Raw genomic sequence first — 57127 nt, 5'->3', positions numbered from 1 at the left:
GAGTGCCTTCGAACTCCTCGGCCTCGCCCCGCGCGACAAGATCTTCTACCGCGTCGTCGCGCCCGATGGCGCCACGCTGACGGGATATGAGGACTTGGATTTCCCCGCCGATGTGACCAATGCCCGGACACAGGCCCTTTTCGCGACTACGCGCTTTCGCGAGCTGCCCGTGCGCATGGTTGCCGCCAGCCGCGCAATCGCGGATCCTTCAATCGGTGGCTGGGCGAATGTCCTGATTGCCCAAACGACCGAAGCACGGCAGGCGTTGACGACCGAGCTGACCACCCGCGCGTTTCTGCTCGTCGGTGTCATGAGCCTGCTGGCCCTCGGTGGCACCATACTGGCGGTTCGCTACTCGCTTCGCCCGCTGGATGCGCTGGGCGACATGCTGCGCCGCCGCGACAGCCAGGACCTGACGCCCCTCGCCGTCGATGTGCCACGGGAACTCTCTCCCTTCGTCGACTCGATCAATCACTTCATGCGTCGCCTCGACGATCGCCTGCGCCTCCTGCAGCGCTTCATCGCCGACAGTGCCCACCAGATCCGCACACCGCTGACGGCGCTTTCGGCTCAGGTGAGCCTGATCGACGAAGAGGCACTGTCCGAAAGTGATCGGCGCCATCTCGACCGGGTCAAGAACCGCACCTCCGAACTCGCGCGCTTCACCACCCAGCTCCTCAACCATGCCATGGTGATCCACCGTTTCGACTCGGTGCAGCTCTCGCCGGTCGATGTGGTCGATGTGGCCCGCAAGTCCTTCCGCGCAGCCGTGCCCATCACCATCGATCCGGATATCGTCGTCTCCTTTGAAGCCCCGCCGGAAGCGCTGATCGTGCTCGGCGATGGCTTGAGCCTGCGTGAAGCGATCGTCAACGTCATCGACAACTCGCTCCGTCACGGCGTTGTCTCCAGCCTGGCCGTGCGGGTTGCGCGGCGCGGCGACTTCGTACTGGTCGAGGTGGAAGACGATGGTCCGGGCATTCCCGCACAGGACTGGCCGCAAGTCACGCGCCGCTTCGTCTCGTCGAAGACCGGCGAAGGCAGCTCCGGCCTCGGCTTCGCCATCGCTTCGGAAGTGGCCACGACATTGATGGGGGCGCTCGGTTTCCGCGAGCCCACGCCTCAGAGCGGCTTCACCGTCTTTCTCGAACTCCCCCTTTTAAACACGAGGTCCGCCCCATGAGCCCGCGGCAAAGGATGACCTCACTCGTGGCATATCTGTTGGCCACCACCCTCGCCTCCACATCCGTCCAGGCGCTCGAAGGTGATCGATCGATGTTTCTTGCACCGGCTGAGGAGCGCGTCCGATTGGTGATCAACGGGGTCACAGACGCTGAGGTGATCGCGCCCCTGATCCGCGATTTTCAGCAGACGGCACCTGACGTGACCGTCGAGTTCAACGACTATGTCAGCAATGACCTGTTTCGGGAGGCGGAATTGGCCTGCCGCGAGAAGCGCAGCCATGGCGACCTCTGGATCTCCTCCTCGGTCGACCATCTGGTAAAGCTTGCCAACGACGGTTGCGCCAGGTCCCATCAGTCGACGGAGACCGAACGGGTATCCGCCTGGGCCAACTGGCGCGACGAAATCTTCGGCTTCGCCTTCGAACCAGCCGTCATCGTCTACAACGCCTCCCAGGTGCCGCCGGAAGACGTGCCGCGCTCGCATGTGGAAATCGCCGAACTCCTGCGCCGCAAGCCGGACGAATACTGGACACGGATCGGAACCTACAACGTACAACTCTCCGGCGTCGGTTATCTCCTTGCCTTCCACGACGCGCAACAAGCTCCGACGAGCTATGGCCGCCTGCTGGAGAGTTTCAGCCGCGCGCAGGTGGTAACCAGTTGCTGCAACAAGGAAGTGCTCGACCTGATCGAGACCGGCCGGCTGAAGATCGCCTACAACATCCTCGGTTCCTATGCCTATGCGCGCTATCTTCGCAACAACGACATGCGCGTCGTCGTACCCCGCGACTATACGCTGATCCTGACCCGCGGCGCGATGATCCCGACCTATTCGCCCAACTCCGAGCTCGCCGCCCGCTTCGTCGACTATCTCGTGTCGGAACGCGGACAGAAAGTCGCGCGGGAAAAGGCGTTCTATTTTGCCGAGAACGCACCGCTGCCGCCCGGCGTCGATGGCCCGGCCTCTCTGATCGAGTCCGGCATCGGCCGTCCCATCAGGGTCGGGCCTGCGCTCCTCGCTGCCCAGGACCGGGCCACCCGGGAAGAATTCATCCGCAACTGGACATCGCTGTTGGCACCCGGCATCCCTTGACCACCGCGCGTCGGCTCATGCCCTTGTTGGCCAACAGATCTCGACACTTTGTCATCCCACGAAAAAGAGGCGGCGCCGTCGGATGAAGGCGCCGCCTCTTTGTTGTTTGTCGATGCGTGACGGTGTCAGGCTCAGTCCGCACCCCGAGCGAGCACGACCGGGGTGACGTATCGTCTCTGATAGGCAAAGAGCGAACCGCCGACCGCCAAACCGATCAGATCCGAAATCAGACCGCCGCTGATCATGCTCAGGGCCGCGACCAGCAACACCAGGCGAAGCGGTGTCCCCAGCCGACCGAAGAACCAGCCCTGGACAGCTGCGGCAAGCATGTAGATCCCGAGGCTTGCCGAAATGAAGACATGCAGGATCTCCAGCCACGTTCCCTGCATCAGCATGGCCTGTGAGTAGAAGAACATGAACGGCACCACGAAGGCGGCAAGACCGATCTTGAAGCTTTCGACCGACGTCTTCATCGGATCGGAGCCCGCCAGCGCCGCCCCGGCATAGGCTGCGAGCGCCACCGGCGGCGTGATCGCCGACATCACGGCAAAGTAAAACACGAAGAAGTGCGCGGTCAGAACCGGAATGCCGAGATTGACCAGACCGGGAGCAACCACGGCTGCGGCAACCGCATAAGCGGCGGTCGTAGGCATGCCCATGCCGAGTACGATGGAGATGCACATCGCGAAGAACAGAGCGAGCAGCTGGTTCTGTTCCGCAATACCCAGCAGAAGGCTGGAGAAGCGAGCTCCGACACCGGTCAGCGCAATGACGCCGACGATGATCCCTGCGCAGGCGCACACCGCCACCAACTGAACCGACATGCGTGCGGCGATATCGAACGCCTTCGCCAGCAGTCTTGGACCCATGCGATGCGGCGTGAGCCAGCTGACCGCAGCAGCAGCCATCATCGACACCGTGCCGGCACGGATGACCGAGTAACCCGCAAACAGGGTATAGATCAGCATGATAATCGGAATGAACAGGTAAACCTGCTTCAGCAGTTCCTTGAAGACCGGCAACTCTTCCTTCGGCAGGCCCTTCATGCCCATCTTCGTCGCCTGAAGATCGACCATGAAATAGACGGAAGCGAAATAGAGTACCGACGGAATGATCGCGGCAATGACGATGTCCGTGTAGGGAATGCCCGTCACTTCCGCCATGATGAAGGCACCCGCCCCCATGATCGGCGGCATGATCTGGCCGCCCGATGAGGCGGCAGCTTCGATGGCTGCCGAAGTCTTTGCCGGATAGCCGACCTTCTTCATCAACGGGATCGTCAGCGAGCCGGTCGACACCACATTGCCGGCCGACGTGCCGTTAATCATGCCCATCAAACCGGAAGCGAGAACCGCAACCTTGGCCGGGCCACCACGCGCACGCCCAGCGGCAGCAAAGGCGAAGTTCACGAAATAGTCGCCGACTTTTGACGCCTGCAGGAAGGCCGCGAAGGTGATGAAGAGAATGATGTAGGTGGAAGACACCGCCACCGGGTCGCTGAGGATGCCCTGATCGGTGAATATATAGGTGAAGAAGCGCCGTGCCTCATAGCCGCGGTGACCGAGGAAGCCGGGCAGATAGGGGCCAGCGAAGGAGTAGAGGATGAAGATCGAGGCGATCACCACCAGGGCAAGACCTGCGACGCGACGCGTTACTTCGAGGATGAGGATGACGCCGACCAAGGCGGCGTAGAAATCCGCCGGCTGCGCCATGGCCGTTCCAGCCCGCAGACGAAGTGGCCCCACGTTGAAGAGGATGTAACCCAGGACGGCGATCGAGGCGAGACCGAGCGCATAGTCCGCCCAGTCGACACGCGTGCGGTCACGGCTGGGGAAGAACCAGACGGCTGCGAGCGCGGCCGCGGTACCAGCCAGAAGCGGCACACCGAAGCTAGTGAAGACGAAGAGGGGCGGTCGCGCATTTCCGGCGATCCAGTATGCACCCCAGGCATAGGCAACCATGGCGAAACCATAGCCGATGCCCCCAACGGCAACCAGCAACAGCAGCCATTCGATCGGATTGCGCCGTGCTTGAGCCGGTGCTGTGGCCGGCAGTTGCACCGCCGAATAGATCAGAAAACCGAGCAGAAGTCCACCGCAGACATGGATGAGGCGATAGGTCCAGGTTTCGAGCGGATAGAGGTTCATCACCCCGATATGGAAGGCTGTATAGGCAATGCAGAGAACGATGATCGCCTTGTTGGTCCAGTCTGCATGGAGCCTCTGGTTGCTCGCAACCGGCTCCTCGTCGACATTGTTGGCCAGGATGGGCCCAGCGGCTTGCTGCGCTGAGATGTTGTCAGCTTGTGTCATGGTTTTGTGTCCCGATAAGGAAGCCGGATCTTGCACGAAGGATGGCGGCAGCCAGAGCTGCCGCCAATTGCCTGCACAGCGAGGCGCAGGTTTCGGGCGTTACTGGCCCTTCAGAGCATCGGGAATGGTGATGCCTTTTTCTTCGAAATAGCGCACCGAGCCCGGGTGGAACGGCAAGAAGGTGTTCTTCTCGATGTTCGCGGAAATGGTCTCGGAGGCCGTGGCATGGATCTGGACCATGCGATCGTTGTTTTCCAACACCATTTTGGTGATCTCGTAAGCGAGCGTCTCAGGCATTTCGGTATTGGCGACCGCGAAGTTCCAAAGGCTGACGGTGCTCTGCGGATCGGGGAAGCCTTGGTAGAGACCGCCGGGCACCTCGAAGGCTGCCAGTTCCGGCATGGCGTCGAGGATCTTCTTCTGCTCGTCCGCATTGAAGCCGAAGATGTTGACATCGTTTTCGGCAGCGATCTGCGCGAAGGCCGAAATCGGAACGCCGGCTGCAAAGGCGAAGGCATCGATCAGGCCATCCTTGACCTGGCTCGTGGCATCATTCGCGCCGGAGAACGAAATCACAGGGCTCACGCCAACGCTCTCGAAGTAACGCGGCCAGTAGGTCGCGGCCGTACCGCCGGCCGGGCCAACGGACACGCGCTTGCCGTCGAGATCAGCAACAGAGGTGATGCCCGACGACTTCAGCGCAACCACTTGGAAAGGGGTCTGGTACATCGGGAAAAGAGCCCGCAGGTTCTTGTGCTCGACACCCGGCGCAAGTTCGCTGTTGCCGGTCCAGGCCTCGTAGGCCGGGCCCATGGTCACGAGGCCCATGAGATGGTCACCGGTTTCGATCAGCGTCGCGTTCTGCACCGGACCGCCAGTCACTTCGGCAGATGCGTTTACGCCGAGCTTTTCCGTGATCAGGCCGGCAAGACCCGTCCCATAGATGAAGTATGTACCGCCCTGGCTGGCGGTGCCGATGGTCAGGCTGCCGGGCCAGTCGGCCTTGTCCTGCGCGGAAATGGGTGCGGCAAACGTCAGAGCCATGGCACCAGCCATGGCGATCATGAACTTTTTCATGAAGTCCTCCCTGCATTTTTAAAGTGACAGAATCCGGCGCCTCCTCTGGGCCGAACCTAGTGCGAGCTAAGCCTCGGCTGGGGCTCGACGCAACGCGGCGACTGCGCGTGTCACCTGCCTGGCTCGATTTTCACGCATGCCATGGGGGGAAACCGTAACATTCTCGGGACTTCATGGGTGGAAAACCACCCATTCAGCTGCCGGAAGAGAGCCCATGCGTCGGCCCCTAGTCGCGCCCATCGATGGCCAGGCTCTTGTCGAGCCCATGCTTCTGCATCTTCTCATAGAGCGTCTTACGCGAAATTCCGAGTTGTTCGTAGACAGGCTTGAGCGCGCCGCCATGGGCTGCGATGGCGCCGGCGATCAACTGCTTCTCATATGCCGCCACCTTTTCAGCGAGACGCGTCGCGACCATTTCCTGATCTGAGGCACCATCGAGCCCGGTCTCCAGGCCGAGCACCAGGCGATCTGCGGCATTGCGCAATTCGCGGACATTTCCGGGCCACTCCCGCTCCGCGATCTCCGCGAGGATCTCCGGCTCGACTTCCATATCGTCGCGGCCATAACGCGCCGAAGCCTCGCGCACCAGATGCAGGAAGAGCAGCGGAATGTCGGCCCGGCGCTGCGCAAGCGACGGAACATGGATCGTCACCACATTCAGCCGATAGAATAGATCCGCCCGGAAGCGACCGGCCGCAACCTCGCTTTCGAGATCGACCTTGCTCGTCGCGAGGAAGCGCACGTCGAGCGGCACCGTCTCGTTCGAGCCGAGCCGGGTGATCGTCCGCTCCTGCAGGACACGCAGGAACTTGGCCTGCAGGTCGAAGGGCATAGAGCCGATTTCGTCGAGCAGGATCGTGCCGCCACGCCCATGCTCGAACTTGCCGTAGCGCGCCCGAAGCGCACCCGGAAAGGCGCCGGCCTCGTGACCGAAGAGTTCACTCTCGATCAAGGTTTCCGGGAGCGAGGCACAATTGATCGCGAGAAAAGGCGCTTTCGAGCGGGCACTGACATCATGCAGGCTGCGCGCGACGACCTCCTTGCCGGCACCTGTCTCGCCGATGATCAAGGCATCGGCCTCTGTCGCGCCGATCGCCCTAACGCGGTAGCGCAGATCGACCATGACAGGCGTACGCCCCGGAAGCCGCGTTTCGATATCGTCGCGCTTGCCGGCTACGGCCCGGAGGCGTCGGTTTTCCAGGACGAGCGAGCGCCGGTCGAGCGCATGGCGGACGACCCCGGCAAGCGAATGGCTGGCGAACGGCTTCTCGATAAAATCATAGGCGCCTTCACGCATCGCCTTGACCGCAAGCTGCACCTCGCCATGCCCGGTCACGAGAATGACCGGGATCTCGTGGTCGAGTTCGCGGATGCGCTGCATCAGCGTCATTCCGTCCATGCCCGGCATCCGGATGTCGCTGACGACCACACCGTCGAAGCCGAAGCCGACACGTGAGAGGATTTCATCTGCCGAAGCAAAGGCCTTGACCTGCAGGCCATGCAATTCCAGCGCCTGACTGGTGGAGAAGCGCAGTTCCTCCTCGTCGTCGACCAGCAAGACCAAACCCGAATTCATTCCGCCGCCTCGTGCAGTGCTTGCGCTTCCAGGAGAACGATGCGGAAGAGCGCACCACCCCCGTCGCGCTCACGAACCGTCAGGCTCCCACCGAAATCCTTGATGATATTGTAGGAAATCGACAGTCCGAGCCCCAGCCCCTTGCCGACGCCTTTGGTGGTGAAGAAGGGGTCGAAGATGCGTTCCATGATGGCAGGCGGGACACCCGGACCACGATCGACGATTTCGATCACGACACGGCCATCCTCCCGGCGAGCAGAAAGCTCGATGCGACGATCTGCGAGCCCCTCGACCGCGTCGCAGGCATTGGTGAGGATATTGACCAGCACCTGCTGCAAGCGCACGGAACCGCCCCTGACGGGCGGGAGTCCCGGCTCGAAGTTGACCGAAAGCGTCGCATCCGCCGTGCCAAGACGTGCCGAGACGATCTCAAGTGTTTCCTGCACGACGTCCTCGATGGAAATCGGGCCGAGTTTCTCGTTCGGCTTACGGGCGAAATTGCGCAGATGCCGCGAGATCGAGGCCATCCGGTCGATCAGGTTAGAGATGCGTCCCAGATTGTCCCGCGCTTCGGAAATCCGGTCCCGATCGATCAGCATGCTAGCACTGTCGGCATAGGTCTTGGCGGCGGCGAGCGGCTGGTTGAACTCGTGTGACAAAGCGGCCGACATCTGGCCGAGCCCGGCGAGCTTGCCCGCCTGGATGAGGTCGGCTTGAGTCTGGCGGAGCTGCAGGTTGACCCTTGCGAGATCGGCCGTGCGCTCCTCGACCCGCCGCTCGAGCTCGGCCTGGGCCTCGATCTGCATATGCATCCGCTCCTGTAGCCGGGCGCGGCGCTGGATGACGACCGCAAGCCCCAGCACGAACAGGCAGAGGAAAAGCAGGATCGCGACCAGCATGGTGCGCGCCTGGGCATGGATCGTGCCCGTGTCGAACAGAACTTTGACGGTCCAGTCCGCATCCGGCATGTAGTGTTGCAGCACCAGATATTCGCGATTTCCGTCGTTCTGGCTGACCGTCATCAACCTGTGACCGTCGAATTCGTTGATGCGGATCGGCAAGTCGCGAAGAACGGCATCGGAGTAGCGGCGGGACGCGGTGGTCCGTTCGAGCCGTTCGGGTGTCAGGGGGAGTACCGAGGCATAAAGCCATTCCGGATTCCCGGTCATGAAGATAATGCCTTCGGGATCATGCACGAGGATCTTGTATTCGCCCCCCTGCCAGGATGTCTCGATACCCTCGATATCGACCTTGAAGGCGATCACACCGCGCACCACGCCATCCACCCGGATCGGCGACGAGAAATAATATCCGCGTTTGGCCGACGTGGTTCCGAGCGCATAGAAGCGTGACCGCTTGCCGGCTGCCGCTTCATGGAAATAGGGCCGGTAGCTGAAATTCTCGCCGACGAAACTCGCAGGACCGTCGAAATTGCTGGCCGCGATGGTGTTGCCATCCATGGTCATCACATAGATGTCGGAGGATTCCAGCAGCCTATTGATGTCCTTGAGGTACAGGTTGGCAGCCTGCAGTAGGGCAGGATCATCAGGATTGAGGACCAGTTCCTTCATGTCGTCATGATCGGCGATCAGGGCCGGAAGCGTTTCGTAGCGGCTGAGATGACCGGTGAGCGCCGCCGTGGCGAGCCGCAATGCGCTGTTCGCCTGCAGCGAAGCTTCGGCCATCACGTTGCGGGTGAGGAAGCGATTGCCGATGGTCACCATCGCAATGCTTGCCGCAATGAGGATGAGCACGAGTGCGATGATCAAGCGTCGGGCTGCGGAAAGTCGCCGCGCGGGTTGTAGCGTTTCTGTCGTCACCGTCGTCCTCCTTCCAGGCGAAGGATAGCCATGTGCTGGCCGCTTTCCAAGCTGGCTTGCGAATGCAGACCTCCGGCCGCGAAAAAGCCGCCGGCCCTCGCGGTCCGGCGGCTGGAGTATCTGTGGTGTTCGCCGATCAAGCCGCGCGGCTGTGGGAGTGCGACGCCGGGCGACGGGTTTCCGGAGCGAGCTTGAACTGATTGATGAGCTTCATGAGCGCATCTGCCTCGTCCGCCAACTGCCGGGTCGCGGCATTGGTTTCTTCGACCATAGCCGCATTGCGCTGCGTCATCTGATCCATCTCGTTGACGGAGGAGTTGACCTCAGCCAGCGCATTCGACTGGTCACGGCTGGCCATGGCGATGACCGAGACCCGGTCGGCGACGGTGATGATGTTGGCCGAGATTTCGGCGAGCACGGAACCCGTCTGCTGCACCAGCTTGGCGCCGGAAGAGACTTCCGTGCTCGACTTGTGAATGAGATCCTTGATCTGTTGGGCAGCACCGGCGGAGCGCTGGGCGAGTTCGCGCACTTCCTGGGCGACGACGGCAAAGCCCTTGCCAGCCTCGCCTGCACGCGCCGCCTCGATGCCGGCATTGAGTGCCAGAAGGTTCGTCTGGAAGGCGATCTCGTCGATCACGTCGATGATCTGGACGATCTGGCCTGAGGCATCCTCGATCCGGCCCATGGCGTCGATGGCATTTCCGACAACCGTCGAGGAGGTGTCGGCCCGGCCCTTGGTGTCGGCGACGATGCTGTTCACTTCTTCGGCCCGCTCGGCGGACGACTTCACGGTGACGGTGATCTCGTCGACGGCGGCCGCCGTTTGCTCGAGCGAGGCCGCCTGCTGTTCGGTGCGCTTGGCGAGCTGGTCGGCAGCACTGCTCATCTCGGCAGCGTTGCGCTGGATCATGTAAGTGTTCGAACGGATCTGCGTCATCGTATCCTGCAGATGCTCGAGCGACTGGTTGAAGTCGTTGCGCAACTGCTCGAGACGACCGTGGAACGGCGTGTCGATGGTCGCGGAAATGTCACCCATGGCCAGACGACCGAGGCCCGAGGCCAGCGCCGTGACGGCGAAGTCGATCTGGCGGTCGATCTCCTGCTTTTCGATGTCGTTGCGGCGGCGCTCTTCTTCCGCCTCAGCGCGTTCCGCTTCGCTGCGGCTTTCGATTTCGATCTTCGACAGCGCATTCTGCTTGAAGACGCCGAGCGCACGGGCCATCTCGCCGATTTCATCGACGCGAGCCTCGCCATTGATCTTGGTGTCGAGCCCGCCTTCGGCGAGACGACGCATGGCGCCGGTGATTTGGCCGATCGGCCCCTTGAAGGTCAGCACCAGGCCGATACCGGCGAAGATCGAGATCAGGATGCCGAGGCCGGTTGCGCCGATGGAGATGGAATTCGCCTCCTGGCGCTCCTGGCCGGCCGAGACTTTCTGCATTTCGGCAAAGGTGGTGAGTTGCTTCCAGATGATGTTCAGTTCGGCACCGGCCTGATCGAAGCTCGACTTGCGCTCCTGGCTGACCTTCACCAGCTCTGCGCTCGCGCCGAGCATCGTGTCGACAGCCGGGCCGAGATCCTTCTTCACCTGCATCAGGATAGGCTGGTCGGCGGCCGTCTGGTCGAGTGCTGCGAGAAACTTCTTCACGGCGTTGAACTGCTGCTCGAGCAGCATGCGATTCTGTTCGGTCGGCTCCAGCAGGAAGCGCGCCATCATGATCTGAAGCGCATAACCGGCCGCCATGACCTGGCGACCGTCTTCGATCACAGCCTGGGCCTTGGCGAGCGGCGCGTCGAGTTCACCGAACTTGATCGTCGCTTCCTTCATCTTCTGCTGTGCGGCAAGGCCGAGATAAGCATTCAACTGGGTGAAGTTGCGCAGCTTGCCGGCGAGATCGGTGATGACTTCATCGGACTTGTCATTGGCGGCAACGGCAGCCTTCAGTTCGCCACCGATCTTTTCCAGCGTCTTGGCGGCCGACTGATTCGCCTTCGGCAACACGGCAGCCAGCACCTGCTGACGGGCGATCACTTCATCCACGCGGCCGGCAATGACGGCGAACTTTTCATCCGGCGTCTTCGCCTTGGTGAAGGCGGAATTGGTTTCGGTCAGGAAGGTACCGGTGCTGCGGATGCTTTCTGCGTCACGCAGCATGGTCTTGGCCGCGGCATCATCCGCCTGCACGGCGCGCTCCATGGTCGCCATCGCAGCATTGACGCGACCCTGGGCAACTACGACCTGCTTGCCACCCTGCTGCAGGGTTTCGACGAGCGCGGTTTCGGAGGCGTGCAGCGTCCAGAGATCATCGATATGCGTGAAGACCTTGTCGATGAGCTTGCCGGCCTCTTCCAGCTCGGCTCGGCCATCGGCATCAGGAGCCAGCTGGGCAAGGGTCGCGTCGAGGTCCCGTCGCTGCTGTTCCAGGCGACCGGTCAGGTCTGCCTTCGCCTCCTCGTTGGTATTGGCGAGGAAGGATGTCATCGAAGCCGAGACGTCGCGGAAGCCGCTCAGGGATTGAAGCACGCTGTTGGAAATCTCAATCCGCCCCTGCAACAGGCCCGACGCGTAGAGGCCGGTAAAGCCGACGGCGGAAATGCTGATGACGAAAGGCAGGATGAAAATCAGCACCTTCGTCTGGATGTTAAAGCGCGACAATATACGATCGATGAACACGGAATGCCTCCTCCAACGCCAACGGCCCGCGAAATGCGGGGGCCGCAACGCCCACGTCTGAACCCCGCGGATCATGGGGAAGGAAGACTAATATGGGCTTAATGGAGGGGCGCATCATCGACCCATATCCGGGCATCGGCGTGATGAAACCAAGCCAAGAATTACATCAAGAATGGATCTGAATTTCAGCCCCATTTCCCAGGGCAAGAAAGCGTGGGCCGTGCCGGCGCCGGACCCGCTCGACCACCATTGCGACTGTCGAACTTCCGCAGGCGCTGAGAGGATCAACGATTTCCTAGGACCTCTCGTCCACATTGTCTCGGCCCGGACGGCTTTCCTCATCGTCGGAACTCTCCGTCGGGGCATCAGTGATGAAGCGCTGCACAGGCGAGCCGTCATCGTGCCAATGCGGGGGGAGCCAGAATGAGAACCTTGATCATGTCCGTCGCATTTTTCGCGGCAACCGGCCAAGTTGCGGTCTCGGCCGCAGATCTGCGCATGTCCTGGTGGGGCAGCGAGGACCGCCATATCGCCACGCAGGAAGCGCTTGAGCACTGCGGTGACAAGTTCGGCCACACCATCTCTCCGGAGTTCACCGGCTGGACCGGCCACCAGGAGAAAATCGCCACCCAGCTCGCCGGCCGAACCGAGGCCGACATCATGCAGATCAACTGGCCCTGGCTCCCTCTCTTCTCGAAGAGCGGCGACGGCTTTGCCGATCTCAACCAGTTCAGGGATGTCATCGATCTCGGCCAGTGGTCGGATGCCTATCTGAGAAACGGCAGTGTCGACGGCAAGCTGAACGGGCTGCCGGTCTCCACCACCGGCCGCGTCTTCATGTTCAACAACACCACCTATGACAAGGCGGGCCTCGCCATCCCGGCCACCTGGGACGACTTGTTCGCCGCAGCCCCGGTCATGAAGGAAAAGCTCGGCCAGGATTATTACCCATTCGAAGGCACCGGCCTCGACGCCCGTCTCGTCGTCATCCTGCGCACCACGCAGAAGACCGGCAAGGACCTGATCGACCCCGCCACACAGCAGGTCGCCTGGACCATGCAAGAACTGGCGGAAGGCCTCGATTTTTACCAGACCATGGTCGACCGGGGCGTCGTCAAGTCCTGGAAGGACGTGGCCGCCGGGGGCAATGCGCCGCTGCACGAAGACCCTGAATGGGCCAGTGGCAAGATTGCCGGCACCTATCAGTGGAGCAGCATATACGGCAAGATCGCGGGCCCGATGGAAGAAGGCCAGCAGCTCGTGCCGGTCAAGCTGCTGCAGGTCGACAGTGCAACCACCCAAGGCGTCTACCGCAAGCCCTCGATGCTGTTTGCCATTTCCAAAAACAGCAAGGAGCCGAAGGCCGCTGCCGAAATACTCAACTGCCTGCTGAATGATCCGGAAGCCGTTGCGATCCTCGGCGCGACCAGAGGCGTGCCATCCAGCAAGGTCGCACTTGAAGAGCTGACCAAGGCGGGCTCCATCGACCCTGTTCAAATCGAGGCAAACAGGATCGTCTTGGAGAGCACCGGGGTCGGCGTATCACCGCTCAACGAGCATCCCCGCGTCGCTGACGTCTTCGACACCACCTTCGAAGCCTTCGCTTATGGCCAGATGTCGGCAGAGAGCGCGGCTGCGGAAATCATCAATGGCATCAACGGCATCCTAACCGGCATCTGAAGCAAGGCACCAAACGGTCCGCGCCGCAAGCCAGCCGGAGGCAATCCATGCGTGGCGTCAACTCGCAGCCTTCTGCTCGAAACCCGATGCCGCACCCTGGCGAACATCTGTCCAGGCGAAATTTCCGGCATAGCGCCAGGCCATCTGGCCGTGCTCGTCGAGTGCAAAGAGGCTGAGCCAGCCATTGTCGAACAGCGCCCGCACCTGTGCATGCCGTTTCAGGATGTCGGCGATGGCCTCCTTCGGCGCCTCGACGGCGACGGTCAGTCGAAGCGGTTCGTGGACGAAATTCTCACCGTCATGCACCGACTGCCAGGGAAGCCCGGCGCGCAGGTTGCCGCCATTGCCCTCGACGACCCCGATGCCGCCGACGACATTGTGCAACAGCTTGTTGCCGGCACCGAACAGCGACTGCGCAACCGACGAGCCGAAATACTGCAGGCTGATCCAGCTCGCGACGACCACGGGAGCCGTCAGGATGAGTTCGAGGATCTTGAAACCCTCATCCTTCTTCCAGACATAGTCGTGCAGGAAGGCTTGCCCCTCCAGCGAGCGGCCTGCGGTCCGCGTGCGCGGCGCGGCGATAAAGGCACGGCATCCGGCAAGCCCGAGCTCGGGCCGGACTTCAGACCAATCCCGACTACGCTCGATGACGCTATCCGCTGAAGCCCGAGGCAGACGCCGCGCCCGCTCGGCGCGCGTCAGGCGGCCGGCCTGGGCAAGCCATTGCCGGATACGGACGATATCCTCCGCTGCGAGGTCGCTTTCCAGGTCGTCTTCGAACAGCGTCACGCTATCCGTCGTCGTATCATGCAGGCCACCGAGGAAAACAGTATCGGCCGGGATGGTGATCCCATTGGCGGTAAGCTTCTCCCGCACGGCCAGGTCGTTCAGCAGATCGGCCAGCAGACGCACGTTGACGTCGCCCGCATACCCGCCGCAGGCGCCGCAGTGAAGGGCGCTGGCATAGGGGTTGTTGACCACATTCGCCCCATGACCGGAGATCAGCACGAAGCGGCCAAAGCCTTCCGTCAGCGACATGGCCTTGAGCACGGTTTCGGCGATCACCGCCCGCGTGTCGAGATCGAGGCTCGGGGCAAAGCGCGGCTTGGCTGCATCCGGCCCCTTGCCCTTGCCGAAGCCCAGACCGTCGCACATCAGCTTGCCGGCATAGACGGGGCCCATGGCCTCGACGAAGGCGAAGGAAGAGACGGCGGCCAGCTTGAAGCGACCCCAGGCACGGGTGGCACGGGCACTGAACCGCGCCTGCTGATCGGCATCCTCATCGTGATCGACGACGCTGCAGCTGAAGACGGAAGGCTTCAGGAGAACCGGCAAGCGATGCTCTGATACGTCGGAGGCAAAGCCCTTGTGGCTTGCACCCAGACCAAAGAAGCCGGCAAAGCCGAGTGTGCGAACAGCAGGATCAACGCTTTCGAGCGAGCGGCGGAAGACTTCCGAGCGCACGTCGATGCAGAAGGCCGCCTGCAGTACCGGCCGCAACTCGGCAACCTTGACCGGCGAGGGTGCAGCAAGCGTGGCCGCAAGCTTCCGCTGCGCCGCGCGCTCGGCAGCGACCTGCAGCAAGCCGTCGATGACGGTATCGAAATCCGGGCTGACCGGCTCGACGTGGCTTCGTCGCACCTGCTGCCACTCACCCTCAATGGCGGCCTTGTGACGCGCATAAAGCGCCTCTTCGAAGACGAGCCTGATGGCGAGCAGCTCAAGCGCCGTAGTGTCCGTGCGTCCCTCGACCTCGGCCTTGAACTGGATGTGGCGCGCATACTGCGCCCAGCCGCCGACAGTCAGCAGAAGCTGATGGAAATAGGTGCCGGGTTCGGCGCCGAGGCCGAGTGACACGGCCGCCCGCTCGATCGCCGCATGCGGCGTCTCCGGCGTTTCGTCGACATGAATGCTGAAGCCCTTGAACCCCAGGATCTCAGGAGTCAGATCGTGGGTCGCAAAGGCGCGCCAGGCTGCGTAGAGCCCGTTGCGCCGGGAAGCGGCCCAGAGGGCCTGCCCCTGATCGAAGAAGCCGGCCGCAAAGCTGCCGATCCGCTCGGAGACCAGCCCCGGCCAGTCCTTGCCCGTGGCCCGCGCGGCAAGCTCCGCGATCGTCGGGAGTGGGGCAATCTTCTGCGGCTCCTCGGCAACGGCAGCCTTCAGCGCCGGCAGATCGATCCGGTTGAACAGCGTGCTCGCCTGAAGTGCCGCGACCAGATCTTCATCGATGATCTCGCCCTTGGCGATCAGGTCCGCATAGTGCTTGCGCGGCAGAGCCAGCCGGACGCCACCGATCCGGGCCAGCCGGGCTGCGGTGTTGTCCAGTGTTTCGCTGATCTGGCCGAGGAATGGGTTGACGGCGACGGTCGCCGTCAGCGGCCAGGCCGGCGGGATCGCCCGCACGGCCTGATCCGCCGCCCGGGCAAGCGCTTCACCATGCAGGGTGTCCACTGTGGTCGTCTCGGTCATCGGTTCACTCCTTCACGGAAGCAGGCGTTGCGGAGGTGTTGCGCGGAAGCGTCCAGCCACCGAGCAGGCGATCAAAGAGGGCATTGACGTAGAGACCGTTTGCGAGATGGACGCGCAGGCCCGCCGCCGCCGGATGATAGGCCCAGAGCGGGAAGAGCGACTGGGCAACCGCGACCACTCCGAAGGTGACGACGGCGAGCAGCATCAGCGTCCATTCAAGCGGCCCGGGCTGCGGGGTCGCCGGCAGCGTGCCAAGCATCAGCTTGTCGGAGACGCGCTGCAGCGCGAAGTAGGCCGTGGCCGCCGAGATCGCGTAGAGCGAGGTCCGCCAGGTGAGCGCCCGGGGAGCCGCATCCGCCAAGCCTTGCGCAATGAGATAGGCAACGCCGAAGATCAGGATCGCACCGAGTGCCAGCGCCTGCGGCGGCTTGTCGGCAAAGCCGAAGAGCACACCGATGACGGCATAGATGGTCAGCGCCAGCAGGAAGGCGCGCCCGACCGCCTTGGCATTCGGGATCGCGACCGGACCGGGACGCTTGATCGAGGCGACCGTTTCGATGGCCGAGCCGGAGGCGAGGAATGCATGCGCCTTGTAAAGCGAGTGGGCGACGATGTGTAAAAGCGCGATCGGGAAGAGCGCCAGACCGCATTGCAGGATCATGAAGCCCATCTGCGCGACCGTGGACCAGGCGAGCGAGGTCTTCACCGCAGACTGTGTAAGCATCACGAGACTGCCGAACAACGCCGTGAAGCCGCCGACCATGACCAGCACCGCAAGCACCACCGGCGCCTGCAGCATGACATCGGCAAAGCGGATCAGCAGGAAGCCGCCGGCATTGACGACACCGGCATGCAGCAAAGCCGAAACCGGGGTCGGCGTTTCCATCACCTCCGTCAGCCAGCCATGGGTCGGGAACTGGGCGGACTTCAGAAGTGCGGCGACGGCAAGGAGCGCTGCGGCAGCGATCGTCAGCGGCAGCCCCTCGCCCTCGCGCGCGGCGGCAAGAATGGTCGCAATGTCGCCGGTGCCGAAGGAGATGGCAAGCAGGACAACCGCGCCGATCAGGGCGGCATCACCGGTGCGCGAGACGATGAACTTCTTGCGCGCGGCGCGCTGGGCAGCGATCCTGTCAGGATAAAAGAGCAGGAGTTGATGCAGGAGCATGCTGGTCGCAACCCAGCCGACGACGAGCTGCAGCAGCGTGCCAGACTGGACGAGCAGGAGCACGGCCGCAAGGGTCGCCGTCATCCAGCCCGTGAACGGCCCCTGCCGCTCTTCGCCGTCAAGGAAGGTGCCGGCATAACGCAGCACTACCCAGCCGATGAAGGACACGAGCAGCAGCAGCACCAGGCTGACAAGATCAAGCCGCGAGGCGAGCGCGAAGTAGCCATAGCCGATGACAGGGCTGGTTCCCGGCCCCTGGACCACCAGGACGACAGCGGAAAGGATTGCGACGAGTATCGAACCGAGGGCAGCGAATTCGGCAATGCGTATCGCCTGACGCGGGCGAAGGCCGGGCGCCTGGAAGGCACAGAGCGAGGCACCGGCAAGCAGCAGCGGTGCGAGGAGCGGCAACATATGGATCACTAGATGTCTCCGGTCTGGGCCGCTGCTTGGGAGGAGGCAGCGGCGATCTCGAGGGACCTGTTATCAGCGGCGTCATCGCAAGAAAAATTCATTGTTTCTCTAAAATCGTTCTATAAAACAGAACCATGTCTGAGCTGAACTATCATCACCTCCGCTATTTTCGCGCCGTCGCCCATGACGGCAACCTGACCCGCACGGCCGAGCGGCTGAACCTGTCGCAATCGGCGCTCTCGATCCAGATCAAGCAGCTGGAAGAGCGGTTGGGCCATTCTCTCTTCGAGCGTCGGGGTCGACAGCTTTATCTGACCGAAGCGGGCCGCATCGCGCTTGACCATGCTGACACGATCTTTTCGGCCGGCGAGGAGCTGGTCGAGACGCTGAAGGAAACCGGGAGGACACGCCGCGCCATCCGCATTGGCGCGCTCGCCACGCTGTCACGCAACTTCCAAATGGAGTTCCTGCGTCCGATCCTCGGGCGCTCCGACGTCGACATGATCCTGCGCTCGGGCAGCACCAGCGAGTTGCTGGGCGCGCTGGAAGCGCTGAACCTCGACATCGTCCTGCTCAACCAGGCGCCGATGGCCGATTCAGTCACGCCCTTCATCGCCCAGCATGTCTACCAACAGCGGGTCAGCCTCATCGGCAGGCCATCCTACGGTAAACCAGGCGCGACGCTCGCTGACCTTCTCGGTGAGCACCCCGTCATCCTCCCGACGCTCGAAAGCGGCGTGCGCTCGCAGTTCGAAGCCCTCGTCGCACGCCTTGGCATCACCCCGCAGATCGCCGCCGAAGTCGACGACATGGCGATGATGCGTCTTCTGGCCCGCGAAGGTGCGGGCCTTGCCGTTCTCCCGCCGATCGTCGTCAAGGGCGAACTCGAGGCCGGCACGCTGGTCGAGTTCGACGCCCTGCCCGGCATGATAGAATCCTTCTATGCCGTGACCGTGAAGCGGCGCTTTCCGAACCCGCTCATCCGGCCACTGCTGGAAGCGAGCGAAGACGGCAAATCCACCACCGACTGATCCGCGTAAAGCATAAGCGCGCCAAGCGCTTGAGAGAGGGATTGCGTGAAGACGTCCATTGCCATCATCGGAGCCGGGATTGCCGGTATCACGCTTGCGCGGGCGCTTGCCCCGTCAGCCGACGTCACCATTTTCGAGAAGAGCCGAGGCCTCGGCGGCCGCATGGCAAACCGCCGCCGCGAAGGTTTTACCTTCGACCACGGCGCCCAGTATTTCACCGCCCGCTCGCCGGCATTCCGGTCGGTTGCGGAAGATGCCATCAAGGCGGGTCATGCCGGCATCTGGCCGAAGGCGGTGCACACGCTCAGGGCCGACGGATTAGTGGTCGACAGCCGCCCACCGGAGCCGCGCTATATCGGGCTGCCCGGCATGAGCGGGTTTGCGAACGGATTGGCCGAGGGCCTTCAGATCCGCAAGGAAGCGACGGTTGCCGCCCTGAAGCGTACCGAACATGGCTGGGCACTGACCGATAGCGAAGGCCAGGATTTCGGCCGTTTCGATCTTGTACTTTCCACCGCCCCGGCACCGCAGACCATCCGGCTGATGCCCGAGGCATTCTCCGGTCGAGAAGCTTTGGCCAGTGTCCGCATGAGCGGCTGCTTCACCCTGATGATCGGCCTCGATGAGCCCCTGGATCTCAGCTTCCAAGCCGCCCGCATCGAGGATGACGTCTTGAGCTGGATTGCCGTCGAGGGCAGCAAGCCCGGCCGCGGAGAGAAAGAGGCGCTCACCATCCACAGCCGCAACGATTGGGCCGAGGCAAACCTGGAACGCGACCGTGACGAGGTGAAATCGGAAATGCTCGCGTCGCTAACGCGCCTGCTTGGACTGGACTTCTCGAATGCCGCCTGGCTGGATCTGCACCGCTGGCGCTATGCGAGTGTCGAAAAGCCGGCTGGGCAAGCCTTCCTCTTCGATGAAGCCCTCGGCCTTGGGGCCTGCGGCGACTGGTGCCTCGGCAACCGCGTCGAGGCCGCTGTCGAAAGTGCAACGGCCCTGTCGGAACTGCTGACCACACGCCTGCAAGGAGCCTGACCGATGTATCGCGATCCCGCGCTCACCAAACTGCTGACCTATGCCGGCGCTCTGCCCTTCTGGGCGCTGGCGGTGGCCCAGGCGCTCGGCTACCAGCCCACACTCGCCGCGCAAGCCATCATTGCATACGGAACCGGCATCTCCTGCTTCATGGCCGGCACGCTCTGGAGCCAGGCTCAGATCCGCGCTCAGGATCCGAGGCTCATGCTGATCGTGAGCAATGTCGCGGCACTCGCGGCCATCGGCGGGCTGCTGGCCTACCCTTACATACCGACTTTAACGATGGCGCTGCATGTGGGGGTATTTCTGGTCCTGCTTGCCGCCGATCTCGGCATACACCGGAAAGGTGACCAACCCGCCTGGTATCTGGCGCTCCGGCGCAACGTCACGCTTCTGGTGATCGCCGCATACATGGTGGTGATGATACTGACATGAGATTTTTTGTGAGCGCCCTGTAAGATGGCGCTGAAAGCCGCGACTAAGCGAAGGCGTGCTGTGCGGCGCGCCGGGTCTTGGCAGGCGCGGGCAATGTCCGGGGGATCACGATGGCGAATGCGGGCGAGCAGGAATTGAACGGCGGAAACGGCGCGGCGGCACCGTTCCTGGCCGATGCGATATATATGGCGGAGCTGCGTCAACGCATGTTGAGTTTCGCAAGCCTCCAGCTTGCCGATCCGGGCCTTGCCGAAGATGCCGTCCAGGAAGCGCTCGCCGGCGCGCTTCGCAATGCCAAGGCCTTCGCCGGGCGGTCCGCTTTCCGCACCTGGGTCTTCGCCATCCTGCGCAACAAGATCGCCGACCAGATCCGCTTCAAGCGCAAGCAATCGCAGATGATCGCGATGCCGCTCGTTCATTTCCCGGATGAGGACGAGCCACGCTACTTTGACGCCAAGGGGTCTTGGGCCCCGGAAAACCGTCCAAGCGACTGGGGCAATCCGGAAGTCGAGCTGCTCGGCAAGGATTTCTGGCGGGTCTTCGAGGCCTGCCTCGACCATCTGCCGCCCGACCAGGGCCGCGTCTTCATGATGCGCGAATTCGTCGAGATGGAAACCGAGGAAATCTGCGCCGAGATCGGCATCACCACCACCAACATGCATGTCCTGATGCACCGCGCGCGGCTACGGCTGCGCAATTGCCTGCAAGGACACTGGTTCGCGCCGGAGGAGACATTGTCATGATGTGCGAAAACGCAACGAAGCTCGCTTCGGACGAACTCGACCGACGCCTCTCGCTCGGCGAAACCGTCGGCCTGCGCCTGCATCTCTTCAAATGCGGCGCCTGCTCGGGCTTCGTCCGGCAAATCCAGATGATGCGCAAGGTCACCCGCCGCTACGTCGCGACCGACGCATCCGATCCGGGTGAGAGGTAGTCAGCGGTCGCCGAGTTCCTCGATCGACTGCAGGACTTCGGTGCCAAGCCGTGTGGCCGCCCCCGTGGCAATTGCCATCTGCGGCAGGATCATCCATTCGAGCGTCCAGGCAGCGCCCGACCGCTCCTGCTCATGCACCAGGGACTGATGCAGGCCAGAAATTTGCACGGCATTGAACCGGGCGAGCGTAACCAGAACTTCGGCCTTCACCGGGTTTCTCTTGTGCGGCATGGCCGAAGAAGCTCCGCCGCCGCCAATCACCGCCGTGCCCTTGTCCGCCATCAGCGCCAGATCCTGGCCGATCTTGCCGAGGCTGCCGCTGATGTGGGAGAACAGTCCGCCGATCTCGGCAATGATCGCCCGCTGGCTGTGCCATTGCGGCCGGTCGGAAAGCTGAAGCAGCGCGGCGAGCCTTGTACGAACGAACGACGCCTTGTCTCCAAGCTTTTCGAGCGTGCCGGCAGCGCCACCGAACTGCAGCGGCAGACCGGCTTTCAGCATGTGCTGAACAGCAGCCCGATGCGCGACGACTGGCCCCTTCCACGTGGCAAGTCGATCGGCAACCGTGATCGGGATCGCCGCCTGCATGCGCGTGCGCCCCATCAGGGGCTGGGTGCCGAAGCGCGTCTCCAGACCGTCAAGAGAGGAGATGATAGCCGCCAGACGCTGATCGAGGAATGAAAGCACAGCACCCAGCCGCAGCATCAGGCCGGTATCGATGGCATCCTGGCTGGTTGCGCCGAAATGCAGATGTTCGCCGGCGTCGCCGAGCCCCGCCCGCCACTGCCGCACGAGATCGGGGATGACAACACCGTCACGCCCGATCGCCTGCTTAAGGGCGTCGAGATCGGCAACGAATGCTTCCGGCAGCGCCGCAATCTCTTCAGCGGATGCGTCCGGGATAAGCCCTTCGGCAGCCTCCGCCTCGGCAAGCGCCACCTCGAAACGCAGCATGGCCGACAGCTCGGCTGCGGCCGAGAACTGCGCTCCGATCTCGTCATCGCCCAGAAGGCCTGATAAAATCGGATGGTCGAAGACGGATGCGGTCATGCTGATCTCAAGGCCCTTCTCAGATGTCGAAGAAGACCGTCTCCTTCTCACCCTGCAGGTGGATGTCGAAGTGATAGGTCGAACCGTCACGCTGCGCAATCAGCGTCGGCACGCGCACACGGTGCTCGATGCGCGCGAGGATCGGATCCTCGGCATTGGCCGCCTCTTCATCGCCGAAATAAAGGCGCGTGTTGAGGCCGAGATTGATGCCGCGCGCGACGATCCAGAACGAGATATGCGGCGCCATAAGGCGTCCATCCCGGAAGGGCACCCGGCCCGGCTTGATCGTCTCGAACCGGTATTCGCCTGACGTGAGATCGCAAGGGCAACGCCCCCAACCTGTGAAGTTCGGATCGGCACTGCCGCGCGTCTCGGACGGGCTGTTGTAAATCCCGTCAGCATCCGCCTGCCAGATTTCGATCAGCGCATCCTTGAGCGGCGTGCCGGAGCCATCGATGACACGACCCGTGATCGTGATACGCTCGCCGCGCGTCTTGTCATTGACCATCACAGTGCCGAGATCGACCGGATAGATACCCTTGATGTCGGCGAAGTTCGGCGTGAGTCCGATATGCACGTAAGGGCCCGCCGTCTGCGAGGCGCTTTCCTTGAGGTAACCGAGATCCTGGACCATCAATTTCCCTCCATCCGGTTCTCGAACAAGGTCGAACGCCGACCGCGCAACACCATGTCGAACTTGTAGGCCCGCGCATCCATCGGGATGGTTGCCGACCAGTCGAGGGCTGCCACAAGCTGCTCGATCGCAGCGCGATCCGGGATCGTCAGCACGATCGGACATTTCCAGATCATCGGATCGCCCTCGAAATACATCTGGGTGATAAGGCGCTGCGAGAAGCCATGGCCGAAGATGGAGAAATGGATATGCGCCGGCCGCCAGTCGTTGACGCCATTCGGCCAGGGATAGGGGCCGGGCTTGATCGTACGGAAGGCATAATAGCCGTTCTCGTCGGTGATCGTGCGCCCGCAGCCGCCGAAATTCGGATCGAGCGGTGCGAGATAGCTTTCCTTCTTGTGGCGATAGCGTCCACCGGCATTGGCCTGCCAGAACTCGATGAGCGCACCAGGAACAGGCCGTCCGCGCTCGTCGAGCACGCGGCCATGCACGATGATGCGCTCTCCGATCGCGCTCTCGCCTGATTTGGCGAAGTTGTGGATCAGGTCGTTGTCGAGCTCGCCGAGCATGGAGTGGCCGAAAACGGGGCCCGTTATCTCGGACTTGGTACCATCGAGCGACAGCAGCGCCTTCTGCGGCGAGCGCAGGACGGAGGTCTTGTAGGTCGGGGTATAGGCCGGCGGATGCCAGTTGCGGTCGCGCGGGAAGAAGGCGCCTCCCTCCGGGTTCTTGTTGGAAAGATCAGTCATGGCTTCCTCCCGCGGTCTCGCCGGCATCCATCCGTTCAAACACGTGCTTGGCGATCTTGAAAGCCCTGTTTGCCGCGGGAACGCCGGCATAGACAGCCACATGCATCAGCGCTTCCGTAATATCCTCCCGGCTAGCGCCTGTATTGGCCGTTGCCCGGATATGCATCGCAACCTCCTCGTCGTGACCGAGAGCCGCAAGCAATGCGATCGTGATCATCGAGCGTTCGCGTGGGCTGATGCCGGAACGCGACCAGACCGTGCCCCAGGCGCCCTCGGTGATCATCTCCTGGAAGGGTTGATCGAGAGGCGTCGCAGACGCCGAGGCGCGATCGACATGAGTATCGCCCAGCACCCGGCGCCGGGTCGCCATCCCCTGTCGATAGCGGTCTGAAGGACTGCGGACATCAGCCATGGGCTGCCTCTCCTGAAATGACGGGCGCGAGAAAGGCCTCGATGATGGTGGTGAGCATTTCCGGCTGTTCGACGCAGGGAATGTGTCCAGCGTCCTTGATGACTTCGTAGCGCGCGCCGGGCACGAGCTTGGCAAGCGACAACACGAGATCGGGGGGCGTTGCTCCATCCTGATCGCCGACGACACAGAGCGTGGGAACGGCGACCTGACCTGCAGCAGCCGTGTAATCGGCATCGAGGATCGCCCCGCAGGTGCCGATATACCCTTCCACAGGCTGGCGGAGCATCATGTTGCGATATCCCGGGAAAGCCGGATCGCTGTTGCGGAAGGCGGGCGTGAACCAGCGCTCCATGACGCCGTCGACGATTGCAGAAAGCCCGCCTTCTTCGATTGCTGTGATGCGGGCTGCCCACATCTCTGCGGTTCCGATCTTATGCGCGGTATCGCAAAGGATCAGCGCCTTCACCAGATCCGGGCGGCGTGCATAGAGCCCTTGGGCGATGAGCCCGCCGACTGACAGGCCGCAGATGACGGCATTGCTGACCTTCAGATGCTCCAGCAAACCGATCAGGTCATCGACATGGTCTTCGATCGAGTACGGGGCCTGCCCGACATCCGAAAGCCCATGCCCGCGCTTGTCATAGGTCAGCAGCGGATAGCTGCCCGCGAGACGCACGATCACGTCGCGCCAGATGCGGAAATCCGTGCCGAGTGAATTGATGAAGACGATGACCGGCTTGTTGCCCGGCCCACCAATGATCTGGTGATGCAGGCTGACGCCGTTGACCTGAACGAACTGCACGGGATCCTCCTCCGTTGACACCATATTGCTCACGCGATTTGGTTAGGTAAAATGATGTTTTCCATCTTATTCCTAACCGTAGGGTTATGTTTCCCCATGATCGACAACAGAGTGAAGTTTCGCCACCTGCAAACATTCGTTGAGGTTGCGCGCCAGAAGAGCGTGATGAAAGCGGCGGAACTCCTGCATGTCAGCCAGCCAGCAGTGACCAAGACCATCCGCGAACTCGAGGAGGTGCTGGGCGTCGCGGTATTCGAGAAGGATGGTCGCGGCATCAGGATCACCCGCTACGGCGAAGCCTTTTTGAAACATGCAGGCGCGGCCCTGACCGCGCTGCGCCAAGGCTTCGATTCCGTCTCGCATGCGCTGCATGCCGATGCGCCGCCGATCCGCGTCGGGGCACTGCCGACTGTCTCGACCCGCATCATGCCACAGGCAATGACGCTTTTCCTGAAGGAGGGCGTGCCGGCCCGTATCAAGATCGTCACCGGAGAAAATGCCGTCCTGCTCGAACAGTTACGGGTCGGCGACCTCGATCTCGTTGTCGGACGCCTCGCGGCCCCCGAACAGATGGCCGGCTTCTCCTTCGAACACCTCTATTCCGAACAGGTGATCTTCTGCGTCCGCGCCGGACACCCGCTCCTGTCGGCCGGCTCAGACCTGTTCGGCGAACTGGAGCGATATGCGGTTCTGATGCCAACGCGGGCGTCGATCATCCGCCCCTTCGTCGAGCGTTTCCTGATCGCCAACGGCATTTCCGGACTGCCGACCCAGATCGAGACCGTCTCCGACAGCTTCGGTCGTGCCTATGTTCGGCAGACCGATGCGATCTGGATTATATCGGCCGGCGTCGTGGCTACCGACCTTGCAGACGGCACGCTTGCGGCCCTGCCGATTGATACGAGCGAGACCAAGGGACCGGTCGGCCTCACCGTTCGGGCAGATGCCGTCCCCTCCATGCCGCTGGCGCTTCTGATGCGGACGATCCGCGAGGCCGCAGTTGAAGTGGCGAAAACCTGAGGCTCAGGGCAGCAGTGGTTTGAGCCTTGCCTGCAGGTCCAGCATGGCCGGGAGACAATGTGCCGCCAATTCCGCAGCCGGCAGCACGGCCGCCGGTGCACCGACATTGACAGCCGCCAACACGCGTCCGCGATCGTTGCGGATCGGGACGGCGATCGAGCAGAGGCCAATCTCGAGTTCCTGGTCGATGACGGCATAGCCTTGCTCCCGAACCCGGGAAATCTCTGCCTTCAGCAACCCGGGATCCGTCAGCGTGCGGGGCGTATGAGCCTTCAAAGTGGACGCGGACAGGATCAGTTCGACCTCTGCATCAGTGAGCGCGGCGAGCAGCACGCGCCCCATCGAAGCGCTATAGGCCGGCAGGCGCGAGCCGGGCATCAGGTTGATAGACATCACGCGCTTCTGTGATGCACGGGCGACATACACGATCTCGCTATTGTCGAGGATCGAGGCCGAGGCGCTGTGCCCGACGCGCTCCGACAACTGATCGAGATGTGGCTGAAGCAACACCGGCAGCGGCGTCGCTGAAAGCCATGCATGGCCGATCCGGAGAATCTTCGGCGTCAGTGAGAAGAACTTGCCGTCATAGTCCGCATAGCCGAGTTCGGCGAGCGTCAACAGACAACGCCGCGCGGTCGCCCTGTCGAGGCCGCTTGTTTCGGCTGCCTCGGTGATGCTGAGCCGCTGGCGCTCCGGTCCGAAAGCCTCCAGCACCTTCAAGCCCTTGGCGAAACCACCCATCAGATCGCGCTCACCGATCGCCATAGCCCACCACCAAGATTCGTGCGATTATCGAACAAATATCAAATATCGCACAAACTGCTTGCTGTCGATGTCTTCACGGTCATATTTGGCGACAGGAGAAAGCGGCCAGACCGCACTCGAGGAAACGGGAGTTCCCATGGACAAGAGAATTGCAAGCCTGGCGGATGCCGTGGCCGGGATCGGCGATGGCGCAACCGTCATGATCGGAGGCTTCGGCGGCTCCGGCGCGCCGATCGAGCTCATTCATGCGCTGATCGACAAGGGCCCGAAGAACCTGACGGTCATCAACAACAATGCCGGCAACGGGCGCATCGGCATCGCCGCGATGATCGATGCCGGTCTCGTCAAGAAGATGATCTGCTCCTTCCCGCGGTCCTCCGACCCGCGCGCCTTTACCGACCGTTACCTCGCCGGTGAGATCGAGCTGGAACTCGTGCCACAGGGCACACTCGCCGAGCGCATCCGCGCCGGCGGTGCCGGCATCCCGGCCTTCTATACGCCGACAAGCTTCGGCACCGAGCTGGCCAATGGCAAGGTGATCGCCGAGTTCGACGGCCGCAAATACGTCCAGGAACGCTGGCTCAAGGCCGACTTCGCCATCGTCAAGGCGCATCTCGGCGACACCATGGGCAACCTGACCTACCGAATGGCCGGCCGTAACTTCAATCCGCTGATGTGCATGGCCGCGGCCAAGACGATCGCCCAGGTCTCTAGGATCGTGAAGCCCGGCGAGATCGATCCCGAGCAGGTGATCACCCCCGGCATCTTCGTCGATGGCGTCGTTGAAGTCGCCAACCCGCAACAGGAAGAAGAGCTCATCCGAGCCGGAGTGGCCTACGCATGACCGACGCACCTGCAATCGACACCCGCGAAGACATCAAGCTCTCGAACGCCCAGATCGCCTGGCGCGCTGCCCAGGATATCGAGGACGGCGCCTATGTAAACCTCGGCATCGGCTTCCCGGAAATGGTGGCCAAATTCCAGCCTGAGGGACGCGAAGCGATCTTCCACACGGAAAACGGTGTGCTGAACTTCGGCGAAGCGCCGGCTGCCGGCGAAGAAGACTGGGACCTGATCAATGCCGGCAAAAAGGCCGTGACGCTGAAGCCGGGTGCAGCCTTCTTCCATCACGCCGACAGCTTTGCCATGGTCCGTGGCGGCCATCTCGACGTCGCAATCCTCGGCGCCTATCAGGTGGCCGAAAATGGCGACCTCGCCAACTGGCGCGTAGGCTCCAAGGGTGTTCCCGCCGTCGGCGGCGCCATGGATCTCGTGCATGGCGCAAAGCAGGTCGTCGTCATCACCGAACACGTCACCAAAGACGGCAAGCCGAAGCTCGTCGAGCGCTGCACCTTCCCGCTGACCGGCGTCGGCTGCATCACCCGCGTCTATACGAGCCATGCCGTGATCGACATCGTCGACGCCAAATTCGTCGTGCGCGAAAAGCTCGCCGCCATGACCATGGATGAGCTGCAGGCCATGACCGGCGCCAAGCTCCACACGGACGGCCAGATCGCCGATCTCGTCGTGCCCGCGCTGTAAGGAATACAAGCCATGACCGAAGCCTTTATCTGCGATTACATTCGCACACCCATCGGCCGTTTCGGCGGTTCGCTCTCCTCCGTCCGCGCCGATGATCTCGGCGCCGTGCCGCTGAAGGCCCTGATGGAGCGCCATGCCGGCATTGACTGGGAAGCCGTCGAGGACGTGATCTACGGCTGCGCCAACCAGGCGGGCGAAGACAACCGTAATGTCGCGCGCATGTCGGCCCTGCTGGCTGGCCTGCCGGTCTCCGTCACCGGCAGCACGATCAACCGCCTCTGCGGCTCCGGCATGGATGCGGTCATTACTGCCGCACGCGCCATCAAGGCTGGGGAAGCCGAGTTGATGATCGCCGGGGGCGTCGAAAGCATGAGCCGCGCGCCCTTTGTCATGCCCAAGGCGGAAACCGCCTTCTCGCGCAATGCCGAGATCTACGACACCACCATCGGCTGGCGCTTCGTCAATCCACTGATGAAGAAGCAGTACGGCGTTGATTCCATGCCGGAGACCGGCGACAACGTGGCAATCGATTTCAAGGTCTCGCGTGAAGACCAGGATGCCTTTGCCGTTCGCAGCCAGGCCAAGGCGGCGGAAGCGCAAGCCAATGGCCGACTGGCGAAGGAAATCACAGCCGTCAGCGTGCCGCAGCGCAAGGGCGATCCTGTGATCGTCGACCGCGACGAGCATCCGCGCGCGACATCGGTCGAGGCGCTGGCCAAGCTGAAGCCGATCAACAGGATGGATGGTGCAACTGTCACCGCCGGCAATGCGTCGGGCGTCAATGACGGTGCAGCAGCCCTGATCATCGCCTCGGAAGCAGCCGTGAAGAAATATGGGCTCAACCCAATCGCCCGAATTCTGGGTGGCGCAACGGCGGGCGTCCCGCCGCGCATCATGGGCTTCGGCCCAGCACCAGCCTCGAAGAAGCTGCTCGCCCGTCTCGGCCTGGCGCAACAGCAGATCGACGTCATCGAACTGAACGAAGCTTTCGCCAGCCAGGGCATCGCGACGCTGCGCGACCTCGGCATCTCCGACGACGATCCGCGCGTGAACCGCAACGGCGGGGCCATCGCGCTCGGCCACCCGCTCGGCATGTCGGGCGCCCGCATTGCCGGCACGGCAGCACTTGAACTGAAGGTATCAGGCGGGCGCTATGCGCTTTCGACCATGTGCATCGGCGTCGGACAGGGTATCGCGATCGCCCTGGAGCGCGTCTGACATTCCATCAAAGGCGCCCTGCGACCCGGGCGCCTTTTTCGCTTCAAGGATTGAGGAAGCTCAGGATCAGCTGGTGCACGGCACCGCCAGGTGACATTTCCACCCGGTCATACTCGCTGTGGCGCGCCACATGCGCGTCCGAGATCGGCTTCAACTGGGCCTGCAGCGCAGCCCGCACCTTCTTGCAACCTGGATCATTCTCGTCGCGCAGACCAATCGACACATCCTGAATCTGCTGTGTGAGGTCCCTCATGAACTCACCGTGCAGCTTCTCGTGCTCGACGATGCCGTCGTAGAAAGCCTTCCACTTCGCTGCGACGTCAGGAGCGAGCTTCTGCGCAGGCTTCGGCAGGGTATAGGTGATGATCAGCCTGGGCTTGGCGGTAGCCAGAACGCAAGCCGCTCCCTGCTGCTGGTAATCACGCTGCCAGGTCAGCTTGAACGTCGTATGCGCGATCACCCGCCCGAGACTGAGCTTCGGCCCCCGCTCGCCGATGGACTGGTAGAGTGCCATCGGCGTCGTGCCATTCACATTGTAGTGGTCGATCTTCTCCGTAGGCTGCCAATCCTGGGCCGCCGCAGGCAAAGCAGAAATCGCGACGAGAAGCACAGCGAGCAGGCGATAGGTGGGTTTCACAGGCAGAATGGCTCCTTGGATCAGGCATCCTGATACCGTCGCAACTGCACTACCGCAATGACCATCTGATGGCGGCAAACCTGCAGACTGCAATTTGATGAGCTGCGATTTCCGCAAATTTAACGGAGTCTCATATACTAAAGCTGCTCGGGAGTGACGAGGAGAACAGACAGGCGTGGATAAAAAAGGGAAATTGGGTGAATTCTGGAGCGCCGCGGCGGGGTGGACGGACCTGCTGAAGGTTCCGAACGACAACCCTGCACTGACGGCTGCCCAGTTCGAGGCGTTCTCCAAGCAGGTCCCGCTTCTCTATTTCATCCTCGCGACCAATATGATCTCGCTTTCCTGGACCCACCATGGTTCGGCGCCGGATTATCTCGTCGTCTATCTGCCGGCGGTCCTCACGACACTCTTTACCCTCAGATCCCTGATCTGGCTGCGCGGACGCAACCTGCAGCGCACGCCGCAACAGGCCTATCGACAGCTACGCGCCACCAACATCCTGTCCTTCCCGATCGCCGTCTTCTGCACCGGCTGGTCGATTTCGCTTCTGCCCTATGGCGATGCCTATCAACAGGCCCATGTCGCATTCTTCATGGCGATCACGGTCATCGGCTGCATCTTCTGCCTCATGCATCTGCGCTCGGCCGCATTGATCGTGACCGTCACGGTCAACTTACCCTTCTTCGTCGTCATGTGCCTGAGCGGAGAGCCGACCTTTATCGCGACAGGCGTCAACGTCATCCTCGTGACGATGGCGATGATCATGATCCTCGTCTCGCACTACCGCGATTTCCGCCAGTTGCACGAATCCCGCAACGTACTGATGCTTCAGCAGCAAGCGCTGCAGGAGCAGAACAAGGCCATGCAGGCGCTTTCGGACGAAAACCTGCGCCTCGCCAACCTCGACAGCCTGACGCTTCTCGCCAACCGCCGCAGCTTCTTCCAGATGCTCGACACCGCCTTCGGCCGCGCGAGCGCGGCCGGCGACAAGCTGGCTGTCGGCGTCATCGACCTCGACGGCTTCAAACCGGTCAACGATCTCTATGGGCATTCTGCGGGTGACAAGGTCCTGGTCGAAATCGGCAACCGCCTTTCGACGATCGAAGATCAGCGTCTTTCCGTGTATCGCCTCGGTGGCGACGAATTCGGCCTTCTGCTTCAGGGCGAGGTGAGCGAAGCAGACGCGACAGCGCTTGGCGAAAAGGTCTGCGAACTGATCGCCGAACGCATCAATATCGGCAGTGGCATGGTGCAGGTCACCGGTTCCGTCGGTTTCGCGCTGTATCCGGATGTCGGCGAAACCGGCCAGGAGATCTATGAGCTCGCCGACTATGCTCTCTACACCGCCAAGCGCCACCACCGCGCCGGCACGGTCATTTTCAACGCCGTCCAGGCGAACGAACTGAACCGTCAGAAGGTCGTCGAGGAAGCGCTTGTTGCTGCCGATCTGGAAAAGGAACTCTCGCTCGTTTTCCAGCCGATCACCTGCGTCAACCGTCGCATCTGCATCGGTTTGGAGGCCCTTGCCCGCTGGCAAAGCCCGCGCATCGGTCAGGTCTCTCCGGCCGAATTCATTCCCGTCGCCGAACACAACGGCCGCATCACGCTGATCACGCGCCTTCTGCTTGAACGCGCGCTCGATGTGGCACGCCTGTGGCCGGACGAAGTCTATCTCTCCTTCAACCTGTCACCGCACGACCTGAGTTCGCCGGAGAACACGCTGAAGATCGTCTCGATCGTCCTGAAGAGCGGTTTTGACCCGCGCCGCATCAACTTCGAGATCACCGAAACCGCCGTCATGCACGACTTCGAGCAGGCAAGCGCTTCGATCCAGATGCTGCGTGAACTGGGCGCCGGCATTTCGCTCGACGATTTCGGCACCGGCTATTCCAGCTTGAACCACGTACACAAACTGCCGCTCACCAAGATCAAGATCGACGGCAGCTTCGTGCGCAACATCCACACCCGCCGCACCAGCTTCAACATCGTCAAATCGGTGCTGGCGCTCTGTGCCGAGATGGAGCTGGAAGCGATCGTCGAGGGTGTCGAGACGGAAGAGGAACTGCGCATCCTCGAAAATCTCGGGGTTCGGGCGGTCCAGGGCTATTACTTCGGCAAACCCATGGTCGCTGCTGAGACCGTGAAACTGCTTGCGGCCCAAAGCGCCCAGGCGCTGGCCTCCTGAGTTTCAGCCTACCCTTGCACTGATCTCAGCCTTGAGCTGGCGCACGATCTCCGCATCCGTCCGCCGCGGCATTTCGGCCGAGAAACCGAGCTCGACGAGCCGTTCTGCGCCGACATCCGCCCGGCTGCAGGAAGCATGCAGCTCGGTTACGCCGGGGATCGCCAGAAAGCGCCCTGCGTTTTCTGGGCGCACTCCACCGCCGGGCATGATCGAAATGCTGCCGGAACCCCGTTTCGCCAGTCGGGCAATCACATCGATACCCTCTTCGGCATGCCGCGCACCGCCCGATGTCAGCACACGCGAGAAACCGAGTTCGACCGCAAGATCAAGCGCTGCATCCATGTCTTCAACGACATCGATCGCCCGATGCAAAGTGAGGTCCAGCCCCTGTGCCGCGTCGATGAGCCGACGAATGACGTCTTTATCCAGCGCACCGACCGGCGTAGTCGCGCCGATCACGACGCCGGCCAGACCGGCTTCGCGCGCAGCAAGAATGTCGGTCTCCATCAGCGCGACTTCGGCCTCGCTATAGGCAAAGCCACCGTCGCGTGGACGGATCAGCGCATGGACGGGGATCGGCGCATTGGCAGCGATGGCCATGAAGCCACGAGAGGGCGTGAGCCCGCCGGAACCGAGTGCCGAGCAGAGCTCGATCCGGTCAGCACCCCCGGCGACCGCCGCTTCCAGCCCGGCAACATCGTCGACGCAGATCTCAAGGAGAGGTGTTGGAGTATTTTTTCGAGACATCACGACCCTCCTGCCCTCAACTTTCTGCCTTCAGCTGCGGCGTCCGATCGAGCAGCCAGAGGAGGCCGACACCGATGGCGCCCGCAATCGAGGCGATGATCGCCGTGCCTGCATAGTCGCTGATGCTGGTACCGAGCGCAAACATCAGCGAGGCCATGCCACCGCTCAGGAAGATGTTGACCGCGATCAGCGAGCTGCCGAGGCCTGCCCTGTCCGCGATCAGGTTCTGAAGATAGGTGATCGGGATGGCGATAATGCCTGCCGCTCCGAGGCCTGCAACGATCGTGAGAAGATAGACGTCCATCGGCCGGTCGGCGAGGCCGAGGAAGACGAGATAGCTGCAATAGATCAGCGCTGCCGTGACCATGGCGAAGAGGATGGAGGTTCTGGCTTCGACCCATCCCCAGAAGAGGATGAAGATGATTTCGAGAAAGGCGACGATACCGACGATCACGCCGACATCCGCCGGCGTTCCGCCAGCCTTGCCGGTGACGATCAGGGGCAGAACGGTGCCGTTGGCGTGCAACATGGCCGAGATCAGCGAAATCGCCAGAAGCCTTGGCAGGACGCTTGCCGAGCCGATCTGCCGGATGGAACGGAAGAAGGAATAGTGCTGCCGCTCCCCCTCCTGCACCGGCGGCAGGCGATCCAGACCGAAGACGAAGAGCAGGAGGCAGACGACACAGGCGAGGCTCGCCAGAAGGAAGGCCGGCAACATGCTCGGCTGACCGATCAGAAGGGCACCGACGATCCCGGGAACCAGCACCCAGGAGGCAGAGAGGATGGCCCGCACGGCCGAATTCACCGCCATCAGCTCGCGCACTGCCATACCGGAGGAAACCGCGCGGATATTGGCGAAGATCAGCGAATTGATCGTGCCGAACACCGGGATCAACACCAGTGTCGCAATCGCAAACATCACTGGCGTTGGCACGACGTAGACCAGCCCGAAGCCGACGATGCCGAAGATGGCGGCCAGGATCATCGGCGAGCGGAAATGGCCTAGCCTGTCCGCCACGATGCCGGCAGTCACGCTGGCGCTGACATTCACCACAGCAGCCAGGAAGATCAGCACCGAATAGACGGCGTCCGACAATCCGAGCTCACGGATGCCGATCAGCGACATGTAGGGGGACGTCGCAGCGCCGGAGAAGCCGAAGAAGAAGATCGCGGCCGCACTGACCCGGATCGGCTTGTGGCGATAGACCACCGAAAAGGAGGACAACATCAAGGGTACAATCGGGTTGGGGATCGTGCCGCCGGAAGGGAGGCACCGACATCAATGTCTCAAGGGAATCGCGTCGAGAAGAACACCTTTGCCGTATAGCTGAAATCCTTGACGAAGGGATAGCTGGGCTGGTGGCGGCGATGGCTCGGCAGGTTCTCGATGTCCTGGTTGATCACACCATCCGTCAGCGCCATCAGGTTCGGATTGGCGATCGGCGCAAGCTCCGGCGAGAGATAGCCAGACTTGACGACGAGCAGCCGTACCTTGGTCGGATCGAGACCGAGCCGGGTGAAATCCGCGATGTTGTGATAGGGCCGACGCCGCGCCGCGAGCACCAGAATGATGCCGCAGATCTTGACGACAGCCTGTTGTTCGGCAGCCGAGCCGGGATCATCGAGAAAGACGACATCCGCCCCCACCTCGACGGAAGGGCTTGCCGGATCAAGCGAACCGCCGACCTTCAGCGAAACCCGCGCGCCAGCTCCCGCCGCAAAGCAGCGTTCAACGGCCGGGCGGTCGGTAATGCCGGCAATCAGGACATCATCGATCGACCGCGCCAGAAGCGCCTTGAGCACATCCGCCCGATCGCCCACGCCGCCGCCGGTCGGGTTGTCGCCAGAGTCAGCGAGAATGATCGGCCGTGTCTCGGTGCGTTCAGCAATATCCAGCATATCCGCAAGCGGACCCGTGACCGGGCCGAAGCGGAAGTCTTCGCGCGCATCCCAGTAGGACTGCGCAATGGCAGCCGCGACCTTTTCCGCTGCCCCCTTGTCGACTGCCGTGACGACGGCACATGCCGTGCCTCTCGGCTCGTCGGCCCAGACATAGCCCACCATCAGGTTGGCGTCCCAGATGCCGGGCACGGCATCATGCTCCGGCAGCTTCAGATAGAGGCTCTTTGCCGGTTCGTCCTCTGTCGAGGTCCGCTCTCCGGGCAGGAGGACCGGCACCGGCGCCCAGGCGACACCGGGCTTCTCGCCGGTTCTGAGCGCCCGGACCAGCATCGACCAGGCCCGGACCATGGTCTCGCGCACATCGATATGCGGCGCCGTGCGATAACCGGCGAAGATATCAAGCTGGTCGATAATCTTCTGCGTGACATTGCCATGCAGGTCGTAGCTTGCCGCAACCGGCACGTCCGGACCGACAACAGCCCGTGCCGCAGAAATCCAATCGCCCTCGGCATCGTCCATGCCCTCGACATTCATCGCGCCATGCATGGCGAGATAAAGCCCGTCGATCGGCAGTGTGGCCTTGAGCCGCTCGAGGAACTCCGCCTTGAACCCTTCATAGGTGGCGCGTGCCAGCGGACCGCCCGGAACCGCGCGGGCATGCAGCTGCGGGAGGTGCTCAACGCCTTCCGCTTCGAGGAAATCGAAATACTCATGCGCCAGCAGATCCGGCCCGCGCAGCACGCGAAAATCCTCGGGCTGCATCAAGACGGGAGACGAGGTCGAGCACTCGGTATGGATACCGCCAACGGCGATGCGGAAGGTCATAGGCCTCAAATCCTCAGTAGCGGGGGCTCAAGCGGACGATGGCGGCAAAGCGCAGCCAGTCCTTGTTGTCCTTCGGCGTCCAGGCGGCCTCCGCAATGGCCGGAAGACGCGGGAAGACGAGGTGGTTGAAGTAGTCGCGGGTCAGGAAATGTTCGCACCAGATGCAGGCCTGAACACCCCGCATGCGGGCAGCAAGCTCGGCTGGAAACTCGGCGACTGCCTCATAGGTATAGGTGTGGTGCGGTGGCACGGTGCCCGCCCAGCTCGCACCCGGCTCCTGGAAGGCTTCGTCCTGCACCATGTCGAGATAATAGGCCTGGCCCGGGGTCATCACGACGTCGTAGCCCTGTTTGGCGAGCTCCAGCCCGACCTCCGGCTTCTGCCAGGCCATCAGCAACGTGCCCTCGGGATCGACGCCGCCGCCATGGCTGACCTCGTCCCAGCCAGCGAGCTTGCGGCCCCGCTCGGCCAGCATCTTCTGGATGCGTTTCATGAAATAGCTCTGCAGCCCGAAGGTGCCTTCGATGCCTTCCTGCTCCATCAGCTTCCGAGCCAGCGGCGATGCCATCCAGGTATTGGCCGCCACTTCATCGCCGCCAATATGGATAAGCGTCGACGGGAAGAGCTCGACCATTTCGTCGAACACCTTGCCCAGCACCTCGTAGGTGTATTCGATCGCCGGGTTGAGCGCATTGTTCGGATAGCCCTGGACCGAGCGATAACTATCGGGCGCCTCCTGGCCATCGACCAGTTCCGGCAGTGCTACCAGCATCGCGGTGCTATGGCCGGGCACATCGATCTCCGGCACCACCTCGACCTGAAGGGCGGCGGCATGGGCGACGATGTCGCGGACCTCGTCCTGCGCATAGAAACCACCGACAGGCTCGGCCCCATTACCAAGCTGCGGCAGGAGCGGTTCGTCCGGCCCGCGCAACACGCCAAGGGTCGTCAACTGCGGGAAGGCCTTGATTTCGAGACGCCAGGCTTCGTCGTCGGACAGATGCCAGTGGAAGGTGTTCATCCGGAACCAGGCGAGGATGTCGATCAGGCGTTTGACGTCTGCAACGGGGAAGAACTGGCGGGAAACATCGAGATGGCAACCGCGCCAGTCGTAGCGTGGCTTGTCGGCGATCGTGCCTGATGCGGGGAAGCGGAACGTCTCCGGCTGGATGCGCGCACCATGCAGCATCTGGGCAAGCAGGGTCAGCGCATACTGCAGGCCGGCGACATCGCCATAGGTGAGCGTGATGCCGTCAGCGGCAAAGTTCAGCCGATAGGCAGAGGCACCAAGCGCTTCGTCGGACTTGAGGGCGATCGCCCGCCCCTGATGCACCGGTGCCAGCGACAACGGCGCATGGCCGACCGCGAAGAGGCGGCAGAAGAGACGCAGCACGTTTTCGACGGCGCGTAGTTCAACCAGCGAGGCGCCTTCAGCCGGATAAAGCGCGACGGGGAACCCTTCACCCGCCACCAGCTCAGCCGAGGCTGGCCAGGGCAGAATGGCAAAGGGCTGGGAAACCTTGCCCTCAGGCAGCAAGGCCGGCGGCGGTGCGCTGTTGCCGCCGCCAAGCATCAGATCCGCAACCGCAACGGCCGCATGCTGGCCGGTGGAAAGCGTGAGATAGGCGGACTTCGCCCCATCCGTCCGGTGCTTGGCCGGCCGCCACAAGCCACCGACCCGGAATGTCCAGGAAGCACCGGGCTGCAGCACAAAGCCGGCCGGAGGCGCGAACTGGTGAAAATTGGCGTTGCGCTTCAGGAAGACCGCGTTTTCGAGGATCGGTTCTTCGGTGTCCTTGACGCGGGTCAGCGACGTATAGGCGAGCTTGAAATCGGCAAGCGCCACATCCGAGAGATTGACCAGCGTGAAGACGAAGGCCCCGCAGTCGTCGCCCTCCACCGGATGCCACGCGTTTTCGAGGCGGAACTGAACTTCTGTTGCCATGGGGAAATACTCCGGGCTTTGCGGTATCAATAATGGTCGGATTGAGAGAAGGTTCGCGCGAGCTCGGCCTGACCGGCCGTTAGCCCGCAATCGACGGGCAGGCAGACGCCGGTAATGGCAGCCGCCTGATCGCTCGACAGGAAAAACACGGCATTGGCGATATCCTCGGCCGTGGCGATCCGGCGCAGCGCATACCAGCGCTTGGCCTCTTCAAAGACTTGTGGATTAGCCGCAGCGCGCGCCTCCCAAGCCTGGGTGCGGACGGTGCCGGGGGCGACAGCATTTGCGCGGACACCGTATTTGCCGTATTCGACGGCAATCAGTTTGGTGAGGTGGATGAGCCCGGCCTTGGCCGCGCTGTAGGCGGGATGCCCAAAGACAGCCATGCCATTGACTGAGGAAATGTTGACGAGCGCGCCCTTGGACGCCTTAAGTGCCTCCTCAAACGCGCGGAAGCAGAGGAAGGGCGCTTCGAGATTGAGCGCATTGTCCTTGCGCCAGATCTCGCCATCGGTATCGCCGAGGCTGACTGCCCGCGCCGAACCGGCATTGTTGACCACCGTATGAACCAGGCCAAGGGTTGCGATGCGTGCAGCGGTCTCGGCGAGATCCTTCTCGTCCGTCACGTCACAGACCAGCGAGGCGAAGCGAACATCGTCATTAAGCTCGACCATCGCCTGGCCAAGCGCCTGACAATCCAGATCCAGCAGCACGACAAGGTCATGGCTGTCGGCGAGCCGCTTTGCGATCGCCCGGCCTATATCACCAGCAGCACCCGTTACGACGGCAACCTTATGCGTCACGGCGGGCCTCCGACATCGATGCGGGCATGGCTCAGTCTCCGAGAAGTTGCCGGTCATCGCCGCCATCGCGGTGTTCGACCAGTTGTTGCTTGATATGGCGCAGCGTCACCTGCGACTGCTTGCGATTGCGATAGGCAACGAGGCTCGCGATCACGTCCACGACGGCGAGATAGGCAAAACGCGTCGAGGTCGGGCGGAAGATGTTCTCGCCCTCCGGCAGGTCGATGCCGATGACGAGTTCGGAGGCCTCGGCCACCAGGCTGTTGCTTTGGGTGAGCGCGATCGTGGTGATGCCGTTCTCGCGGGCGAGCTTGAAGCATTTCACCAGCTCAGCATTTCTCCCTGAAAACGAGGAACCGATCAGCACGTCATTGGAACGTGCAGCGGCTGTCAGCATCAGCTGCATGTTGTGGTCGGCAGAGGCTGTCACGCGAGACCCCAAGCGAAACAGGCGGTTCTGGATCTCGCCCGAGATCATCGAGGAATTGCCACCCGAGCCGAAGGCATAGACCATCTCTGCCCGCGCCAGCCGGTCTGCGACCTTATCGAGCATGGCGGGATCGAGCGCCCGATGCACCATGAACATCGCGTTCTGCGCCTTGGTGATGACATCACTCGCAACGTCGGCAGGCTCGGTGCTTTGCGCTTCCGGATTGAGATAGCGCACCCCGACATAAGCCGTACGCGCAAGGCTCACCTTGAAATCGGCAAAGTTCTGGCAGCCGAGCCGACGGCAGAAGCGCGTCACCGTCGGCGGCGAGACCTCTGCCTTCTCGGCGAGTTCGATGATCGAGGCATTGACCGCGAAGTCGAAGGAATTGAGCAGAATATCCGCGATGCGTTGCTCGGAGGCCGAAAACTGCCCTGCCTCTTCCTGAATGCGCGCGAAGATATCCAATGCCCTGCCCTCTCTCTTATTTCGAAGGCTTAAAGGCTACGCAGTCGATCTCGACCTTGCAATCGACCATCATCGAGGCCTGAACGCAGGCCCGCGCCGGCGGGTGCTCGCCGAAATACTGCTGGTAGATCTTGTTGAAACTCCAGAAATCGCGGGGGTCATCGAGCCACACACCGCAGCGCACTACATGCTCCAGCCCGTAGCCGGCCTCGTCCAGAATGGCGATGACATTGGCGATCGTCTTGTGGGTCTGCTCGATGATGCCGCCCGGGATGATCTCGCCATCTTCCATGGCCACCTGGCCAGAAACATAGAGCCAACCATCGGCCTCGACAGCCCGGGCAAACGGCAAACGCTGACCACCCGCACCCGCCTTCTCGGCCCCGTAACGCTTGATCGTCATCGACACCTCTCATGCAAATTATTTTCTTCAATCGTTGACAAGCGACCACAAAAAACGGATTTTGACCAGACAAAATCGACAATCATGAAAAGAATTTAAAGGCGGGGAAGAAATGCGCGACCCATTCCACAATCCGTTTCCGGCAACGGACGAAGCCCGCCATGCCATCTGGGAGATGCTCGTCCCCCGCGATATCGACGCTTTTCTGGCCGCCGACTGGAGCATGGTCGCCCATGACTTTGTCGAGGACGGCTTCATCGGCATCAGCGGCAATCGCGAGGACGATCCGGACAAGTGGACGCTCGCCTTCCCCAATCTGCACGCCTATCGCGACGAATGGCTGAAGCAGGCCAAGGACTTCGCGGCCCAAACTTATGGCGAGGACCCGCGCACCGCGATCTTCACCACGACAACGCTGGAAGAGATCGAGATCTCAGGCGAGACGGCGCTCGTTCGCAAGAAGTTCGACGGCGGCATCAAGAAGGCGGATGGCAGCCTCGACGTCATGCGCTGGCAGACGCTCTATTATTGCCGCCTGCATGAAGGCCGCTGGAAAATCTCCGGCTTCACCGGTTATCTGCCCAATCCGATGGGCCATCGCTGAACCGCCCTCAAACCCTCAAGACCCCGGAGGTCAGCCTTTGCGCATCTTCACCGCCGCGCTTGCAACGGAAACGAACACCTTCTCCCCGATCTGCATCGACCGGCGCGCCTTCGAGGATTCGCTCTATGCGCCTCCGGGACAACACCCCGCGACACCCACGCTCTGCACCGCGCCGATCACGGTGGGCCGCAAGGTTTGCTTCGAGAAGGGCTGGACGCTGATCGAGGGCACAGCGACCTGGGCCGACCCGGCAGGTCTCGTCAACAGGCAGACATTCGAAAGCCTGCGCGACGAGATCCTGGATCAGCTGCGCGCCGCACTGCCCGTCGATGCCGTCGTGCTCGGTCTGCATGGCGCGATGGTGGCCGACGGTTATCTCGACCCGGAAGGCGACCTGCTCACCCGAATCCGCGAGTTCATAGGCCCAGACATTCTTCTCTGCGCCGAACTCGACCCGCACAGCCACCTGACGGCAAAGCGCGTCGCAGCCGCCGACTTCTTCGTCGTCTTCAAGGAATTCCCGCACACCGATTTCGTCGATCGGGCCGAAGATCTCTGGCGCATTGCGGTCGACACGCTGGAAGGCCGCATCAAGCCGGTCATGTCGGTCTTCGACTGCCGCATGATCGATATTTTCCCGACCTCGCGCGAGCCGATGCGCAGCTTTGTTGACAGGCTTATGGCCATCGAAAAAGTGGATGCAGACGTTTTGTCGCTCTCTGTCATTCATGGCTTCATGGCAGGCGACGTGCCGGAGATGGGCACCAAAACAATCGTCATTACCAATGGCCATCCGGAAAAAGGCGCGATGCTCGCCCGCGATCTCGGCCTTGAGCTGTTTGCCAAGCGCGGCACATTCATGATGCCGCAAATCGACGAGAAGACCGCCCTAGACAAGGCGCTCGCCTACCCGGAGGGTCCGGTCGTCATCGCCGACATGTGGGACAATCCAGGTGGCGGTACGGCGGGCGACGCGACCGTGATCCTTGAGGAAATGCTGGCACGTGGCGTGACCAACGCCGCTATCGGTATGATCTGGGACCCGATTGCCGTGCAGATCTGCATGGCTGCCGGCGGAGGTGCTGAAATCCCGCTGCGCTTCGGCGCCAAGTCCGCTCCTGGCACCGGTCATCCGGTCGATGGACTGGTCAAGGTGGTCAAGGTCGTGCCCAATGCCGAGATGCGCTTCGGCGACAGCATCGCCCCCTTCGGCGACGCCGCCCATATCCGGCTTGAGGGCATCGACATCATCCTGAGCTCGGTCCGCGTCCAGAGCTACGATCCGTCGCTTTTTACCGCGCTCGGCATCGACCCGACGAGCAAGCACCTGCTGGTCATCAAGTCCACCAACCACTTCTATGCCGCCTTTTCGCAGATCGCCTCGGATATTCTCTACTGCGCCGCCGGCACGCCCTATCCGAACGACCCGGCCAAGACCGCCTATCGGCATGTGCGCCGCGATATCTGGCCGATCATGGCCAATCCGCACGAGACGCCCGAAGGCAGCGAGGCCGCATGATGGGACTGCCCCGCCCCAAACCTGGCCAGCCGATATCAGAACTCTCCACGCCGCTTCCGATGATCGACGAGCGGAAGCTTGTCACCAATATCGAGCGTGTGCAGGCCTATATGGACAGCCACGGCCTCGCCTTCCGTCCGCACATCAAGACCCACAAGATCCCGGCGATCGCCAGCCAGCAGGCGAAGGCCGGCGCGAAGGGCATCAACTGCCAGAAGATTACCGAAGCCGAGATCTTCGCCGATGCCGGCTTCGAGGACCTGCTGATCACCTTCAACATTCTGGGCTCGGAGAAGCTTGAACGGCTCGCGGCGCTAAACGCCCGCATTTCCGGCCTGAAGGTCGTTGCCGACAGCGAAATGACGGTGCGCGGCCTCTCGTCGGCTTTCTCTGAGATCCGACCGCTCAGCGTTCTCGTCGAGTGTGACACGGGCGGCGGACGCTGCGGCGTTCAGAGCCCGGAGTCGGCGGTGGCACTTGCCGAGGCGATTGTTGCAGTCCCCGGCCTCATCTTCGCCGGCATCCTCACTTACCCCAAGGCCGATACCGAAGAGGCAGTGGAAGCTTTCTTCGCCGCGACACTCGCCGGCCTCGCTGCCCGAGGCATCCCCTGCCCCATCGTCTCCAATGGCGGCACGCCCAGCCTCTTCTCTGCACACAAGGTGACCTCAGCGACCGAGCATCGGGCCGGCACCTATGTCTACAACGACCGCGCCATGGCGAGGTCAGGCCATTGCAGCCTCGACGACTGCGCCATGCACATCCTCGCCACCGTCGTCTCCCGCCCGACCGAGGATCGCGCTATCCTCGACGCCGGCTCCAAGGCCCTGACCTCGGACCTCCTGGGCTTTTCGGACTATGGCCTGATCTTTGAGTACCCGGACGCGGTCATCACCGGTCTTTCCGAGGAGCATGGCACGGTCGATCTGTCGAAAGTCACCGGCCGGCGCCCTGAGATCGGCGAGAAGGTGCGGATAATCCCGAACCACACCTGTGTCGTCTCCAACCTCTTCGATGTCATGACCTTCCACCGCGACGGCATCGTCACCCGGGTGGAAGACATCGCGGCACGCGGCCTCGTCTGGTAGGGTCTTGCAAGGCCTTGCCTCACGCGCCTAGTTTGCTGGAGGGAGGGCAACCATGGACGACAAGAGCGAGAACTCCGCCACACGCAGGCTGCGCGGCGGCTGCATGTGCGGTGCCGTGACCTATGAGGTCGCCGATCGTTTTCTCTATGCGATCAACTGCCATTGTTCGAAATGCCGTCGCACGACAGGCTCGGCTTTCAAGCCGATCGCGGGTGTTGCGCCTGAGGATTTCTCCGTTACGACGGGCAAGGACAGACTCTTTCGCCACGGCGATCCCGACCGCATTCACGACCTGCATTGCCAGACTTGCGGCTCTCTCGTCTATTCCTGGATTGCCGAAAACGGCACCGTGAAGGTTCATGTGCCTATGGGCACCCTGATCGACCCGCCATCGACCAAGCCATCCCTGCACATCTTCGTGGCTTCCAAGGCGCCGTGGTACGAGATCCTCGACGACCTGCCGCAATTCGACGGGTTCCCGACTTGAACCGCATCCCGAACTGACATCCGCGCATAAAAAAGGTCCGCCCGAAGGCGGACCAGGGGATTGGCCTTGGCATGGCCGGGAGGAGCTTTATTCGGCAGCCGTGACAGATGCCGGAAGGTCGAGAGTCCGCCAGTCGATGCGCCGTTCCAGCGCCTGCCCGTTGGCATCGAAGAGATGGCAGTCGGCAGCCATGATGCCTGTCGTCATCGGCTGTTCGGCACGCACCGGCGCGGAGCCTGGGAGCAGCGCGCAGTAAGGTTCGCCATTCGGCAAGGCCGCATAGGCGATGGTGTTGATCCCGAGGCGCTCAATGACGGCGGGCGTCACCATGATGTTGATATCGCCATCGCTGAGCCGCGTATGTTCGGGGCGAATCCCGAGCGTCAGCGTCTGGCCGACGAGATCAGGCCGCGCATCGACGGGGATCAGAGCTGTCTGGCCTTCGTAGGAAATCGTGACCCCGATCGCATCGACACCGACACAGGTGACCGGCACGAAATTCATCTTCGGATTACCGATAAAGCCGGCGACAAAAGTATTCTGCGGCTTGTGATAAAGCTCGAGCGGCGCACCCACCTGGGCGATGGTGCCGGCATTCAGCACCACGATCCGGTCGGCCATGGTCATGGCCTCGATCTGGTCGTGGGTGACGTAGATCATCGTCGCTTCAAGATCGCGATGCAGCTTTGTGAGCTCGATGCGCATGTCGGCACGAAGGGCTGCATCGAGGTTGGACAGTGGTTCGTCGAAGAGGAAGATCTTCGGTTCGCGCACGATGGCACGGCCGATCGCGACGCGCTGGCGCTGGCCACCCGATAGCTGGCCGGGACGCTGCTGCAGGCGCTGGTCGAGCTGCAGGATCTTGGCGACAGCGCCGACCTTCTCGCGGATCGTCTCCTCGGGGAGCTTCTCGACACGCAGTGGAAAGGCGATGTTCTCGAAGACAGACATATGCGGATAGAGCGCATAGGACTGGAAGACCATGGCGATGCCACGCTCGACCGGCGGGCGGTCGTTGACCCGCTCGCCATCGATCACGATGTCCCCATCGGTCGTGTCATCAAGGCCCGCGATCATGCGAAGCAGCGTGGACTTGCCGCAGCCCGACGGCCCGACGAAAACGACGAACTCGCCGTCCTTCACCTCGAGATCGACACCCTTGATGACCTCGAAATGCCCGTACGACTTGCGCACCTTTTTCAGAAATAGCTGACCCACGACCCTCAGTCTCCATTGCCGACCTTGAAGGCCAGCCAAAACCCGCTTGATGATATCCGCGGGCCGAAAACCGGCCCGCGGAGCCTCGGTTGCCCGAGATTATTTGTACTGCTCGAGCTCGCCGGCTGCCTTCTTCAGCGCATCGGCAGGTTCTGCCTTGCCGGTGACAACCGACTGAACCAGCTCGATCATGACGTTCTGGAAGCCCTTGTAGTCGGTGAAGAGGGGCTCGGGACCACCATAGGCGATGCCGTCGATGAACGGCTTCCAGAAGGGCTCGTTGGCGACGAACTGGTCGACCACGGCGCCTGGACGAAGCGGGGTGAGGCCAGCGCCGCCCTGCAGTTCGTATTCATGCTGGATGTCGGTCGAGGTGATGTACTTGGCGAATTCGATCGCCTTTTCCTCGACGCCCGAGCCGCTGAAGATCGCGAGGCTGTCGGTGATCAGCAGCGTGCCTTCACCCTTGGCCGACGGGCCTTGCGGCAGCGGCGCGACACCCCAGTTGATCTTGGTGTCCTTCAGACGGTAAGCGGCGCCCGAGCCGGCTTGGATCATGCCGACCTTGCCATCGAGGAAGATGGCGCGGATTTCGTTCTGCTCGTAGGCGGTTGCACCTTCGACGGAGTAAGGCGTGATGTCCTTGTAAGCCTGGAGGGCTGCCAGAACTTCCGGGCTGTCGATGACGATGGTGTCGCCGTCGATGACCTTGCCGTTGTTGGTGTAAACCCAGTGCATGAACTGGTGCATGGTGTTGTCGAAGGTCTTGGCCGGCAGGCCATAACCGGCAGTGCCCGTCTTTTCCTTGATCTGCTTGGAGAATTCGATCTCTTCAGCCCAGGTCTTCGGCGGGGTTTCCGGGTCGAGGCCGGCGGCCTTGAACAGGTCCTTGTTCCAGTAGAGTGCCTTGGTCGAGAAGGCGACCGGAACGCCCCACTGCGTGTCTTCAAAGGTCACGGTGTCGACGATGTTCGGATAGTAGGAGGCCTTCTCCTCGTCCGTCATCGGAACCGGAACGATCAATTCGTTCTGCGCGAATTCCTTCAGCGTGCGCGAGCCGACATAGGCCATGGCAACCGGTGTGCCGGCAACGGCGAGCGTGGTGGCCTTGTCCTGGCACTGTTCCCAGCCGACGACTTCAGGCGTGACCTTCCAGCCCTCGTTCTTGCCTTCCCATTCGGCGATGTACTTCTCGTGGATCGGGTCGATCTTGTCTCCGCAATAAATCCAGCTGATCTCCTGGTCGGCCGCCAGCGTGGTGAGCGCCGAGCTGGCGAGCAGGGCGAACGAGCCTGCGAGCATGGTCAGTTTTCTTGTCATCGATAGTTCCCCTTTGTTGACAGGTTGAAAGCGTCCGGTTGGCCCGAATTTTGATTGGCAGCCTTTATTTCACAGCACCAGCGGTCAGTCCGCTGACGAGGTAGCGCTGCAGGAAGAAGATCACGATCATGGCGGGTGCAATCCCGACGAAGCTCGCCGCCATCAGCTCGTTCCAGATGACCTCCTGGCGACCGAAATAGGCGAAGAGGCCGATCGGCAGCGGCATGTACTCCGTCTTGGAGTTGAAGGTCAGCGCGAAGATGAACTGCTGGGCATAGGCGCCAATGAAGGTCGTGATAGCAACGACGGCAATACCCGGCATGGCGAGCGGCAGGACTACCCGGCGGAAGGTGTAGAAATAGCTGGCCCCATCGACATAGGCCGCTTCTTCCAGTTCGCGCGGGATGCGCATCATATAGGTGCGCAAGAGCCAGATGGCCGTCGGGATGAGAAAGGCGACACCCGGCACGATCATGGCAAAGTAAGTGTTGAGCACGCCCATGGACCGCATCAGCCGGAAAAGCGGGATGAGCAGCACGGCACCGGAGAACATGTTGACCGCGAGAAAGGCGCCGAGCAATTGGCCACGGCCTTTGAACTCAAAGCGAGCGAAGGCGTAGGAAGCAGGCACCACCAGGACTAGAACGACGAGGGTCGCGATCGTCGAGATGAAGAAGGAGTTGAAGATGTAGCGTGCAAAGCCCGGCACGCTGTCCCACATGGTGATGTAGGCGTCGAAGGAGCCGTTCTCCGGGAAAAAGCGATAAGGCGAGGAGAAGAGCTGGCTGAGCGGCTTCAGCGACACCAGAAAACCTTCGACAAAGGGTGCGAGCACGAAGGTGAGGAAGAGCGCGATGCCCGCATAGATGCCGACCAGTTCGTACCAGCGATAGCGGTTGATCAGGGCTGTCTTGTCGTAGCTCATCGGGCATGCTCCTGCGAAAGACGGCTGGTCACGCGGAAATAGGCGACGCAGAAGATCGACAGGAAGATGCAGATCAGGACTGCGCGGGCCGCCCCTTCGCCGTATTTCTTCGAGCCGATCGCGGTGTGATAGGTGTCGATGATCATTGTGGTGGTTTCGCCGCTCGGGCCGCCGCGCGTCAGGATCCAGATGATATCGAAGGAGTTGAAGGTGGAGATCAGCGAGATCATCGACATGGTGATCATCGCGGGCAGGATCAGCGGCAGGGTGATGCGACGGAAGCGGTAGAAACGCCCCGCACCATCGGTCCAGGCGGCTTCGTAGAGATCCTGCGGGATCGCCTGCATGGCAGCGAGCATGTAGAGCGTCACCATCGGCACGCCGATCCACACATCGGTGAAGATCGTTGCCCAGAAGGCGGTGGAACCATAGGCGAGGAAGGCCACAGGACCATCGACCACGCCCGTGCGCTGGAGCACGCCGGAGATCATGCCGAACTGACCGTTATACATCCAGCCCCACATGAAGATGCCGATTGCCATGGGCACGATCCAGGGCGGCATGGTGAGCACGCGGAAGAGTGTGCGGCCGGGCACGGCCGTGTTCAGCATGGCTGCACCAAAGGTGCCGATGATCATCTTGATCGACACGGAGAAGAAGGTCCAGATGAAGGTCCGGACGATCACAGTCGCGAAGGTGTCGTTGAAGATCTTCTCGTAATTGACCCAGCCAACCCAGTTCGTCGTCTTCCGGAGCGAGGCATCCGTGAAGGAGAGAATGAAGGTATCCACGAGCGGATAGGCGACGATGGCCGTGATATAGAGAAGGGCCGGCGCGATCAGCAGCCAGGCGAAGAGGACGGCGCTTTGGCGAGCTTGCATCCGACCGCTCCCTTAAGCCGACCGCGCGCGGGCAGAAGCGCCAGCGGGTCCATGAAGGCATGCATCGAACTTTTCCCAGACCGGCTTCAGATCGACGACCTTGCGGGCAAGCCGCGCCTCATCCATGGCAAGTGCCAAAATGCCGGCTTCGAGCGCATCGATGGCGGAAACCGGTTGCTTGGCACCCGTCTGCACAAAGGCGATCACGTCTTCAGCCATTTGCTCGTCGGCACCATAATGTTGCGACAGCGAGGACGGGGCCTTGTAGGTATTTGCGATCACCTTCTCATTGGTGCGCGCGTCATGCACGTCCATGAAACCGCGCACGAAGTCGCCTTCCGCCATGCCCTTGGAGCCGATCACGCAGAAGCGGCGGAACTCGTCCGGGACATTGAGATTGGTATGGAAGGTCATCGACACGCCGTTTTCGTATTCGACGATCGCGGTCTGGAAATCGATGATGTCGCCGTCGCTGTCGAACACCTTGTCGGAGCCCTGCCAGCCGCTCGGCTTGCGGTGATAGACGTTGAGATCGTTGAAGCCTTCTGCCTCGGGCGCATTCTCCGGCACGAAGCTCTTGCGGCCGCCGAAGCTCGCGACGAAGCGCGGACGAGCACCGACAACGCCATTGTAAAGGTCGAGGTCGTGGCAGCACTTTTCCAGCATGAAGCCACCAGCGTAACGCCCGTAACGGCGCCAGTCGCGCATGAAAAAGGCGCCGTGATAGGGCTTGATATGCTCGGACGCCTCGATCGAGACGACATTGCCGAGCCGCCCCTCTTCCTGCGCCTTGCGCAGATCGCGATAGAGCGGCGAATAGCGCAGAACCAGACCGACCAGCAGGCGGTCGTGGCCATAGGTATTCAGCAGCGAGGCGAGCGCGTAGCTTTCCTCGATGCTGGTGACGATCGGCTTTTCGGTGAAGACGGTAAGGCCAGCTTCGAGGCCGATGCGGATATGGTCGAGATGCAGGTGGTTCGGCGACCCGATCATCAAGAGGTCGAAGCTTTCGCCTGCGATCAGCGCTTCCGGGGTGTCATAGACCTTGCCGGCAGAGATGCCAAACTCATCAAGCGTTGCCATGCCGGCAGGCGCCGGATCGACGTAGCCGACGATCTCGAAGCTCGGATCAATCTCCTTGAACACCCGACCCAGATATCCAAGACGGAATCCGAGTCCGATAATCGCGACCTTCATGATGCATTCCCCTGCTTTCGTAATTATTTTTCGCAGACTGCGTCAATTTTCCAAGATCGTCAACACGGGAAGCAAAAATCACACCGTTGATGAAAATAGTTTTCATGATTGCCTGCGATATTGGATGAAGAGCCGAAATGCCGGGGCCTGCAGTCGCAACTCATCCCATTACGGAAGAAGGCGCAGAGGCTTTGGATTGGGCTCCTCTCCAATCGTTAATTTAAGATACCAAAACTAGTCCAATCGTAAAGCTAGATCTGTCAAAATTAGGGGATAAATGGCCAAATTCCTGTTTTTACGACGATATTTCTGCGTTCCGACATGAATACATGCATCAACTTCAAAACCATTTGCGAAATAGGTTTCTGGTTGGTATTGTTTTGACAAAGACCACCGAGGGGACGGAAACATGCAGATACCGATGACGGAATGCGCAATTGCCGTCCGCTTGTGGCCTGTCCGCCATTGGGGCAGTGAAGCCGCATGACTACAGCCCTCCCCCTTGAACAACTTCAGTCCGTCCGCGGCGGACCGCTTTACGTCAAGCTGCGAAAGATGATCGAGGACGCGGTCGCCTCGGGTCGCCTGAAGCACGGCGATGCCTTGCCGGCCGAGCGCGATATTGCCGAAGCAGCAGACATCAGCCGTGTGACGGTGCGCAAGGCGATCGATGAACTGGTGGAAGAAGGCCTGCTCGTCCGTCGACGTGGGTCCGGCACCTTTGTCGTAAAACCCGTCCCCCGCATGCAGCAGCCGCTGAGCCAGCTAACCTCCTTCACCGAGGACATGCGTCGGCGCGGCATGGTCGCAGGCTCCCGCTGGCTGGGTCGCGGCCTGTTTTATCCGACCGCGGAAGAAACCATGATGCTGGGTCTCGTCGGCGGCGCGCGCGTTGCCCGCATCGACCGCTTGAGAACGGCAAACGACATGCCGATTGCGCTCGAACGCACCAGCCTTCCAGACGACCTTCTGCCGGACCCGGACAGAATTGAGGACTCTCTCTACCTCTGCCTGCTGGACGCCGGCATCCGTCCTGTGAGGGCCAACCAGCGCATCTCGGCCGTTCTGCTGACGGACGAGGAAACCAAGCTGCTCGGCGTGCCACCCGGATCGGCCGCATTATCGGTGCAGCGCATCGCCTATCTCGAAACCGGCCGCGTGATGGAAATGTCGCGCGCGCTTTATCGCAGCGACGCCTATGACCTGGTTGCCGAACTCGGCATTGGCTCGCCCATGAAGCCTCAAGACTGAAAGCGCGTGACATGACCACCAAGATGCGTGAGGAGATCGACGAGATCCCCGCAGCCGTAGCCCGATTGCTGGACAGCTCCAGGACTGTTATATCAGATGCGGCGACCGCGCTGCGCGACAAGGACCCCGGCGTCGTCGTCACGATCGCCCGCGGCTCGTCCGATCACGCGGCTCACTTCCTGAAATATGCTATCGAGCTGCAGATGGGCCTGCCGGTCGCCTCGCTCGGCCCCTCGCTTGCCTCGATCTACGAGACGTCGATGAAACTCGGCAAGGCCGCCGCCTTTGCCGTTTCGCAATCCGGTGCAAGCCCTGATATCGTTGCCATGGCGAGAGGCGCCCGGGACGGCGGGGCGACCACGGTGAGCCTCGTCAACACGCTGCCCTCGCCACTCGCCGACGCCGCGACCTTCGCCATAGACATCAAGGCGGGTCCCGAAATCGCGGTTGCTGCCACCAAGTCCTTCGTCAACTCGATCGTGGCCGGCCTTGCGATCCTTGCAAGCTGGAGCCGAGATGATGCGTTGACCCGCGCCGTGGACACCCTGCCCGAACATTTCGACAAGGCACTCGCTTTCGACTGGAGTCCACTGCTCGAACCGCTGAAATCCGCAGACTCCCTCTACATGCTCGGTCGCGGCCCGGCGCTGGCCATCGCAGCGGAAGCTGCACTCAAATGCAAGGAAACCTGCGAACTTCATGCCGAGGCCTATTCCTCAGCCGAAGTGCTCCACGGCCCGGTCTCGATCGTCGGTCGCAATTTCCCCGTCGTCGCTTTTGCCGCCCGCGACAAGGCAGAAGCCTCCATCGCCGGCACCGTCTCGAAGCTCGCGGCCAGCAATGCCACCTGCTTCATCACCTCGGATCAGGCGACGGCTGGCCACAAGCTGCCTTTCATCGCAACAGGACATCCGATCACGGATGCGCTGGCCCTGATCGTTCCTTATTATGGCTTTATCGAATCCCTCTCCCGTGCCCGCGGCTTCAATCCCGACAAGCCGGTCGCACTGAAGAAAGTTACCGAGACCCAATGAGACAAGCCTTCGCCATCACTGCAAGCCGCGTCTTCGATGGGCACGCGTTCCACGAAGATGCAGCCCTCCTGGTCGACAACGGCCGGGTAAAGGCTGTTGTCGCCAGAGCCGACTTGCCCTCCGGCATTGTCAGGCAGGATGTGGGCGATGCACTGATTGCGCCTGGGTTCATCGACCTGCAGGTGAATGGCGGCGGCGGCGTGCTGTTCAACAACGATCCCACGCTCTCGGGCATCCGCACGATCTGCGAGGCCCATGCCCGTTACGGCACCACGGCTCTGATGGTCACGCTGATCACCGATGCGCCCGAGATCAAGCGCGAGGCGATCGCCGCCGGCGAGGCCGCAGCCAAGGCCGGTGAGCCGGGCTATCTCGGCCTGCATCTCGAAGGCCCGCATCTCTCGATTGCCCGAAAGGGCACCCATGATGCGGCCCTGATCCGCCCGATGACCGAAGGCGATCTCGACTATCTCGTCGAGCAGGCATCGCGTTTCGGCAACCCGATGATCACGGTCGCCCCGGAAAGCGTGAGCCCGGATCAGGTCAACCGCCTGGTTCAGGCCGGCTACCGCGTCAGCCTTGGCCACACCGACACCAGCTGCGCCAGCGTCGAGGCCTATGTGGAAGCCGGGGCGACACTCGTCACCCATCTCTTCAACGCCATGAGCCCTCTCGGCAATCGTGAGCCCGGCCTCGTGGGTGCTGCCCTCACCTCGCCAATCCTCCATTGCGGCCTGATCGCCGACGGCTTCCATGTCGATCCGGTGACCATGAAGATCGCACTCGCCGCCAAGCACGGCCCTGCTCACATCTTCCTCGTCACCGATGCCATGTCGACCATTGGCTCTGATGAGACAAGCTTCGACCTGAACGGCCGGACCGTCTACCGCCGCGATGGCCGGCTGACCCTTGCGGATGGGACGCTTGCCGGCGCCGACATCGACATGCTCTCCTGTGTTCGTTATGTGCACGAGAAACTCGGCCAGCCCTTGGAAGAGGCGCTGCGCATGGCATCGCTTTATCCCGCCGAGGCCATTGGCGCAGCGACCAAGGGAAGCCTTGCCGCAGGCCAGGATGCCGACTTCATCGTCCTCAGCTCTGATCTCAACATCCACTCGACCTGGATTGCAGGCGCCTGTGTCCATGGTGCCGCCACGGCGCCGAGCAGGGCCTTCGCATGATCGTCTGCTTCGATATCGGCGGCACTGCCATCAAGGGCGCCCTGGCAACGAGCCCGGAAGACATCCGGCCCTTCCCGCGCCAACCGACCCCGATCCACGATTTCGACGCCTTCGTCGCAACGCTCGCCTCCGTCATCGCGGAAGCCGAAGCCATTGCAGGTGAACGCCCCGCTTGCATTGCGATCTCGATCGCCGGCGTCATCGATCCCGATACGGCGAACGCCGTCGTCGCCAACATCCCCTGCATTCATGGCCGCCCACTGATGGCCGATCTTGAAGCTGCCCTCGGCCTGCCAGTCATTGTCGCCAATGATGCCGACTGTTTCGTGCTGGCCGAAGCCGGCATTGGCGCTGCCCGCGGCCATCGGGTCGTGTTCGGCGTCATCCTCGGCACCGGCGTCGGCGGCGGCCTCGTCATCGATGGCAGGCTGATCAACGAAAGCGGCTTTGCCGGCGAATGGGGTCATGGGCCGATCCAGCCGACGGAAGCCGGCACGCCTCCAATGCATGTGCCGCGCTTCCAGTGCGGCTGCGGCCAGGTCGGCTGCATCGACGCGATCTGCAGCGCGCGAGGGCTGGAAAAGCTGCACAAGCATATTCACGCCGAGCAACTGACCAGCGAGGAAATCATAGCCGACTGGCAGAGGGGCGACGCCAAGGCCGAACGCACCACCGATATCTATGTCGACATCCTCACCGATGCGCTGTCGATCGTGGTCAACGTCACCGGCACCACGATATTGCCCGTGGGCGGCGGCCTTTCGAACGTGCCGGCGCTCCTCGCACGGATCGACACGGCGCTGCGCGGCCGCATCCTGCGCAAGTTCAAGGCACCTATCGTCGTTCCCGCAGCCTGCGGCGTCGAGCCGGGCCTCATTGGAGCCGCGATCCTCGGTCTCGACTTCGCGAGAGAGCATCAAGGAGGCTGAGATGGCGGCGGACATGCTGGTAAAGCTCTACGATCTGCAGCCAAATCCCGACCTTGATCGGCGCATGGAAGCGGAAGGCATAACGATCCGGCGTGCGCTTGTGCCTGAGCTTTCAGGGATCTGCGCCTGGATAGAGCCCCGTTTCGGCGCCGGCTGGGCATCAGAAGCGACGGCAGCAATCATGCGCCAACCGGTGACCTGCTGGATTGCCCATGAAGGCGAAACGCTGCTCGGCTTTGCCTGTCACGAGGCGACGATGAAGGGTTTCTTCGGCCCGACCGGCGTGGATGAGAAAGCCCGGGGCCGTGGCATCGGTCATGCACTGTTGATCCGTACGCTCATCGACATGCGCGACCAGGGCTATGGCTATGCCATCATCGGCGGCGCTGGCCCCATGGGCTTTTATGAAAAGAGCGTCGGTGCCATCGCCATCCCCGGCTCGTCGCCTGGCATCTACAAGGACATGCTGCCACTTGCCGCACCGTCAGGCATGGCGGACTGAGAAACCTCAGCCGAGCTCCAGTGTGGTGATCGCATAGACGCCTGTCTTCTGCGTTTGAGGCGGCTCGCCTCGATACATACGCGACGTCTGGAACCCCCGTTTGAAGCCGAGACGGCCGAGCAGGTAGCGAAAGCCTTCCTGGTATTCCGGCACATCCAGATGCACTTCCTCGCCCTTGAGGTTGGCGAGACATATCTTCAGGAGATCCTCAGCCGTACGACCATCCATGGCAGACAACGGCCCGATCTTGTAGCCACCAAGGCAAGGTCGCATCACGGCATAGCCGGCCACCACACCTTGCCGGCGGCAGAGGAAGGCACGACGCGGCGGCTTCAGCCAGTCAGAGAGGAAGTCTTCTCTCGGCGCGGGAAAGAACGCCCGATCGAGCGCAAGGATCTCAGCGAGATCACCCTCGGTGATCGCCTCGCATCGCGCAAAGCTCGCAGGCAGAGCCGGCATGCGATCGATGCTCCAGCGCACGGTGCCATAGGCGGGCGCGAAACCCATGCGGCCATAATTCGCCTGTTGCTCGATAACCCCGTCGAGGCCGATCACGCGATCCGCCAGATGCGCCATTCCAGCTTCCCAAACCCGCCGGCCGAGGCCCCTGCCCCGAAAGTCCGGATGGCAGATATAGAGTCCAATAAAGCCGAAGCCGTCACCGTAGCGCACGGCCGAGATCCCGGCTGCGAGCCGCCCTTCAACAAAGCAGCCGATGAAGCCCTCGGGATCGGCGGAACGGAAGGCTGCGGCATCGCCATGCCCAGGGTTCCAGCCTTCGAGCGCCGCCCAGTCGACAAGCTCCTCGACTTCGCCAGCCGCCAGGACCCGGATCTGCCCATCCTCGGCCACGCTCATACGCCCATGGCAGCGGGAGAGAAACGGGCGAGATCGCCGTGATAGGTCTTGGTGACGGGTGTCGCGTAGGCGCCGCGCTTGGCAGTCGACAGGCCCTGCGCAATCAGGCTCTCCGCCTGTTTCACGGCAGCCGCCACCCCGTCGACGACGGGCACGCCGAACTCCTGCCGGAGTGCTGCCGTCAGATCAGCCATACCGGCACAGCCGAGCACGATCGCCTCGGCCCTGTCGTCCTTGAGCGCTGCAGAAATTTCACTGCGCAGCCGGTCACGGGCGTTGGAATTGGGATCTTCGAGCGAAAGCACTGGCACATCCGCTGCCCGAACCTTGCAGCGGCTACCCATACCGTAGCGATGCACGAGATGCTCTACCGGCAGCCGCGAGCGCTCCATGGTCGTCACCACGGAGAACCGTTGTGCGATGAACGACGTCGCAGAGAGCGCCGCCTCGCAGATGCCGATGACGGGGATGGAAGCGAGCGCCCGGGCCGCATCGAGCCCGGTATCGTCGAAACAGGCAATTACGATCGCCTGCGCACCCTCACGCTCCGCCTTGGCGATCTCCAAGAGAAGCCCAGGAACGGCAAAGACCTCGTCGTAATAACCCTCGATCGAGACCGGCCCCATCGACGAGGTGATCGCCACGATCTCGGTTCCCGCATGCGCGACCCGCCGCGCTGCATCCGCAATCGTCGCGGTCATGCTGGCGGTAGTATTCGGATTGATGACGGCAATTTTCATTTGGCTATGCCCGGCCCCTGCGGCGGTTCATGGCGATGATGAGACCGAGCGTTCCCGCAATCACCAGGAAGGAGAAGAGCGTCGTCACCGTGCCGAGCGCATAAAGCACCGGCGTCGTGACATTGGTCGTCATGCCATAGATCTCGAGCGGCAGCGTATTGTAGGTGCCCGACGTCATCAGCGTGCGCGCAAACTCGTCATAGGAGAGCGTAAAGCCGAAGAGCCCGACCCCGATCAGCGGCGGTGCGATCATCGGCAAGACGACATGCCGAAAGGTCTGCCAGGACGTGGCGCCGAGGTCGCGTGCGGCCTCTTCGTAAGCCGGCGAGAACCGGTTGAAGATCGCAAACATGATCAGCACGCCGAAAGGAAGCGTCCAGGTCAGATGCGCGCCGAAGCCGGATGTGTACCAGGCCGGCTGAAGACCCAGCTGGCTGAACAGCACGCCGATGCCGAGCGAAATGATGATCGAGGGCACGACGAGGCTCGCGACGGAGAGATAGAAGAGCGCCGTTGCCCCAGCGAACTTGCGGCGGAAGGCGAGCCCCGCGAGCAGCGACACGACGACCGTCACCACCATGACCATGATACCGAGCGCGAAGGACCGCCGGAACGAGCCGCCGAAGTCACCGACAGCCTGTTGCTCGAAGAGATTGCCGAACCAGTGAAACGACATGCCGTTCAATGGAAAGGTCAGGCCGCCATTCGGCCCCTGGAAGGACAGGATGACGATGGCCGAGAGCGGCCCGTAAAGAAAGAGCACGAACAGGGTGAAAAAGGCGGCGAGAACGTAGAATTCGCGCGGTCGCTTGTCGGACTGCATCTCAGAGTTCCTTCCGGATATCGACGACGCGTAGGATGGCGGCGACCATCAGCAGCACCAGCGCCAGCAGCACCACGGCATTGGCGGCAGCCGCCGGATATTGCAGCAGTGACATCTGGTTCTTCATCATCAGCGCGACCGAAGCACTTTGCCCGCCGGACATGACCTGCACGGTGGAGAAATCGGCCATCACAAGCGTCACGACAAAGATCGTGCCGATCGCCATGCCGGGCTTCGACAAGGGGATGATGACGTTTGTCAGGATCTGCCAGCCACTGGCGCCGGCATCACGCGCCGCTTCCAAGAGCGAACGGTCGATACGCATCATGGTGTTGAAGATCGGGGTGACCATGAACAGCGTGTAGAGATGCACCATCGCAAGAACCACGGCAAAATCGGAATAAAGCAGCCATTCGATCGGCTGTGGCACGATGCCGGCATTGACCAGCGCCGAGTTGATCAACCCGTTGCGCCCGAGCACCGGGATCCAGGAAATCATGCGGATGATGTTGGACGTCAGGAACGGCACCGTGCAGACGAGGAAGAGGACGCTCTGCATCGTTGAGGTGCGAACGTGGAAGGCGAGGAAATAGGCGACCCAGAAGCCAACGAAGAGCGTGATCGCCCAGACGATGAAGGCGAATTTCAGCGTGTTGAAATAGATCTTCCAGGTCACCCAGGAGCCGAGTGTCTCGGTGTAGTTGAAGGTGACGAAATCAGGATACATCTGGGCGAAGTCATAGTCCCAGAAGGAGACGGTGCCGATCATCAGGATCGGCAAGAGCAGGAACGCCCCGAGGATGAGCATGAGCGGCGTCGCCTGGATGTAGGAGACGAGCCTAAGCGGCACACGGATCACGCGTTTCGGCTTCGGCTCGCCGACCCCCAGAAATCGCACTTCCACCATGATGTTAGGTCTCCTGTCGCTGCAAAAAAGCAGACAGAGAGAGAGTTGCCCCTCATCCGGCTGCCGCCACCTTCTCCCCGCACGCGGGGAGAAGGCACTTGTGGCACGGTCGGCGGCTCGCCCCTTCTCCCCGCATGCGGGGAGAAGGTCCCGGCAGGGGGATGAGGGGCCAGCGCCGCAGTAAGATCAGGCCGCGATGAACTCGTTCCAGCGACGGA

53 protein-coding genes (2 of these 53 only partly in view) are annotated in these 57127 nt (G+C 62.1%); 22 read left to right on the top strand and 31 right to left on the bottom strand.

Features of this window, described 5'->3' with window-relative positions:
* Both E9677_RS07040 and E9677_RS07035 read left to right on the top strand, forming a co-directional pair.
* Positions 1–1183, top strand: the 3' portion of a protein-coding gene (locus E9677_RS07040) for a sensor histidine kinase (protein WP_136557403.1). Its footprint begins 212 nt before the window's first position; only the last 1183 of its 1395 coding nucleotides appear in the window; its start codon lies off the left edge, out of view; its stop codon occupies positions 1181–1183.
* Between the two features lie 26 nt (positions 1184–1209).
* Positions 1210–2277 (top strand): ABC transporter substrate-binding protein, encoded by a 1068-nt coding sequence (locus E9677_RS07035; RefSeq protein ID WP_235882881.1) that lies wholly within the window; start codon positions 1210–1212, stop codon positions 2275–2277.
* Between the two features lie 131 nt (positions 2278–2408).
* Here E9677_RS07035 and E9677_RS07030 read toward each other — a convergent pair whose 3' ends face one another.
* The 5 genes from E9677_RS07030 to E9677_RS07010 all read right to left on the bottom strand — a co-directional run bounded on the left by E9677_RS07030 (position 2409) and on the right by E9677_RS07010 (position 11739).
* On the bottom strand, positions 2409–4589 hold the full coding sequence (locus tag E9677_RS07030; protein ID WP_136557402.1) for a TRAP transporter permease: 2181 nt from the start codon (positions 4587–4589) through the stop codon (positions 2409–2411).
* 99 nt (positions 4590–4688) lie between these two features.
* Complete coding sequence (locus E9677_RS07025) at positions 4689–5666, bottom strand: TAXI family TRAP transporter solute-binding subunit (protein ID WP_136557401.1); 978 nt, start codon at positions 5664–5666, stop codon at positions 4689–4691.
* Positions 5667–5892: 226 nt separating this feature from the next.
* Positions 5893–7242: a sigma-54-dependent transcriptional regulator gene (locus tag E9677_RS07020; protein WP_136557400.1), complete on the bottom strand. Its 1350-nt coding sequence runs from the start codon at positions 7240–7242 to the stop codon at positions 5893–5895.
* Complete coding sequence (locus tag E9677_RS07015; RefSeq protein ID WP_205910129.1) at positions 7239–8966, bottom strand: sensor histidine kinase; 1728 nt, start codon at positions 8964–8966, stop codon at positions 7239–7241. The genes E9677_RS07020 and E9677_RS07015 overlap by 4 nt, the downstream gene beginning before the upstream one ends.
* Positions 8967–9198: 232 nt before the next feature.
* A complete protein-coding gene (locus tag E9677_RS07010) occupies positions 9199–11739 on the bottom strand; it encodes a methyl-accepting chemotaxis protein (RefSeq protein ID WP_136557399.1) in 2541 nt (846 codons plus the stop codon).
* A 423-nt stretch (positions 11740–12162) separates the two neighbouring features.
* On the opposite strand from E9677_RS07010, the gene E9677_RS07005 reads away from it, so the two are divergent.
* Positions 12163–13419 carry an ABC transporter substrate-binding protein gene (locus E9677_RS07005; RefSeq protein WP_136557398.1) on the top strand — a complete coding sequence of 419 codons (1257 nt, stop codon included), beginning with the start codon at positions 12163–12165 and terminating at the stop codon, positions 13417–13419.
* Positions 13420–13476: 57 nt separating this feature from the next.
* On the opposite strand, the gene E9677_RS07000 is transcribed toward E9677_RS07005, so the two are convergent.
* Together E9677_RS07000 and E9677_RS06995 are read right to left on the bottom strand one after the other, a co-directional pair.
* Positions 13477–15891, bottom strand: coding sequence for a YbcC family protein (locus E9677_RS07000; protein ID WP_136557397.1), 2415 nt, complete (start codon positions 15889–15891; stop codon positions 13477–13479).
* A 4-nt stretch (positions 15892–15895) separates the two neighbouring features.
* Complete coding sequence (locus E9677_RS06995) at positions 15896–17470, bottom strand: proton-conducting transporter transmembrane domain-containing protein (protein WP_205910128.1); 1575 nt, start codon at positions 17468–17470, stop codon at positions 15896–15898.
* 134 nt (positions 17471–17604) lie between these two features.
* Between E9677_RS06995 and E9677_RS06990 the strand changes: the two genes are divergently transcribed.
* The 5 genes from E9677_RS06990 to E9677_RS06970 all read left to right on the top strand — a co-directional run bounded on the left by E9677_RS06990 (position 17605) and on the right by E9677_RS06970 (position 20905).
* Complete coding sequence (locus E9677_RS06990) at positions 17605–18501, top strand: LysR family transcriptional regulator (RefSeq protein ID WP_136557395.1); 897 nt, start codon at positions 17605–17607, stop codon at positions 18499–18501.
* A 45-nt stretch (positions 18502–18546) separates the two neighbouring features.
* Positions 18547–19536 (top strand): NAD(P)/FAD-dependent oxidoreductase, encoded by a 990-nt coding sequence (locus tag E9677_RS06985; RefSeq protein WP_136557394.1) that lies wholly within the window; start codon positions 18547–18549, stop codon positions 19534–19536.
* A 3-nt stretch (positions 19537–19539) separates the two neighbouring features.
* Positions 19540–19971 (top strand): DUF3429 domain-containing protein, encoded by a 432-nt coding sequence (locus E9677_RS06980; protein ID WP_136557393.1) that lies wholly within the window; start codon positions 19540–19542, stop codon positions 19969–19971.
* A 110-nt stretch (positions 19972–20081) separates the two neighbouring features.
* A complete protein-coding gene (locus E9677_RS06975; RefSeq protein ID WP_136557392.1) occupies positions 20082–20714 on the top strand; it encodes a sigma-70 family RNA polymerase sigma factor in 633 nt (210 codons plus the stop codon).
* Positions 20711–20905 (top strand): zf-HC2 domain-containing protein, encoded by a 195-nt coding sequence (locus tag E9677_RS06970; protein ID WP_136557391.1) that lies wholly within the window; start codon positions 20711–20713, stop codon positions 20903–20905. Before E9677_RS06975 ends, E9677_RS06970 begins: the two co-directional genes overlap by 4 nt.
* On the opposite strand, the gene E9677_RS06965 is transcribed toward E9677_RS06970, so the two are convergent.
* From E9677_RS06965 to pcaD, 5 genes are read right to left on the bottom strand one after another with little or no spacing between them, the layout of a single operon-like run.
* Positions 20906–21955: a 3-carboxy-cis,cis-muconate cycloisomerase gene (locus E9677_RS06965; RefSeq protein ID WP_136557390.1), complete on the bottom strand. Its 1050-nt coding sequence runs from the start codon at positions 21953–21955 to the stop codon at positions 20906–20908.
* 19 nt (positions 21956–21974) lie between these two features.
* Positions 21975–22589: a protocatechuate 3,4-dioxygenase subunit alpha gene (gene pcaG, locus E9677_RS06960; RefSeq protein ID WP_136557389.1), complete on the bottom strand. Its 615-nt coding sequence runs from the start codon at positions 22587–22589 to the stop codon at positions 21975–21977.
* The gene (gene pcaH / locus E9677_RS06955) at positions 22589–23338 is read right to left on the bottom strand and encodes a protocatechuate 3,4-dioxygenase subunit beta (RefSeq protein WP_136557388.1); all 750 of its coding nucleotides are present in this window, start codon (positions 23336–23338) and stop codon (positions 22589–22591) included. Before pcaH ends, pcaG begins: the two co-directional genes overlap by 1 nt.
* The gene (pcaC, locus tag E9677_RS06950; protein ID WP_136557387.1) at positions 23331–23750 is read right to left on the bottom strand and encodes a 4-carboxymuconolactone decarboxylase; all 420 of its coding nucleotides are present in this window, start codon (positions 23748–23750) and stop codon (positions 23331–23333) included. The genes pcaH and pcaC overlap by 8 nt, the downstream gene beginning before the upstream one ends.
* Entirely contained in the window at positions 23743–24552 is an 810-nt protein-coding gene (gene pcaD / locus E9677_RS06945; protein WP_136557386.1) for a 3-oxoadipate enol-lactonase, read from the bottom strand. Before pcaD ends, pcaC begins: the two co-directional genes overlap by 8 nt.
* Before the next feature lie 96 nt (positions 24553–24648).
* Between pcaD and pcaQ the strand changes: the two genes are divergently transcribed.
* A complete protein-coding gene (gene pcaQ, locus E9677_RS06940; protein WP_136557385.1) occupies positions 24649–25572 on the top strand; it encodes a pca operon transcription factor PcaQ in 924 nt (307 codons plus the stop codon).
* Between the two features lie 3 nt (positions 25573–25575).
* Here the strand turns inward: pcaQ and E9677_RS06935 are convergent, their stop codons facing one another.
* Entirely contained in the window at positions 25576–26337 is a 762-nt protein-coding gene (locus E9677_RS06935) for an IclR family transcriptional regulator (RefSeq protein ID WP_408014695.1), read from the bottom strand.
* Between the two features lie 136 nt (positions 26338–26473).
* Between E9677_RS06935 and E9677_RS06930 the strand changes: the two genes are divergently transcribed.
* The 3 genes from E9677_RS06930 to pcaF are packed head-to-tail and all read left to right on the top strand — an operon-like array spanning position 26474 to position 29097.
* Positions 26474–27181, top strand: coding sequence for a 3-oxoacid CoA-transferase subunit A (locus E9677_RS06930; RefSeq protein WP_136557384.1), 708 nt, complete (start codon positions 26474–26476; stop codon positions 27179–27181).
* Entirely contained in the window at positions 27178–27879 is a 702-nt protein-coding gene (locus tag E9677_RS06925; protein WP_136557383.1) for a 3-oxoacid CoA-transferase subunit B, read from the top strand. Before E9677_RS06930 ends, E9677_RS06925 begins: the two co-directional genes overlap by 4 nt.
* Positions 27880–27891: 12 nt before the next feature.
* Positions 27892–29097: a 3-oxoadipyl-CoA thiolase gene (gene pcaF, locus E9677_RS06920; protein WP_136557382.1), complete on the top strand. Its 1206-nt coding sequence runs from the start codon at positions 27892–27894 to the stop codon at positions 29095–29097.
* A 43-nt stretch (positions 29098–29140) separates the two neighbouring features.
* On the opposite strand, the gene E9677_RS06915 is transcribed toward pcaF, so the two are convergent.
* Positions 29141–29734, bottom strand: a complete 594-nt coding sequence (locus tag E9677_RS06915; RefSeq protein ID WP_136557381.1) for a DUF922 domain-containing Zn-dependent protease — start codon at positions 29732–29734, stop codon at positions 29141–29143.
* A 175-nt stretch (positions 29735–29909) separates the two neighbouring features.
* On the opposite strand from E9677_RS06915, the gene E9677_RS06910 reads away from it, so the two are divergent.
* Complete coding sequence (locus tag E9677_RS06910) at positions 29910–31922, top strand: putative bifunctional diguanylate cyclase/phosphodiesterase (protein ID WP_136557380.1); 2013 nt, start codon at positions 29910–29912, stop codon at positions 31920–31922.
* Between the two features lie 3 nt (positions 31923–31925).
* Here E9677_RS06910 and E9677_RS06905 read toward each other — a convergent pair whose 3' ends face one another.
* The 7 genes from E9677_RS06905 to E9677_RS06875 are packed head-to-tail and all read right to left on the bottom strand — an operon-like array spanning position 31926 to position 39445.
* Positions 31926–32669, bottom strand: coding sequence for a copper homeostasis protein CutC (locus E9677_RS06905; protein WP_136557379.1), 744 nt, complete (start codon positions 32667–32669; stop codon positions 31926–31928).
* Between the two features lie 16 nt (positions 32670–32685).
* Positions 32686–33897 carry an MFS transporter gene (locus E9677_RS06900; protein ID WP_136558103.1) on the bottom strand — a complete coding sequence of 404 codons (1212 nt, stop codon included), beginning with the start codon at positions 33895–33897 and terminating at the stop codon, positions 32686–32688.
* A 59-nt stretch (positions 33898–33956) separates the two neighbouring features.
* Entirely contained in the window at positions 33957–35396 is a 1440-nt protein-coding gene (locus E9677_RS06895) for a M81 family metallopeptidase (RefSeq protein WP_136557378.1), read from the bottom strand.
* A 13-nt stretch (positions 35397–35409) separates the two neighbouring features.
* Positions 35410–37341 carry a beta-N-acetylhexosaminidase gene (locus E9677_RS06890; protein WP_136557377.1) on the bottom strand — a complete coding sequence of 644 codons (1932 nt, stop codon included), beginning with the start codon at positions 37339–37341 and terminating at the stop codon, positions 35410–35412.
* Positions 37342–37367: 26 nt separating this feature from the next.
* Positions 37368–38201: an SDR family oxidoreductase gene (locus E9677_RS06885; RefSeq protein WP_408014694.1), complete on the bottom strand. Its 834-nt coding sequence runs from the start codon at positions 38199–38201 to the stop codon at positions 37368–37370.
* Positions 38176–39042, bottom strand: a complete 867-nt coding sequence (locus tag E9677_RS06880) for a MurR/RpiR family transcriptional regulator (protein WP_136557375.1) — start codon at positions 39040–39042, stop codon at positions 38176–38178. The genes E9677_RS06885 and E9677_RS06880 overlap by 26 nt, the downstream gene beginning before the upstream one ends.
* Positions 39043–39058: 16 nt before the next feature.
* Positions 39059–39445, bottom strand: a complete 387-nt coding sequence (locus tag E9677_RS06875; RefSeq protein WP_136557374.1) for a RidA family protein — start codon at positions 39443–39445, stop codon at positions 39059–39061.
* 112 nt (positions 39446–39557) lie between these two features.
* On the opposite strand from E9677_RS06875, the gene E9677_RS06870 reads away from it, so the two are divergent.
* The 4 genes from E9677_RS06870 to E9677_RS06855 are packed head-to-tail and all read left to right on the top strand — an operon-like array spanning position 39558 to position 43143.
* The gene (locus E9677_RS06870; RefSeq protein ID WP_136557373.1) at positions 39558–40049 is read left to right on the top strand and encodes a hypothetical protein; all 492 of its coding nucleotides are present in this window, start codon (positions 39558–39560) and stop codon (positions 40047–40049) included.
* 37 nt (positions 40050–40086) lie between these two features.
* Positions 40087–41568, top strand: a complete 1482-nt coding sequence (locus tag E9677_RS06865) for a M81 family metallopeptidase (RefSeq protein ID WP_136557372.1) — start codon at positions 40087–40089, stop codon at positions 41566–41568.
* Complete coding sequence (locus E9677_RS06860) at positions 41565–42656, top strand: D-TA family PLP-dependent enzyme (protein WP_136557371.1); 1092 nt, start codon at positions 41565–41567, stop codon at positions 42654–42656. Before E9677_RS06865 ends, E9677_RS06860 begins: the two co-directional genes overlap by 4 nt.
* A gap of 52 nt (positions 42657–42708) precedes the next feature.
* Positions 42709–43143 (top strand): GFA family protein, encoded by a 435-nt coding sequence (locus E9677_RS06855; RefSeq protein ID WP_136557370.1) that lies wholly within the window; start codon positions 42709–42711, stop codon positions 43141–43143.
* An 87-nt stretch (positions 43144–43230) separates the two neighbouring features.
* Here E9677_RS06855 and E9677_RS06850 read toward each other — a convergent pair whose 3' ends face one another.
* From E9677_RS06850 to E9677_RS06830, 5 genes are all read right to left on the bottom strand, one after another.
* Entirely contained in the window at positions 43231–44361 is a 1131-nt protein-coding gene (locus E9677_RS06850) for an ABC transporter ATP-binding protein (RefSeq protein ID WP_136557369.1), read from the bottom strand.
* Between the two features lie 99 nt (positions 44362–44460).
* Positions 44461–45681: an extracellular solute-binding protein gene (locus tag E9677_RS06845; RefSeq protein ID WP_136557368.1), complete on the bottom strand. Its 1221-nt coding sequence runs from the start codon at positions 45679–45681 to the stop codon at positions 44461–44463.
* A gap of 64 nt (positions 45682–45745) precedes the next feature.
* The gene (locus E9677_RS06840) at positions 45746–46606 is read right to left on the bottom strand and encodes a carbohydrate ABC transporter permease (RefSeq protein WP_136557367.1); all 861 of its coding nucleotides are present in this window, start codon (positions 46604–46606) and stop codon (positions 45746–45748) included.
* Positions 46603–47487, bottom strand: a complete 885-nt coding sequence (locus E9677_RS06835) for a carbohydrate ABC transporter permease (RefSeq protein ID WP_136557366.1) — start codon at positions 47485–47487, stop codon at positions 46603–46605. The genes E9677_RS06840 and E9677_RS06835 overlap by 4 nt, the downstream gene beginning before the upstream one ends.
* Before the next feature lie 12 nt (positions 47488–47499).
* Complete coding sequence (locus tag E9677_RS06830) at positions 47500–48684, bottom strand: Gfo/Idh/MocA family protein (RefSeq protein ID WP_136557365.1); 1185 nt, start codon at positions 48682–48684, stop codon at positions 47500–47502.
* Positions 48685–49167: 483 nt separating this feature from the next.
* Here E9677_RS06830 and E9677_RS06825 point away from each other — a divergent pair, with 483 nt between their 5' ends.
* Genes E9677_RS06825 through E9677_RS06805 form a run of 5 tightly spaced genes read left to right on the top strand, consistent with a single transcriptional unit; the run spans position 49168 to position 53581 of the window.
* The gene (locus tag E9677_RS06825) at positions 49168–49935 is read left to right on the top strand and encodes a GntR family transcriptional regulator (RefSeq protein ID WP_136557364.1); all 768 of its coding nucleotides are present in this window, start codon (positions 49168–49170) and stop codon (positions 49933–49935) included.
* A gap of 11 nt (positions 49936–49946) precedes the next feature.
* Positions 49947–50969, top strand: coding sequence for an SIS domain-containing protein (locus E9677_RS06820; RefSeq protein ID WP_136557363.1), 1023 nt, complete (start codon positions 49947–49949; stop codon positions 50967–50969).
* Entirely contained in the window at positions 50966–52150 is a 1185-nt protein-coding gene (gene nagA, locus E9677_RS06815) for an N-acetylglucosamine-6-phosphate deacetylase (RefSeq protein WP_136557362.1), read from the top strand. Before E9677_RS06820 ends, nagA begins: the two co-directional genes overlap by 4 nt.
* Positions 52147–53079 carry an ROK family protein gene (locus E9677_RS06810; protein WP_136557361.1) on the top strand — a complete coding sequence of 311 codons (933 nt, stop codon included), beginning with the start codon at positions 52147–52149 and terminating at the stop codon, positions 53077–53079. The genes nagA and E9677_RS06810 overlap by 4 nt, the downstream gene beginning before the upstream one ends.
* A 1-nt stretch (position 53080) precedes the next feature.
* Positions 53081–53581, top strand: a complete 501-nt coding sequence (locus tag E9677_RS06805) for a GNAT family N-acetyltransferase (RefSeq protein WP_136557360.1) — start codon at positions 53081–53083, stop codon at positions 53579–53581.
* Positions 53582–53587: 6 nt separating this feature from the next.
* On the opposite strand, the gene E9677_RS06800 is transcribed toward E9677_RS06805, so the two are convergent.
* The 5 genes from E9677_RS06800 to E9677_RS06780 all read right to left on the bottom strand — a co-directional run.
* The gene (locus E9677_RS06800) at positions 53588–54439 is read right to left on the bottom strand and encodes a GNAT family N-acetyltransferase (protein WP_136557359.1); all 852 of its coding nucleotides are present in this window, start codon (positions 54437–54439) and stop codon (positions 53588–53590) included.
* Positions 54436–55179 carry an aspartate/glutamate racemase family protein gene (locus E9677_RS06795; protein ID WP_136557358.1) on the bottom strand — a complete coding sequence of 248 codons (744 nt, stop codon included), beginning with the start codon at positions 55177–55179 and terminating at the stop codon, positions 54436–54438. Before E9677_RS06795 ends, E9677_RS06800 begins: the two co-directional genes overlap by 4 nt.
* 4 nt (positions 55180–55183) lie before the next feature.
* Positions 55184–56002 (bottom strand): ABC transporter permease, encoded by an 819-nt coding sequence (locus E9677_RS06790; RefSeq protein WP_136557357.1) that lies wholly within the window; start codon positions 56000–56002, stop codon positions 55184–55186.
* Between the two features lies 1 nt (position 56003).
* A complete protein-coding gene (locus tag E9677_RS06785) occupies positions 56004–56909 on the bottom strand; it encodes an ABC transporter permease (RefSeq protein WP_136557356.1) in 906 nt (301 codons plus the stop codon).
* A 186-nt stretch (positions 56910–57095) separates the two neighbouring features.
* Positions 57096–57127: the 3' end of an ABC transporter substrate-binding protein gene (locus E9677_RS06780; protein WP_136557355.1), read on the bottom strand. Its footprint extends 1258 nt past the window's final position; the window shows 32 of its 1290 coding nt (coding positions 1259–1290); the start codon falls outside the window, past its right edge; its stop codon occupies positions 57096–57098.

The organism is Peteryoungia rhizophila, from assembly GCF_004912145.1.
Classification (GTDB): domain Bacteria; phylum Pseudomonadota; class Alphaproteobacteria; order Rhizobiales; family Rhizobiaceae; genus Allorhizobium; species Allorhizobium rhizophilum.
Note: the sequence above shows the minus strand (reverse complement) of the source record. Positions and strands in the feature narration are given on the sequence as shown.

Excerpts from the sequence above, each read along its gene's own strand:
- E9677_RS07030 (WP_136557402.1), bottom strand. The coding sequence starts at position 4,589 with ATGACACAAGCTGACAACATCTCAGCGCAGCAAGCCGCTGGGCCCATC.
- E9677_RS07025 (WP_136557401.1), bottom strand. The coding sequence starts at position 5,666 with ATGAAAAAGTTCATGATCGCCATGGCTGGTGCCATGGCTCTGACGTTT.
- E9677_RS07020 (WP_136557400.1), bottom strand. The coding sequence starts at position 7,242 with ATGAATTCGGGTTTGGTCTTGCTGGTCGACGACGAGGAGGAACTGCGC.
- E9677_RS07015 (WP_205910129.1), bottom strand. The coding sequence starts at position 8,966 with ATGGTGACCATCGGCAATCGCTTCCTCACCCGCAACGTGATGGCCGAA.
- E9677_RS07005 (WP_136557398.1), top strand. The coding sequence starts at position 12,163 with ATGAGAACCTTGATCATGTCCGTCGCATTTTTCGCGGCAACCGGCCAA.
- E9677_RS07000 (WP_136557397.1), bottom strand. The coding sequence starts at position 15,891 with ATGACCGAGACGACCACAGTGGACACCCTGCATGGTGAAGCGCTTGCC.
- E9677_RS06995 (WP_205910128.1), bottom strand. The coding sequence starts at position 17,470 with ATGTTGCCGCTCCTCGCACCGCTGCTGCTTGCCGGTGCCTCGCTCTGT.
- E9677_RS06990 (WP_136557395.1), top strand. The coding sequence starts at position 17,605 with ATGTCTGAGCTGAACTATCATCACCTCCGCTATTTTCGCGCCGTCGCC.
- E9677_RS06980 (WP_136557393.1), top strand. The coding sequence starts at position 19,540 with ATGTATCGCGATCCCGCGCTCACCAAACTGCTGACCTATGCCGGCGCT.
- E9677_RS06975 (WP_136557392.1), top strand. The coding sequence starts at position 20,082 with ATGGCGAATGCGGGCGAGCAGGAATTGAACGGCGGAAACGGCGCGGCG.
- E9677_RS06970 (WP_136557391.1), top strand. The coding sequence starts at position 20,711 with ATGATGTGCGAAAACGCAACGAAGCTCGCTTCGGACGAACTCGACCGA.
- E9677_RS06965 (WP_136557390.1), bottom strand. The coding sequence starts at position 21,955 with ATGACCGCATCCGTCTTCGACCATCCGATTTTATCAGGCCTTCTGGGC.
- pcaG (WP_136557389.1), bottom strand. The coding sequence starts at position 22,589 with ATGGTCCAGGATCTCGGTTACCTCAAGGAAAGCGCCTCGCAGACGGCG.
- pcaH (WP_136557388.1), bottom strand. The coding sequence starts at position 23,338 with ATGACTGATCTTTCCAACAAGAACCCGGAGGGAGGCGCCTTCTTCCCG.
- pcaC (WP_136557387.1), bottom strand. The coding sequence starts at position 23,750 with ATGGCTGATGTCCGCAGTCCTTCAGACCGCTATCGACAGGGGATGGCG.
- pcaQ (WP_136557385.1), top strand. The coding sequence starts at position 24,649 with ATGATCGACAACAGAGTGAAGTTTCGCCACCTGCAAACATTCGTTGAG.
- E9677_RS06935 (WP_408014695.1), bottom strand. The coding sequence starts at position 26,337 with ATGGCGATCGGTGAGCGCGATCTGATGGGTGGTTTCGCCAAGGGCTTG.
- E9677_RS06930 (WP_136557384.1), top strand. The coding sequence starts at position 26,474 with ATGGACAAGAGAATTGCAAGCCTGGCGGATGCCGTGGCCGGGATCGGC.
- E9677_RS06925 (WP_136557383.1), top strand. The coding sequence starts at position 27,178 with ATGACCGACGCACCTGCAATCGACACCCGCGAAGACATCAAGCTCTCG.
- pcaF (WP_136557382.1), top strand. The coding sequence starts at position 27,892 with ATGACCGAAGCCTTTATCTGCGATTACATTCGCACACCCATCGGCCGT.
- E9677_RS06905 (WP_136557379.1), bottom strand. The coding sequence starts at position 32,669 with ATGTCTCGAAAAAATACTCCAACACCTCTCCTTGAGATCTGCGTCGAC.
- E9677_RS06900 (WP_136558103.1), bottom strand. The coding sequence starts at position 33,897 with ATGTTGTCCTCCTTTTCGGTGGTCTATCGCCACAAGCCGATCCGGGTC.
- E9677_RS06895 (WP_136557378.1), bottom strand. The coding sequence starts at position 35,396 with ATGACCTTCCGCATCGCCGTTGGCGGTATCCATACCGAGTGCTCGACC.
- E9677_RS06890 (WP_136557377.1), bottom strand. The coding sequence starts at position 37,341 with ATGGCAACAGAAGTTCAGTTCCGCCTCGAAAACGCGTGGCATCCGGTG.
- E9677_RS06885 (WP_408014694.1), bottom strand. The coding sequence starts at position 38,201 with ATGACCGGCAACTTCTCGGAGACTGAGCCATGCCCGCATCGATGTCGG.
- E9677_RS06875 (WP_136557374.1), bottom strand. The coding sequence starts at position 39,445 with ATGACGATCAAGCGTTACGGGGCCGAGAAGGCGGGTGCGGGTGGTCAG.
- E9677_RS06870 (WP_136557373.1), top strand. The coding sequence starts at position 39,558 with ATGCGCGACCCATTCCACAATCCGTTTCCGGCAACGGACGAAGCCCGC.
- E9677_RS06860 (WP_136557371.1), top strand. The coding sequence starts at position 41,565 with ATGATGGGACTGCCCCGCCCCAAACCTGGCCAGCCGATATCAGAACTC.
- E9677_RS06855 (WP_136557370.1), top strand. The coding sequence starts at position 42,709 with ATGGACGACAAGAGCGAGAACTCCGCCACACGCAGGCTGCGCGGCGGC.
- E9677_RS06845 (WP_136557368.1), bottom strand. The coding sequence starts at position 45,681 with ATGACAAGAAAACTGACCATGCTCGCAGGCTCGTTCGCCCTGCTCGCC.
- E9677_RS06840 (WP_136557367.1), bottom strand. The coding sequence starts at position 46,606 with ATGAGCTACGACAAGACAGCCCTGATCAACCGCTATCGCTGGTACGAA.
- E9677_RS06835 (WP_136557366.1), bottom strand. The coding sequence starts at position 47,487 with ATGCAAGCTCGCCAAAGCGCCGTCCTCTTCGCCTGGCTGCTGATCGCG.
- E9677_RS06830 (WP_136557365.1), bottom strand. The coding sequence starts at position 48,684 with ATGAAGGTCGCGATTATCGGACTCGGATTCCGTCTTGGATATCTGGGT.
- E9677_RS06825 (WP_136557364.1), top strand. The coding sequence starts at position 49,168 with ATGACTACAGCCCTCCCCCTTGAACAACTTCAGTCCGTCCGCGGCGGA.
- E9677_RS06820 (WP_136557363.1), top strand. The coding sequence starts at position 49,947 with ATGACCACCAAGATGCGTGAGGAGATCGACGAGATCCCCGCAGCCGTA.
- nagA (WP_136557362.1), top strand. The coding sequence starts at position 50,966 with ATGAGACAAGCCTTCGCCATCACTGCAAGCCGCGTCTTCGATGGGCAC.
- E9677_RS06810 (WP_136557361.1), top strand. The coding sequence starts at position 52,147 with ATGATCGTCTGCTTCGATATCGGCGGCACTGCCATCAAGGGCGCCCTG.
- E9677_RS06805 (WP_136557360.1), top strand. The coding sequence starts at position 53,081 with ATGGCGGCGGACATGCTGGTAAAGCTCTACGATCTGCAGCCAAATCCC.
- E9677_RS06800 (WP_136557359.1), bottom strand. The coding sequence starts at position 54,439 with ATGAGCGTGGCCGAGGATGGGCAGATCCGGGTCCTGGCGGCTGGCGAA.
- E9677_RS06795 (WP_136557358.1), bottom strand. The coding sequence starts at position 55,179 with ATGAAAATTGCCGTCATCAATCCGAATACTACCGCCAGCATGACCGCG.
- E9677_RS06790 (WP_136557357.1), bottom strand. The coding sequence starts at position 56,002 with ATGCAGTCCGACAAGCGACCGCGCGAATTCTACGTTCTCGCCGCCTTT.
- E9677_RS06785 (WP_136557356.1), bottom strand. The coding sequence starts at position 56,909 with ATGGTGGAAGTGCGATTTCTGGGGGTCGGCGAGCCGAAGCCGAAACGC.